Raw genomic sequence first — 57,671 nt, 5'->3', positions numbered from 1 at the left:
TTAATATTTTGGCTTTTTGATTCATATTCTGTCTCCTGTTTTCCTATTAGTCTATCAACCATAAAATAGCTGCATTTATGCATTATACATATATTTCAACGACATCACATTAAATAAACTTAAAAACATTGCAAATCGTCGTAATTATTTTTTTATGCACAACCCCTATCTTTAAATCGTAATAATTACTATTTACAAAATATTTATGATACTTCATAATACACATAGATAAAGGAGGTCATATTTTATGAAATTAGATGTACAAACAGCACGTCGTAACTTAAATAGTCCTAATATAAAGACACGAAAACGTGCGCGCAAGATTATTCAGCAACACAAACGTAATAAATAATATTTCTACTTAAATACGTTAATTTTAAATTATAGTGACAGCTTAAATTCCCTCCAAAATGGTGTTTGTCAATTTCTATTAAATTATGCGGATTTTCTACATAAATTAATTCTCATATAACTGTGTGATAATGATGCATAAGAAGACGGACAGAAATCTAATTTTTCTAACAAAATTTCGTCGTCTCACCCCAGCACTGCCAACTAGAAAAATCGAGACTGAGACATGTGATATGTCTCAGTCTCTTACTTTTCACCAAGACAATAATATACTTAAAAATATTATAATTAAAGTATATTATTGTCTTTACTTTTTTGGTAAAATAGTGTTGTACACCAATAATTTTATTTAGAAGGAGAATTTTATGCAGCTTTTAACTATAGAAAATATTAACAAACGGATTAAGAAGCAAAAAATTTTAAAAGACATTTCATTCACTCTTAAGCAGGGCGAGGTCGTAGGTTTAGTCGGTGCTAATGGAGCTGGGAAAACAACGTTAATGAAAGTGATTTTAGGACTTTCTAATTATCAATCCGGTTCACTTAAATTACATGGGCCTATGAATAATAACCACATTGGCGCTTTAATTGAAAACCCTGGGGTGTATCCTTTCCTTACCGGTTACGAAAACATGAATTTAATTAATGAAGATAAAGAAAAAGAAAACATGGAACAAATTATAAAAAATTTAGAAATGTCTCAATTCATACATAAAAAAGCTAAAGCATATTCTTTAGGAATGAAACAGAAATTAGGTATTGCACTTTCCCTTCTAAATCAACCTCAACTCGTTATCCTAGATGAGCCTATGAACGGATTAGATCCAAAAGCAGTGAGAAATGTAAGGGAAACTATTTTAAGTCTCAAAGCACAAGGTGTTTCGTTTCTTATATCAAGTCATATGTTAGGTGAACTCGTTAAAGTGACTGACTCGATTTTAATTATTGATAATGGGGCTATCGTTAAAGAAACGACAATGGAAGAACTCAATAATTCGAATGAAAGTGATTTGGAAAATGTATTGCTTAATATTATCGATCATAAGGAGGAGAAAAAATAATGGGAACATTGATAAAACAAGAATTATATAAAATTTTTAAAAAGAAATCATCAATTATTATACCAATCATTATTTTTATCATCATGATTGGTTTAGCTATTTTAAGCAAAAACTATTCGAATGTAATTGAGTCAAATTTGCTACTTGAACAAGGTTATAGTGGTTTTTCTTGGATTATCTTTTTGATGATAATTCAAGCAAGTACAATTATTACTATGGAATTCCATTACGGTACAATTAAAAATTTACTTTATAGAAATTACACAAGAACAAGTATTATTTTAAGTAAACTTATTGCATTGTTCATCTACTCTCTAATTGTATTTGTACTTTGTATTCTAATTAGTTTGCTACTTAACCTTACATTTTTCTCTGACATCGATATTTTAAAACACTCAGGAGAACAATTATCTCCATTACAAAGTTTATTATTAACATCATTAGCAACTTATGTAGGTATGTGGCTCATTTTAAGTTTAACGTTGTTACTTTCTTGTATACTTAAAAGTCCAGGCGTCTCAATCGCTGTCGGTATTATTTTCTATTTTGCTACTTCGATACTCGCTGGCATTTTATTTATGGCAATTGAGCAATGGGAATGGCTTAAATGGAGTCCTATTAATATGTTAAATCTAAGTGTCCAAATTCTCGATAATGATATATACAAAAAAATGACAAAATTAGAATTACACGAATTACTTATTGGTAATATTGCATATATTGTAGTTTTCTTAGCATTAGTAGTGTTAGTCTTTAGAAAAAAGAATGTTTAATTTTTACTCCTAAGATAAGTTATTAAAACCAGACTCGCATGATGTATTCTAGGTAAACAAGCACGAAATTATAATATATAACAGCCCTGAATTTATAAATTCAGGGCTGTTATATATTATATCTAGTTTATTACTTAGCTTTCATCATAAATAATATTTATTCGTCACTTTTAAATCATCTGTTAATTCATAAATAAGAGGTGCGCCTGTTTTTATTTCATAATTAACAATAGCTTCGTCAGATATATCCTCTAAATATTTAATTAGTGCTCGTAATGAATTACCATGAGCAGAAACTAATACTGTTTTATCATCTAATAACTGTTGAGAAATTTGATCATTCCAATATGGTATCACTCTAACCAAGGTATCTTTTAAACTTTCAGATTCTGGCATAACTCTTCTATCTAAAAGTTCATATTTTCTATCATTTAAATAACTATTTCGTTGTTCTTCATTTTGCTTTGGTGGTGGCGTATCATATGATCGTCTCCAAATATGAACTTGGTCTTCACCAAATTCTTCACGAGCATCATTTTTATTTAAACCTTGCAATCCGCCATAATGGCGTTCATTTAATCTCCAAGATTTTATAATTGGTATAAATAACTGATCAGATTCATTTAACAAATGATATGTCGTTTTAATAGCTCTTTTTAACAGAGACGTGTAAACAATATCAATTTCTATACCTTGATCTTTTATTTTTTTACCAGAGGTGATTGCTTCATTTCTACCCTGTTCAGATAAGTCTACATCTGCCCATCCTGTAAATAAGTTTTTAGCATTCCATATGCTTTGCCCATGTCTACATAAAATTAGTTTTGGCATAATATTTCCTTCTTTCCATTAAGTAAAATATGGTTTTATACGATATTTACAGGAATGTTACAGCAATAATACTTATTGTTTATAGTTGCAAAGCTGGCCACTCACCTATTCCTGTACTTATTATCGCATTTCTATATTAAAATTATAACAATTTACACTTTATTTTGAAATGATTGTATTCATTTATTCATAAAAGATACTTTCTTTTTATTTTTCTGTAACCTACTCCCCATTTTTTGATGTTACAGTTATAAACGTTGAAATAAGAAAACAGTAAATAACTATTATTTATTAAATTTTTAAATACTTAAATGTAAAAACATAACCTGTGATATTTCATATTGTATACAGGTAAATCAATTAGGAGGATTTTAAAAAATGAAAAAATTATTATTAGCATCTTTCGCATCGATTACTATTGCAGCAACTGGTTTAGGAGTGAGTTCAAGTGTATCAACAGCAGACGCAGCTGAGACATCAACACAACAAACTAACAATGACGTATACAGTGAATTTATAGAAGCAGGCGGCACTAAAGCGCTATGGGATAATATTGTAATGCCTGAATCAAGCGGTGACCCTGAAGCAGTAAACGAATTAGGCTACAAAGGGTTAGGACAAACTAAAGAAGCTTGGGGCACTGGCACAGTTGAAGAACAAACTAAAGGTATGATTAACTACGCTGAGGAGCGTTACGGTTCAATAGAAGCAGCTATCGATTTCCGTCTAGCTAATGGCTGGTGGTAATTAATGCCACCTATTCAAGCACTACGTGTAAGAATAGATTGTTTTAACACATAAATAATTTGTAGACCTGAAATTACTTTCAGGTCTCTTTTTATGTTATTAACTCAATTATTTGTCAAATAACTATATTTTCCAACGTAAAGGCTCGGACCGTGTCTTAGGCAAGTAATTATAGAATTTACATATGTTAAAAAGTCGGAACAAAAAAACTGCCAACAATTGTCGACAGCCAGAAATCAATTACAAATATATTTAGTTTGAATATTATTTATTTTTAATTATTGTATAGATGCTGGTTCGGGATGTACATAAACTGAAGAAATACCTTTTTCATGCATATGTTGTTCTACTTTGTCACAGATATTGTGCGCATCTTCTAAAGATAAATTCGATTCTACGACAATAGTTACATCTACAAAAATACTACTGCCATGGTATCGTCCTTTAATATTTTGCACATCAATCACATCTTCTATTTCTAAAACATAATTTTTGTAAGCTTCTAATTCTTGTTCATTAAACCCATCACTTAAAGTAAAAATTGATTCTTTAAATATTCTAAAACCAGTGTAGATAATAAGTAAACCTAAAATCGTTGCTAATACTGTATCAAGAATTGGCAAACCAAATTGTGTAAAAATTAAACCTACAGCTGTTCCAATACTAACTAACGCATCTGATAAATTATCCTTTGCCGCTGAATTTAGCGAACTACTATTCGTTCGTCTAGCTAGCTTTTGATTAATATAAAATACTATCAACATAATAATGCCACTTATAACACTGACATATATCGTAATTACATTAGGTGCATGGTGATCTTTAGAAAAAATTTCAGGAACACTTTCTATAACAACTTGTATACCTACAAACATGATAATAAACGAAACGAGTAACGTTGAAATATTCTCTGATTTTAAGTGTCCATAAGGATGGTTTTTATCCGCAGGCTTAATAGAAATTTTCAGTCCTATAATAACCGCTAACGAAACTACAATATCAGTCATATTGTTTAAACTATCTGCTCTAACTGCTGCTGAATCGTACATAGAGCCAATAATAAATTTGGCAATTGAAAGAACGATATATACAATTAAACTTAAATAAGCGCCTTTTTGCGCTGTTTTCAAATTTTCACTTTGTGTCATATCTGTTGTCCACCTTAATTAATATAGAACATTTATTATGACCTATCCCAAGCATATTTACAACAATTTTTATTCAAAAATTATTTAATATAAAAAATCTAATTATTTTTTTAGCCTTTCCTAAATAAAGTTGTTAAATTGTACAAAAACAAAAGTCATCACTATTCTACTTTACTTTTAAGTCTTAAAAAAATCAGTCTTTCAGTATATATTTTGATAAAACAAAAGTAATAGGTATCGTTATAATTAATCCTGCAAACGGGGCTATTACTGAAGAAATATGAAACCACTGTACGAATATATACAATAGCAATGTCTGCATACCCATATTTACAACTTGTGTTAACGGAAATTGAATAAATTTACGCCATGTGGGTTTTACTTTATATACAAAATGGCAGTTTAAATAATATGAAATTATAAAACTAACCATAAACCCACTTACATGACTGACTAGGTAATTTAAATCTATTAATTTTAATAAGATAAGGTAAACGATGTAGTAATTTAATGTATTAATGCCACCAACAATGATGAACTTTATAATTTCATAGTGGGTTTTATTTAAATTCATCTGCTTACTCCTTTGATTCATATTTATAATTATTTCGCACGTTCTGTTTGTTTTTTAGTATGTAAATTATCATTGCATTTCTAAATTCATATGGGATAATTATTTAGTTACAGAATAATTAAACTTGTATGTAATAATGCATAAGAGAGAAATTTAAAGGAGTACTTAACATGGACAAAACTTCAAATCGCCAAATACCGCTAATTGTTATTATTGTGTTGGGTATTATGACTACTTTTGGTCCTTTAACAATAGATATGTACGTTCCATCATTACCAAGTGTACAAAGTGATTTTAATACAACCGCTTCTCAAGCGCAACTCACACTGTCTTTCGCTATGATAGGACTCGCAATAGGACAATTTATCTTTGGGCCTTTGTCAGATGCATATGGACGTAAAAAGATTGCTTTGATCATTATCATATTATATGCAATAGCTTCATTTATTGCAGTATTCGCAACTTCTATGTCTACTTTATTAACAATTCGTTTGATACAAGGTTTGACTGGTGGCGGAGCCATCGTCATCGCTAAGGCCTCTATAGGAGATTTACATAAAGGTAAAGCCTTAGCCAAAGGTCTAGCTTCACTTCTTGTCGTGAATGGGATTATTACTATTATCGCTCCACTGATCGGTGGTTATGCCTTAAGTGTCTCAAACTGGCAAGCTATTTTCTTTATTTTAACAATTGTTAGTATGATCATATTCTTTTTTGCCCTTTTCAAAATGGAAGAAACAAGAACAGTTGATCTTTCAAAACTTAACTTCGGCACTATTTTTAAAGACTTTGGTTATTTGTTGAAAAAACCAGCTTTTGTTTTTCCTATGTTGTTGCAAGGATTGACGTATGTGATGTTATTCAGTTTTTCATCTGCAGCCCCTTTTATTACACAAAAAATTTATGATATGACACCCCAACAATTTAGTGTGCTATTTGCAATTAATGGTATTGGATTAATTATCATGAGTCAGCTCACTGCTATTTTAGTTAGCTATATAAATCGTTATGTATTATTGATTGCACTAACAATGATACAAATTGCAGGCGTCGTATTAATTTGTATCACACTCATATTACACTTACCAACCTGGGTTTTAGTCATCGCATTCTTCTTAAATGTTTGCCCAGTAACAGGGATTGGTCCGCTAAGCTTCACATTAGCAATGGAATCTCGTACAGGTGGTAGTGGCAACGCCTCTAGTTTACTCGGTCTTTTCCAATTTATTCTAGGTGGTGTGATATCACCGTTAGTTGGTTTACAAGGCGGATATAGTGTCATGCCATATTTAACGATTTTAGTTATTACTACGGTGCTAATTATTTCATTAGAACTTGGCTTAAAATTCACTACCAGAAGAAGTGTATTGAACAAATAATCTATATAAAATAAGTGCGACACCAGTCCTATTATAAAAGGGAGCTTCCAAATTTTTGAACTGAACCCAATAAGTGAGAGTAAAATAAAGACACTTTCGTTGAATTCATATTAAAATGAATTTATTCGGAGGTGTTTTTTCTATGAAAAAAGTAGTGTATTCAGTAGAAACTAAAAACAAAGTAATAGAAATGAAAATTCAAGGTTATTCTACTAAACATATTATGGAAACTTTAAGTATTAAAAGTAAAACTCAAGTACAAAGATGGTGGAAATGGTATAGAGATGGTGAAAGCAATAGGTTTCATCAACAAGTCGGAAAACAATATTCGTATGGAAAAGGAATTGAAGAATTAAATAATGAAGATAAATTAAAACTAGAAATTAAACGTCAACAAGCTGAAATTGATGTTTTAAAAAAGTACAAGGAATTGGAAAGGAAGTGGCGCCAAAAGTAATAATACAAGTGGTTAATGCGTTGAAATCAAGTTATTCAGTTAAGGTAATATTAGGGGTTTTTAATATCTCAGAATCTACTTATTACCGCTGGAAACTTAAAAATTATGAAGTAGATTCAGTTGAAGAAAAAATAAAATATATTTGTCGTAAACACAACTATACCTATGGTTATAGAAAAGTAACTGCCGAATTAAATAAACATAGCGTCAAAAAAGTAAACCATAAAAAAGTACAAAGAATTATGCAGGAAAACGAGCTGAATTGTCGCGTTAAACCTAAAAAATCTAAAAGACCAGGTAATCCATTTTATAAAACAGATAATTTGCTACAGAGAAATTTCAACGCAAGCCGTCCATTAGAAGCACTTGTAACGGATATTACTTATTTACCTTTCGGTAATACAATGTTATATCTTTCGTCAATTATGGACGTGTATAACGGAGAAATAATTGCTTATACGATAGATAATCATCAAAATCAAAGTTTAGTAAACGACACATTGAATCAATTAGAAATTCCAGATAGTTGTATACTCCATAGTGATCAGGGCAGTGTTTACACATCTTATGAATATTATAAATTGTGCGAAGAAAAAGGCATTACCAGAAGCATGTCCCGTAAGGGAACGCCAGCTGATAATGCCCCGATTGAATGTTTCCATTCCTCGCTAAAGTGCGAAACATTCTATCTAAACAAAGAGCTCAAAAGCTCTAATAACATTGTAATAGATATTGTCGAAAATTACATTGAAAACTATAATAAAGTTAGAATTCAACAAAAGCTAGGCTACTTATCTCCTATAGAATTCAGAAAATCAGCAGCCTAGAAAATAGTGTTTTTATTAAGTTCCCATTTTAAGGGTTCAGTGCCTTTTTGGAGGCTCCCTTTTATTTTTTGTTACTATGATTTATCTAAACGATAGGAAGCCATATTTCTGTAATATATTCTTCTGATCTAATTGGTCCCTCTTTATACAACTCAAAAAATGGCGCATCGCGAAATTCATAATCTAATGTAGGTAAAATATGTCTATTTATCTTTTCCATACCCTTTTTAATAGACTCAGGTACTGGCCCTTTAGCATCAAAGACAATGTATCTACCCTCAGATAATTCTGTTCGCTGCCATTGCGCTTCATCTGTATCATTGGTAACACCAATGAGGCAATGGACTTCACCATTAGCATGAGGCTTATAAACAGCCAATAGCCCTTGCAATTGATTATTACCTAGTGGCATTAATTCCTGTTTCTTCCCTTTATTATCAAAATCCATCCAGAAATTAAATATATCTTCTTGCGCTTTTTGACCAGTCCCATACTCCTTTTTCACACCTAAGACTGAAGTCCGTGATAGCGTCTCTAATCTGTATTCCATACACATCCACCCCTTTTTGTTATTATAACCAAAATACATATACGATTTCTATCGTGAACTATTATATGGATATTCAGGCATCTTAATATGCATCTTCAAATAATGGTTATATAATAAAATAAATTTCAAAACAATTCCATTTTTACAAATCAAGCAAGGAGCCATAGCATGAGTCGAAAAATTTTATCTGTAAAACCAATTAGTCAGCTTTTTCCTATTCCAATGGTTATGGGATGTGAAGGCGTATCCGCTGCCATGATACTACAATTTAATGAACACGCTATTCCAGCTACACAAATTATGAAACATTGGCCTAGACATGCAAATAACCCTTATAAAGGCTATGTGGGCAATCATCTATGGATTAAACGGGGGCATCACCAAACAATATTCCCGACTGCTTTAGTTCCTCATTTAAAACAATACGATGCACATATCAATGACAGTACTGGACAATCTTTAAATGACCTATGTAGCATTATTGATCAAGGCCAACCAGTGGTAATTTATCACACTGTGCTAGGTCAGCGTCCTGAGAAACGTACATTTAAATTAGATAACCATCCCACTCAGTTAGTGTCCAATATTCATGTCACTGTACTCATCGGTTATGACGAACATCATTATTACTATATTGATCCACTATGGTCACATTTAGGTAAAATAATACTTGTTCCTGCAATCATACCCAATCAATTTCAAATTATTAAAATCAAAAAAGGTAAATTAGAACATAGTTATAACGCGCCTGGTCGCATGAGTTTTTATATTCAACCATTATAATGTTGACAAAATAAAAATAGATAGGGCGACATAGAAATTTAATTTGCTTTCATATTCTCACCCCTACAAGGTTACTAAAAAATTGAAATACTATATAATGCATGATTGATTTCCTGTTCTATATCAGCTGAACGCCATTCTCTTTGATAACCTAAACATGGACAAATGTATGTGATACCGCGTTCTTCAAATGCATTTCTAAAATGAACATGCCCCATAATACTATAGCGAATATCGTATTGTTGATATAGAGTATCAAAATCTGATGTTCCTATAAACGCATTAAAATAATCAAATATACGATGTGGCATCGGCACTGCAAATTTTGGATGCGTTACGATATGTGTCATAAGTATCACTTTTTTGTGTTTAACTTTTTCAATATCCTTTGCCGTTTGTTTGGCTGCAATGCGAGATAGTTTTCTATCTTCCATAGGCCAATCAATTTTCACTTTATCTTGCCATGTTGCACCGTAATACTTTCTACGAGCAATTCTTTCAATTGAAAATTTAGGATCCGCATACGTATAATCATACCAGCCTGTGTTCCCAACAATGGCCCATTCATCATTTATGTCATAAGGTTTTCCAATTAAGCACGATTCCATCGCCATATAAAAATCTAAAATCTCAGCTGATGTAGCACCTGTATCTGTAGCCCAAAAATCGTGATTTCCCGGAATAAATAATACTTTTATTTGTGTTGTGCTTTCAAGCCGCTCAATAAATTGCTGTGTTAAGTTATAATTATTGGAGATATCTCCTGCAATTAGCAACATTTCTATACCTCGCTGATTTATAACTTTAATTAATACTTGTTGATAATCTTCAGGTTTCAGTGTCTTATGTCTGTCTACATGCAAATCTGAAATCATACCTATTTTCATTTTTATCACATTCCTCTACTTCATAACAGTATCATTATTACATACTCTCTTATAGTTCATTAAGTAATCCGCATAATTTTGAATTGTTCTAATTAATAAAATAAATATAAACCATTAACACAACGTCATCACATAATATATTTATTCTACATTACTATTAAAAGTGTAAATATTTCTTTTTAAAAATAAATGATGCTATAATAATATCAATTTAGTATATAAAGGAGGACATTCTATGGAGTTTACAATTAGAGCCTTGTCCGAAGAAGATAAGCACGGTAAAGCGATAGTTCATTATGAAAGTTGGCTGGAAACTTACGATGGCATAGCTAAGAATGATTACTTAGAAAAACTTGATAAAGAAAAGTTTATCAAGCAGTCCTCCTTGCATGATGTACCAACATTAGTTGCTATTGTTAATAACGAAGTTGTAGGTTTTATTTCCTATGGCAAGACACAAACATCAACGTCTTCAGATGATTGGAGCGAAATCTTCGCATTATATCTATTAGAAGAATATCAACGTCATATGATTGGCTTTGCGCTAACACAGCGTGCATTAGAGTTATCTTATCCAGATAATGTAATGCTATGGGTTGTAGAAGAAAATGACAATGCCATCAATTTCTATGAACAGGTAGGCTTTAAACGAACGTCTGAAAAAAAACCTACTTATCTCGGTAAAACATATAATGAAATAAGAATGAACTTCACAAGAACTGAACACGAGCAATAATTAAATCATAATAAACAAAGCGTACCTCCTACATAATGTAGACGTACGCTTTGTTTATTATGATGTAAGTTTTAGTGTGTTTCTCCTAACGCTACTTTGATATCTTTATCTGATTCAATGACCACTTCAAGCGCTACTTTCAAACCTTTAGCGATTGTCTCTAGAGACATCGATGGCTTTTCTACCTTATCTGTAACTTGTTCAGGTATGAATGGAACATGGATAAAACCAAATTTAATATTTGGAAACTGTGTCGCCTCTAAGTAACCAAGTTGATATAAAATATGATTACATACAAATGTGCCAGCTGTATTAGATAAACGTGCAGGTACACCTTGTGATTTTATTCCCTCAGTCATACGTTTAACCGGTAGATTAGAAAAGTAAGCAGCTGCTCCTGTTGTTTGTATGACTTCATCAATTGGTTGATTGCCTTCATTATCTGGAATACGTGCATCATCTATATTGATTCCGACACGTTCCGGTGTTAATTCAAACCTACCACCTGCTTGTCCAATTGCTAAAACAATATCATATTCTTTTTGATTTAATTGTTCTTTTACGACCTCTTTACTTTTATGAAATACAGTTGGTATTTCTAATTTATCTATCTTATGACCATCAATTTCATCTGGCAAAAGTTTTACAACTTCTAAAGCAGGATTAATTGCTTCTCCACCAAAAGGATCGAAACCCGTTATTAATATATTCATCATTTAATAGCCTCCTTTATTTTTTAATTCACTAACGCTCAATAATTATGATTTAAAAAGCCCAAAAATACATTAAACCAATGTGTACAAAAATTAATATAAACGCGATAGGTGCTTGTGCTTTAATAACGCCAAATTCATCTTTCATTTCTAATAATGCTACTGGCAATGTATTAAAGTTTGCTGCCATAGGTGTTAACAACGTTCCACAAAATCCACCTGTCATTGCTAAAGCACCAGCTATAACAGGGTCTCCACCTTGAGCTATAACAAATGGAATACCAATACTTGCCGTGATAACCGTAAATGCTGCAAAAGCGTTGCCCATTAGCATCGTAAATAATACCATGCCCAATACATATGCTGTCGCTCCTAATAGATGATTGCCTTCCGATAAAAATGAGGATAGCCCTTTAGAAATAACATCTCCAACACCACTGACAGTAAATAGCACACCTAAAGCTGCTAAAAACTGAGGTAATATACCTACAGTGCCAATCTGTTGTGTTAATCTATCACTATCATAGAGTACATATTTGCCATTAGGTTTAATTACAACATAAGCTGCTAATAACCCTAAAACAGAGGATACACCTAAACCAATTGCGCCACCTAAGGGCGTCCAATTTGATACCGCGATTGCAGCCACAGCTAGTATAATAGCTGGAATAAATAATTTATTACCATATTTTTTTGCACCTTTATCCCCTGTTGTTTTATCAACATCAATGATATTTTTGATTATTACTTGCTTAAATAATGTTAATCCACCCATTACTAAAATAAATATACCGTTTATTACATTTGGTATATAGGGACCTATGATAAAAGTCGTTGCTAGCAAAATCCAAAATAGTGCTGTACCATACTTCTTCTGATGTGACGAAGCTTTTAATACACGATATGCTGTATAAAGTAATTGTAAACCTATTAATATGTAAAAGAGCTCTAAAATATTATTTAATGTATTTTCACTCATTTTTGTTCACCTGCTTCGTGCCATACTTTTTCTCTAAATACTTATCAAACCTTATGTTATTAATCCACACAATAATGAAAACGATAATTGCAATTGGTAATGATGCGAGAACAAGATCGACTGCATCTACTTTAATGCCTAATGACTGAAACGTTCCAACCATTAGTAATACACCTGCTGCGCCAACAAATAAATTTTGTCCAAAGAAATTACCATAATTTTCCATCGCAGAAGCTTGTGCTTTTATCTTCTCAATATCTGTTGCATCGACTTCTTCATCTTTTAAGTTATAACGTGTTTTTAATGCACCTTGTACCATCGGATTAATCAGCGGCCTAACAAATTGTGGATGTCCTCCTATACGAATCGACGCCACACCTGCTAGCTCTCTAATAACTAAATAAATTGTCATCAATCGTCCACTCGTTACACGCTGCACCTTTCCTATTAAATTAGAAGCTTGTTTTTTCAATCCAAACCTCTCTATTAATCCAACCATCGGTAAAGTTAAAATGAACAACGTCACCAACCTATTATCTACAAACGCCTTGCCCAATGTATCTAGAATTTCATAAATATCTAATCCTGATACAATTCCAGTAACTACTGCGGCAATTAAAATTACTGCAATAGTATCAACTTTAAAGACAAATCCTAATATGATAATCAAAATTCCTATTAATTTTAACCATTCCATAAAATCCCTCCTTTTTACTATAGTATAAATTTATTATTCCTAAATACAATGAATTTTCAGAAAAATTATGTTGATAACTCGCTTTTATGAAAATCCACGAAAAAGAGCGGGAGTATGAAATCCAATTTTGATTTCATACTCCCGCTCTCACAAAGCTAACTAGAAAAAGTTGCACTTCAAGAATAACTGTTATTTAGTTTAACTTACCATGAGATTTATTTTTATAACCATTTCAATTCTGACTCAGGAACTTCACGTGAAGGTAATAGCGTCTCAACAATCAATATAATCGTACAAATTATTGATACAACATTTAAGAATATTGCAACGCTATTGATTTGTATAATATCAAACAAGATATTAACAAGAATCGATAAAATAATTAAAATGAGTGCAGTAACCCTTTTTCTACCTGCATCATAAAATCTTCTTAACGTCACTGAAACCATAGGTACCATGATTGCTAAAGCAAATATACCAATTAGTGCAGATAAAATCGCTGCGACAATAAAAGCGCCTGTTATAAAGCTAATTGCGCCGATTAACGCTACGATAAAGATGCCAATGATATGAACCAATACTGGTGTCCAGAACTCTAGTCTATCTGATTTCCCTTTAAAGTCAGCATATCTCTTCCAAAAACTTTTATACGCCTTTATCATATTGTTACCACTCCATTTTCTTCTTATGGAATTACCTGTGCAATGAATATATTCACTAATATATCGCACTAACCTATACACTAACAAGCATTAGATTATAAAAATTTATTTAAGAAAAGATTACAAGTTATTCTTGTTCTTTTGCTGACTCAATATAAGAATTAATAATTTGTTCTAAAACAACAGGTAATTCTTCAAATGCACTTTTTTTATGCAAACGTTCACTGACTTTATGTGCGTCTTTACCTATCGGTCCACATAATAATATCGGCGCACTAACAGCTTTAATAACTTCAAATGGTAGTTGATATGTTTTATTAAAATTAGGCGTATTTTTTTCATAGGCAGCAATTTGTTCCATATCTCCATCAAAGTTCAAATAACTACTATCACTAATGCCATTAAAATAGTGAACACGTTCACTTTGACGTTGAAATTGATCGCGTAACGTTCGACGCACTAATTCAACCGTTGACTCAATACGCTTATCGTAAGACGAATTAACAGCAGGATAATAAGGTGTTGCAAAAAATGTCACTACTGCTGGTGCAATATCTTTACAGGTTTGCATTAACTTATCAGCAACGTTGACACTTTGTAAATGTAACTCATCTGTCTCTTGGATCGCCTTATCAATTTGCATAGTTATATATGCCTCTCCATGTTGTTTAATGGCATATCGCTTTAATTGCTCATATGTGAGCACATTAATTTTCGTATCAAATTCTTTCTCTTGCTCTTCTAATATAGAGAGCCAATCACTTTCACAACGTTCTGTAGCGTGTATTACTGAATCGATAAACTGTCTAAACACATCAGCTGGCTTATTTTTAAAAAGAAAAACATTAAACAATCCTATTGTTCTGAATGGTGTTTGGACATCGTACGCCAATTTATAATCTCTCATATGCAGAGATACTGGAACGGGCGTTGCATCATTTTCAAAAAATTCTCTAAATGTATTGTTGTATTCAATCTCTTGCGTAATATAACTCATCATAAAGTTAGAACTCAAACCATCTAATGGATTACCTACATGCGTTTCTTTGCCATAACATAATACACCAGGCATAATCTTTCCAATTGACCCTGAATATGTATAATGCTTTTCATCAGCACCAGCTTGTTGAAAAGTAGGTTCACTATTTAAATGAAGTTGTATATCCAAATGATATTGTTGCTTTAGCTCGGCAATTGCTTCTACTGCTTTGCGCATTCCTGAAGAGTTGACTTCTTCATCTGGCACTGTAACTAAAATTAAATTAATGTCCCATGCTTCAACACTAGCTAATTCAATTAATGAAAGATGCAACATGAGCCCTGCTTTCATATCCATTGTACCTCGGCCAAATAAATAGGTGTCATTGTTTAAGTCTTCAATTGCTTCTGCATTTAAATAATGATGATTTTGGGAAAATAATGATTTTAGTTCATCTGGATTAAACGCATTGCAATGAAAATCACCATAATCTTCTACACCAACAGTGTCATAATGACTAATTAACACAATTGTTTTTGCCGAAGTATTTGCTTGATAAAAAGCAACAACAGCTTCCTTATCATCTTCAGTTTGTGTCAATTGAATATGCTTTTTATGTTCTTGAAAGTATGTAAGTTGTAACAATAACTGCTTTACGAAGTTTGGAAATGTTAGTTCCCCTTCAGAATTCGTCACTGTTGGATGATTCACTAATCTCTTTAATAAATTTAATCGATTTTCGTATGATTGCCATAGCAATTTCGTCACTTTATTCCCTCCATTTGTAAGCGTTTTCTCAAGTATAATATGTATTGAAATTCAATAGCAATAGATTTAATTATAAAAGCGATATTTTAACGTATTTAATAGTTCCTCAATCGACACTTAGTTACAATTGAATGTTCCTAACTATAATATTCTATAAATTAATTAACAGTTTTCAGAAAATTAAAATTACATGTCATTATATCCTTGTAATCTGATAGGGATTGTTGTATTATTCATGTACTATCAATCTTGGAGGTTAATATTTATGACATTATATTTACTAGAAGCAAATGACTTAGCTTTTGCCTCAACAAAAAGCGAATTAGAAAAGAAAGCAGCTGATTTAACAACCGCTGAAGTACCAACGCTTATCGAAGTACAGGCGACAGAAGACCTTACACACGGATACTTTATCGTTGAAGCTAATGATGATACTGAAGCGAAACAATTTTTAGAAGATGCTTCAATTAATATAAATCTTGTTAAAGAAGTACGTTTAGTTGGTAAAGAATTAGAAGACGTTAAAAAAGGTGATGCACATGTAGATTACCTAGTAACTTGGAATATTCCAGAAGGCGTTTCTATGGATCAATATTTAGCACGTAAAAAGAAAAACTCAGTACATTATGAAGAAGTGCCTGAAGTACAATTCCAACGTACTTACGTTTGTGAAGATATGTCAAAATGTATCTGTTTATACGATGCACCAGACGAAGATGCTGTTCGCCGCGCACGTAAAGCTGTAGATACACCTATCGATGATATCGAGAAAATATAAAGAAAATCAGTGATTTTTAATCACTAGATTTTCTTATGCAATAGCTAAAGCTATTGTAATCCTTAATTTTGCTTCTCAATGAAATTGAGATTAGTAGTTCTTATGCAATTGCTTTAGCAATTGTAATCCTTCATTCTACTTTCTCAATGAAATTGAGTTTAGTAGTTCTTATGCACTTTTTTCAAAATAAAAAATTAAAACCAATCACTTCACGGGCTATGTGTATGCATAGCCCTTTAGTGTAAGGATAAACCATACTAAAACGATAAGATTAATCGAGGTGTTGTAATGATTCACATTGACCACGTTCAACATCATTTTGGCGATAACCAAGTCATTAATGATTTTGAATTAAATATAGAAAAAAGTAACATCGTAACTTTTATAGGTAAAAGTGGTTGTGGTAAATCGACGTTATTAAATATTATTGGCGGTTTTTTAACACCAACTTCAGGGTCAGTAAATATTGATGGAAAAATTAAACAAACACCATCACCTGATTGTTTAATGATATTTCAACACCACAACTTACTTCCTTGGAAAAATATTAACGACAACATACGTATTGGTTTGTCTCAATACATAAGCAATGAAGACATTAATAAACAGTTAAAAACCGTAGATTTAAATCATAAAGGAAAATTATTTCCAGAAGAATTATCCGGTGGTATGAAACAACGTGTTGCGCTTTGTAGAGCACAAGTACACCAACCAAATGTCATTCTCATGGATGAACCTTTAGGCGCTTTAGATGCCTTTACACGTTATAAATTACAAGATCAGCTTGTACGTTTAAAAGAGCGCACAAAAGCAACAATCATTTTAGTTACGCATGATATTGATGAAGCGATTTATCTTTCAGATAATATCGTGCTACTCGGTGAAGGTTGTGAAATTATCAACCAATATAGTATAAAACAATCTCATCCTCGTAACCGCAATGATAGCCATTTATTAAAAGTTAGAAATGATATTATGGAAAAATTTGCGCTAAATCATCATATGGCAGAGCCAGAATATTATTTATAAGGAGTGTTAAAAATTGAAAAAATATATTGCTTTTACTTTAATACTCCTTCTTATTCTTTCTGGTTGTAGCCCAAATAAAAATCAAGATAGTCAAAATAGTGACAATAAAAAACAAACTATAAAAATAGGCTATCTTCCAGTAACACATTCAGCAAATTTGATGATGACAGAAGAAATTCAACAAAAGTCTAAAAAATCTGGTTACAAACTTGAACTCATACGTTTTAATAATTGGCCAGACCTTATGGATGCATTGAACAGCGGTAAAATCGATGGTGCATCTACACTGATTGAACTTGCGATGAAATCAAAACAAAAAGGCTCAGATATTAAAGCAGTCGCCTTAGGTCATCACGAGGGCAATGTGATTATGGGACAAAAAGGTAAAGAAGCTTCTGATTTTCACAATCACGGAGAATACAGTTTTGCTATCCCACATCGTTATTCAACACATTATTTATTACTAGAAGAAATGCGAAAGCAAATGAACTTAAAATCTAACACTTTTAGTTATCATGAAATGGCTCCAGCAGAAATGCCTGCAGCGTTAAGCGAAAAGCGAATCTCGGGTTATTCTGTCGCGGAACCATTCGGGGCACTGGGAGAAAAATTAGGTAAAGGCGATACTATAAAGCATGGTAGTGATATCGTTCCAGATGCTTATTGTTGTGCACTCGTACTCAGAAGTGATCTTATTGATCAACATCATACAGTTGCCAAAGCATTCATGTCAGATTATAAACAAGCTGGTTATAAAATGAACAACAAAGAAGAAAGTGTTGATGTCATGGCAAAAAACTTTAAGCAAGATAGAAAAGTTCTAGAACAATCAGCAGAATGGACATCATATGGCGATTTAACAATTAAAAAAGATGGTTACAGTAAAATTACAGATTTAGTAAATGATCATAATCTTTTTAAAGCACCTGCTTATAAAGATTTTGTTGATCCTACGCTATATAAGGAGGGATAAATGAAATGGCAGCTAATTTAGTCAAAAAATGGACATTACCAATCATTACTTTCATCATTTTCCTATTTATATGGCAATGCGTAATATGGATTGGAGATTACCAGCCCATTCTTTTACCGGGGCCCTTACTAGTAGCAGAAAGTATTTGGCAGTTCATTATTACCGGGGAAATATTCTCACACTTAGGTATTAGTTTATTTCGCTTTATTGTAGGATTTGGATTTGCAGTTATCGTAGGGGTTCCTGTTGGCTTTTTATTAGGACGCAGTAACGCAGTATTTGATGCAATAGAACCGCTATTTCAATTAATTAGACCAGTCTCCCCTATTGCATGGTCGCCGTTCGTCGTTTTATGGTTTGGTATCGGGAGTTTACCGGCGATGGCAATTATATTTATTGCAGCATTTTTCCCAATTGTTTTTAATACAATCAAAGGGATTCGAAATGTGGAACCACAATACTTGAAGATTGCATCTAATTTAAATTTAAAGGGTTGGTCATTATACCGAAACATCCTCTTCCCTGGTGCATTTAAACATATTATGGGCGGTATACATATGGCAGTTGGAACAAGTTGGATATTCTTAGTTTCTGGTGAAATGATTGGTGCACAATCTGGACTTGGATTCTTAATTGTTGATTCACGGAATATGTTGAATTTAGAAGATGTTTTATCTGCCATATTCTTTATTGGGGTATTTGGATTTTTAATTGATCGCCTTATTAGTTATTTAGAGAAAATGATATTAACACGTTTTGGTGAATAAAGGAGAGTATATTTATGAGTTTAAAAACACACATTGAAAACGAATTAGATCCCTATTTAGTAGAAATTGATAACGGTTCACATTATCCTAAAACCTTCATTCAAACTTTATTTAAAGAAGGTTATTTTAAAGAAAATGATGTCAAAGCAAATTCAGAAGTCATCGAAGAAGTATCAAAATCTTGTCTGACAACGGGCTTCTGTTTATGGTGCCAACTGGCATTTTCTACCTATTTACAAAATGCAGAACAACCTCATTTAAATAAAGACTTACAACAGCAATTACTATCAGGTAAAATTTTAGGTGCTACAGGATTATCAAATCCGATGAAATCATTTAATGATTTAGAATCATTCAACTTGTCACATCACTATAAGGATGAGCAATTTATTGTGAATGGTAGATTACCTGCGATTAGTAACATTGCTTCAGAACATTATTTTGGTGCTATTTCTAAATCTGAAACATCAGATGAACTTGTAATGTTTATCGTTCAAGCCAATCAAGAAGGCGTTAATATAAATGAAATGTCTACCTTCTTAGGTGTAAATGGTTCAGCAACATTTTCAATTGAAATGAATGATGTGCACATACCTGAATCACATATTATTACACACGACGCAAAAACATTCGCATCTAAGATACGTCCACAATTTGTAGCTTTACAAATACCGATTGCATTAGGTTCAGTACGTTCATCACTTGATTTAATTCATAAATTTTCTAATGCACAAAATGGCATTAACAAATATTTAGAATATGATGTTCAAGATTTTGAAGCACGTTATAACAATATAAAAAATCAATTTTACAATTTATTAGATACACATGATTTACACAATCAATTTGGTGACTTGATTGATTTGAAAAAAGAAGCCGGTTATTTACTACTTGAAGTCAATCAAGCATCTATGGTTAACGGGGGTTCTAGAGCATATTCACCTCGTGCACCTCAAGCACGTAAATTAAAAGAAGGCTTTTTCTTTGCAGCGCTAACGCCAACATTAAGACATTTAGGTAAACTACAAGAAGAATTCAAAAGCAGCAATGCTTCAGTTTAATAGCTCAATTCAAAAACAGTAATAACTGTTATATAATAGGAAATTACTTGTTGATATTTTTATTTTTAAGTAATAGCAGTTATTGGGGCGACTTCTGACTAGTTAATAAAGCATTAGCTGGAAACTACAGGATGAGGTGTACCCGCGAAAAGCGTGCACAAAAAATTAGACAAAGTCTGAGACTTTGTCGACATACTAAAACAGCGAACAACTGTGTAAATACAGTTGTTCGCTGTTTTTCTGTTACTATGCGTTAACAAACCATTCGATTGCACGTTTAATACTTTGATCCCAATAAGCATAATCATGTTCGCCAGGTCCATCCTCAAATTGATATGGAACTGCTTTTTCATCTAAATACTTGATAAATTGTTGATTATCTTCATGCAATTCATCTTCTGTGCCACACATGATGAGTAACTCCGGAATAGCTTTATTTTGGTCTACTGCTTGATCGACTAAATGATATGGATCTAAGTCAGTACCTTTAACTCTTTTACTTGTTCCTGCTATAGCTTCACCTGAGAAATCACACCAATCAAAATCCATAAGGTGTTGACCATTAAACACTGCTGATAACGGACAAGCTTTAGCAAAACGATGTCCTTGTGATAAAGCATATTTAATGGTGCCATAGCCACCCATAGAATGCCCAGCAATAAAATTATCTTCTCTTTTATCAGATAATGGTAAAATTTGATGCGCATAATCTAACACTTCTAATACATAATCAAAATAGTTATGGCCATAAACCATGTTACTATATCCACTATGGTCCGCGTTTGGCATAATGACAGCTAATTGATGCGTATTAGCATAACGTTCAATACTTGTGTAACGCATATAAGAAGTTTCATCACTTGAAAGACCATGTAGTAATAATAAAGTTTTCAATGGTTTCGGTTGTGCTGCTTTATTAAAATAACTTTCATCTTCCGGTAAAATCACCATAAAATGATGATGCATACCTATTGTTTTAGAATTATAATTAATTGATAAAATTGCCAACTTTAATCACTACCCTTTATTAATTAACACTTTGTGGCTTATGCTTTGCTTTTTTCTGTGTTTTGTTAGAAGGATCTAAACGTTTTTCTAAAAATCTCAATCCAACGTCAATTAGAATTGCGATTAATGCAATTGGAATTGCACCTGCAAGAATAAACGTTGTGCCATCTGTTGCGTTTGTACCACGAATAATAATGTCACCTAAAGTTGGTGCTCCAATAAATGACCCAACTGCTACAACACCAATTGCTACAACAAGTGCGATTCTTAAACCACCTAAAATTACAGATAAAGACAACGGTAACTCAATTAAACGTAACACTTGGTTTCGTGTCATACCCATACCTTTACCAGCATCTTTAATGTTTGCATCAACGCCAATAATACCTGTAAAAGTATTTTTAATTATAGGTAATAATGCGTATAAGAACACTGTTAAAACAACTGTATTTGGACCTAAGCCCATCACTAACATTAAAATCGCTAACATCGCAATAACTGGTACAGTCTGTATAATATTGGCAATTGTAATAATCGTCCATGATAATTTTTTATATCTAGCAATGATAATCCCCAATGGAATACCTACAATTGCTGCAAATAAAACGCCATATACTGACATTAATAAATGCTTAATGAATAAATCCCATAGGTAGCCAAAGTTGACTGAATAATATTCGACTAATTGCTGTAATAAATTACCTTCCATTAGTTTTGACCACCTTTCTTATCGTCTTCAAAATAGTTGTGTGCTTTCAAGAAATTATCAGCTACAACAGCTGGTTCTTGACCTTCACCATCTGCTTGATAATTAAGCTTTTGCATTTCTTCTGTTGATATTTTGCCCTTCAACTTATTAATAATTGGTTTTAATTTTGGATGTTTTTCTAATAAACTATTCGTTGCTACTGCACTCGAATCGTATGGTGGGAAAAAGCGTCTATCGTCTTCAAGTACTTTTAAATCGTACCCCTCAATACGTCCATCCGTTGAATAACCAACTGCTACTTCTAAGTTTTTTGAATTTAAGGCATCATATACAAGTCCGATTTGCATTGGACGTACTGTATCAAAGTCAAACCCATATTCTTTCGTAAATCCTGGATAACCGTCACCTTCACGATGTAACCACGAACTGTCCACGCCAAGTCTTAACTCATCACTATGTTTTTCTAAATCTGAAACAGTTTCTAAATTATATTTCTCAGCTGTTTCTTTAGTAACCATAAATGCGTATGTGTTCGCAAAACCATATGAATCAAAGAATGTTTGATCAAATTTCTTTTGGAACCCATATTGAGTCGCTTCCATCGCTTTTTCAGGATCTTTTATTGGATCTTCTTTTAAAGCACCTGTTAAATCTGTGCCATTATATCTTGCCCCTGACATATTTGCATCACCATTCACTAAAGCATTATGTTGAATGGTACTTGAACCTAAATTGTTAATTAATGATGGTTTAATCTGACCATCTGTATCATGTTCTATTAAAAGTCTCAACATATGAGACATAATTTGTGATTCACTCGTTGCAAGTGCTGTAATTTTAACTTCATTATCTGAGCTGCTACCACTTAAACCAGGTAAACTACATCCAGATAACACCGTCAGACACAGTACAAGCACGATACTATACTGTTTAAACTTCTTCATAATGTCCTCCTTTTATTATCTGGATACTTTTAAGCCTTTTGGAACAGCCCATTTTTCGACTAATGAAAGTAATACATCTACAACTAAAGCTAAAATTGTTACAAGTATAGCTGCACTTACAATCATCAATGGATCATATAAATTTAAACCGTTAAATACAAAGTCACCTAAGCCGCCTGCACCAACATAACTTGCTAGCGTCGCCCAACTGATTACATATACAGACGATAATCGAATACCACCTAATATAAGTGGTAAAGCTAACGGTAATTCAATATCTTTCATAAGTTGTAACTTGGTCATTCCCATACTTGTGCCAGCTTCTTTAATATTAGTGTCGATGTTTTTGACGCCTAACACAGTATTATTCAATATTGGTAAAAGTACATAGATAAATAATGCTACAATTGCAGGTAATTTCCCCACGCCAAATATTGGTATCATGATAGCTAATACCGCAAGTGTTGGTATTGTTTGAAGCACACCAGCAATTGTGAGTACGATATTTGAAGTTCTTTTCATTTTGGATAAGATAATGCCTAATGGAACAGCCACTACGATAGCGATTAACAATGCGATCATTGAGATATAAAAGTGTTCAGCTGTTTTTGATATCAGTTGCCCACCATATTGCTCTATGAAAACTTTCATTATTTATCAGCTCCTACATTTTCGGGCTCTACTATTGCATTTTGATCCGCATTTTCATCTTCGTCTATTTCGCCCCAAATACTGTCATAAACAATATCCACTAGGTTTGCTCTCGTAACTAATCCAATTAATGTTTCACCATCTTTATCCACTACCGGAACGTTTCTTACATTTCGTTTTAAAATTGTACGTACTGAATCTTGCAATTTACTGTCTATTCTTACTCTATAAATATCACGTTGCATCGTATCGATAAGCTCTTTGTTTGAACGTAATCCTTGGTTAATGTCTTCAATATCTAAGTAACCTAGTAATCTATTGTTATTACCTACCACAAAAATAGTATCTACACGACGTTCTCTCATGACTTTAACTACTTCGTTCAGTGAACGATCTGCGTGTACAGTTACTGGTTTAATCATTGCATCTTTAACTGTACGCATATTTGGACGATCTTGAATTAATCTATTTTGACCAATAAAATCACGTACGAAATCGTTTGCAGGATGACGTAAAATATTATCTGGTGTATCAAATTGTATAACTTGTCCTTCAGACATAATACAAATTTTATCTGCTAGCTTAATCGCTTCATCCATATCATGCGTAACAAAAACAAATGTTTTACCTAATTTTTGCTGTAATTCTTTCACTAAATCTTGTAATGTATCTCTCGTAATCGGGTCTAATGCACCAAATGGTTCATCCATTAAGATGACATCTTGTTCAGCAGCTAATGCACGCACTACCCCAATACGTTGTTGCTGTCCCCCAGATAATTGAGATGGATATCTATCTAAAAACTCTTCTGGTAAATCTACGAGTTTAATTAATTCTTTCGCTTTACGTTCTTTCTTTTCTTGAGACCATTTTAATAATTTCGGTACTAAAACGATATTTTCTCTGATTGTCATATGAGGCATGAGTCCTATTTGTTGAATTACATAACCAATTTTTCTACGTAATTCTACTGGATTCATTTTGCGGACATCTTTGCCATTAATTGTTATTTGTCCCTCAGTAGCTTCTATCATTCTGTTGATCATTCTTAAAGCAGTAGTTTTACCACTACCACTTGTTCCTATAAACGCAATAAATTCACCAGATTCAACATCTAATGATATATTATCTACAGCTTTCTTCCCACCGCCGTAGACTTTTGATAAGTTTTTAATACTTAACATGGTTCAATTCCTTTCTATGTACATATTTTAAATTAAAAATATTTCATAATAAATTTAGGACTATCTGTGGATGTTATACAAATTCTAAAATAAGTAACAACATAGCTACAAATAGCCCTAATTTATTCGTTTTGGTTGTTAAAAAACAAATCAATTATACAATAAATTAAAATTTGATTTTGTTACCCTATACAATAAGATACCTTAATTAATAAAAATAAACAATTTATACTTATGAGTTTTGTTTCTATAAACATTCAATAAACATAGTTAATCAATCGTTTCAAATTGATTTCAATTATAATATTTATGCTTAATGCCAATAAGATGACCAAGCTCTTGAGGCTTATTTTTAATCGTATTTATAGTAGCATAATCTTCAATCGCTTTTTTTATCATTTCTGGAAATACTTCGGGCTTATCTATAGCTGTATTCATTCCCATGAGCATTACTTCATAAGTTGCACAACGAGATTGATTTGTATCTCTTAACGTCATAAACACATGTAAACGTTTCGCATCATAATCATATAGCTCAACATTAACCGAGATTAACTCATCTACTTTAATTTCTTTTAAATACATCACATGATTTTCTAAGGTAAACACTGTGTATTGGCTTTGTGCTATCGTCTCTTTATCTAGTCCTAGATAGGCAAGCCAAGCATCTGTCGCATCACTAAAAACACGATTATATTCAGCATCATTCATATGACCATTGTGGTCTACCCAACTATCTTTCACTTTAGTCGTATATTCAAACTGTGAATGTATCATATTAATACACCGAAGGCCTTGTGGCTTTTTTCATTGATGGTGTATCTTCTGGCCAATATTCTTCTGCTAATTTTTTTACTTTGATTAAGAATTCGTTGCGTTTCTGATCAAGCTCTGACATTGTTTGGCCTTGTGATGATGCTTCACATCCATTAACGACTTCTTCATATAAATCTTTCGTTAATTCTGGTGCTACTAATTTAGTCCATGGTTTTTTCAAAGCTGGGCCAAATTGTTTTAACATGTGGCGCATACCACCTTCTCCACCTGCCAAATGGAAAGTCATGAACGGTCCGTATTGGGCGTAACGCAATCCTGCTGCATGTGTGAATGCTTTATCTACTTCTTCTGTAGTAGCTATGCCATCATTTACAATATGCAATGCTTCTCTCCAAAGTGCTTCCATTAATCTATCAGCAATATGACCTTCTATTTCATGTCTTACATGCAGTACGTCCATGCCGATACCTTCATAAGCTTGTTCAGCTTTTACTATCGTTGCTTCCGCAGTTAATTGTCCTGGAACAATTTCTACAAGTGGTAAAATATATACCGGATGGAATGGATGAGCTACAACTAAACGCTCTGGATGTTGTAAGTTTCGCTGTAACTCTGAAGGTTTAATACCTGAAGTGCTTGAACCTATTGTTGCATCAGGTCGTGCATAAAAGTCTATTTCAGTCAGTACTTGCTCTTTTAATGATTCAATTTCAGGCACATTTTCTTGTATATGATCTGCTTCTTTAACGGCTTCTTCTAAATAAGGTGTAAATGTAAGGTTTTCTAATGAAGCACCTTCTGCTAAGCCAAGTTCTTCGGCATATGGCCAATTTTGTTTTACTTGTTTCAACATTCTTTCATATGCGCCTTCACTTGGATCAGTAGCGATTACTTCATGGCCATGTGCTAACATTCTTGTAATCCATCCACTACCAATAACGCCTGTACCTACGACTGCGAACTTCATTTTGCTCCTCCTTGTGGATCTCTAAGTTGATATTTTTCACGCGCTTCAGCTGGCGTCATTGGTTCTATATCTAAACCTTTTAATATTTCTACAGCCTTTTCAACGAGTTGTTCATTAGTGGCTTTGACACCTTTTGTCAAATATAAATTATCTTCTAATCCCACACGTACATTGCCTCCACGTTTAGCCGCTTCTTCTACTGTTGGAAATTGCATTCTGCCAATGCCAAATGCTGACCAGTGTGCATTTTCAGGTATACGCGTCTTAAAGTATTCTATTGTTTCGGCGTCATTTTCTGCTCCCCAAGGAATGCCAAGACAGAATTGGAACATTGGCTCTCCTTCGATTAAACCTTCATTTATAAGTTGCTTAGCAAATGATATATGACCACTGTCAAAACACTCTAACTCAGGTTTCACCCCAGCATCTTTAACAAGTTGTGCTTGTTCTCTTAACCAACCTGCTGGACTTAAATAAAGCGTGTCACCCATATTGACACTACCACAGTCTAGGGTACACATTTCTGGTAATAATGCGCCTACAGGTTCGTGTCTTTCTTTTGGTGTTTGCATGTCTGTTCCTTTTGCACCAGTATATGGATCTTCTAGATTCGGGATGAAGTCTCCTCCTCCACCAGAAGTAATATTTATAACAATATCTTCGTCTGCTTCTCTAATTAATCTCACAGCTTCTTTAAAAAATTCAACGTTATGACTAATGCCACCTGTTTCTGGGTCTCTAGCATGTATATGTGCCACAGTCGCTCCTGCTTTTGCACATTTTATCGCTGAATCAGCAATCTCTTGTGGTGTTACAGGAACATTTTTATTTTTTTCTGTAGTATCTCCAGCACCTGTTATAGCTGCTGTTAGCATAACTTTCTTCATTAATATAAACCTCCAACAGAGTTTTTTAATACATCGATTAGTGTACCAACCAGACGGTTTAGTTTCAACCTTATAAAATATAAAAAAAGGGACTAATCAATTTTTAATCATTGATTATCCCTATATTATCAGTGCTTTACATGAAATTTTCATTTAATTATTTTTTTATAATTTCTATTTTTATCGACCCTTTTTAATCGATTTTTTCATTTTTAGTATAAGCTGTTAGTCTTTCTAAAACTTCAGCTCGCATCGAATCATCTATGGCATCTAAACCAAATATTTCAGACAGCCATAGCCCATCGACTGCCATTCGAATAATTGTCGCATCAACTTTGTCTAATCCATCATTTTCAATATTGAATTGCCATTCTTTATATGTGTCTTGTAAAGGTAATAATAAATTACTATTTATACCTTGTGCAGCTAACATTCCTGAAGTGATAGATGCATTTTCCGAACTGTATTCGCGTGTAGCATCTATAAATGCGCGTATCCATTTACCTTGTTGTTGGTCATCACCTTGCACATGTTTATCAACGTTAATTCGATATATTTCGTCTGCATGATCGACAAGTCCTTGAATTAATGCAAATTTGTTTTTGAAATGATACAACAAGCCACCTTTACTTACACCTGCTTTCTTAGCAACAGCATCCAAAGTTAAATATTCACTGCCTTGTTCATTAACGATAGATGCAGCTGCTTCTAGTAATTGTATCCGTTTAGAAACTCTTGGCATTAATACACCTTCTCTCTAAAAGTACATTACGAGTTGTTATCTCATAACACTTTTTATATTCGAGCAAACTATAAACGATAATTGTTAAAGTTGCAACTCTATCTTTTTATTATTAATTAAAATAATGACCATTAAACAAGCGATATGAACTAAATACACGTTTTATTTTATTTATATTAAATATGAATAACTCTTAAAAATCATACTACACTTTTTTCAGCTTACTTAAATTACGTTGCTATTTTTCTAGACTTATTCTGTTATTTTAATATCAACTTCAAGTCTATATTATTTATCATCTATACCCTTACCTTCTAAAATATGATCCACATATTTTTCAACACGTTTTTCACGTGTTGTCGCTCTTTTAGCTTGTCCGATATGGAACATGTACTGTCTCTGTCTACCGGGTGTTAAATTATAAAATGCTTCTTCAAGTTGAGGGCTGTCATTTAATTTTATTTGTAGTTCTTCTGGCATTTCATAGTCTGCTGTTTTTTTCATTGGCACTTGCTTGCCTGATTTTTCAATGCTTATTGCTTCTTCAACATACCATTTAATTTCATCTCTTCGGTTTTCAACTTCTTCTAGGCTTTCAAAGCGCAACTGTCTTGCAGCTTGAACATTTTTCGTTTGTTGAATAAGTGATTGATATGGGTCTTCCATGATAGACCCTTTTTCAAAAAGCAAAGCACAATAATATTTAAAATCTTGAATAATCACAACATTTTTATTCTCTAACGTGTAACAAGGGTGCATCCATTTATAATCTTCTACTAATTCAGTTTCTCGAATAATTTCACGCACTATTTTAAATTCATCTTGCCATTGTTTTAATCTATCAATAAATGCATTTACTTTAATATGATCATCTTGTTCATTAGCCATAAAAATTACACCTCTTTATAATTAATTTATTTATATTTATTCTACTATTAAATGATTAATTTTATCTAGATTTAATCTTTTTAACATTTATGCTAAGTTTTCCGATTGATATACTATGAATTGAATGGTTGTTATGGTATGATTTTTTTATTATTTAGACTATTACATAGAATATGAGGTGATTTTAATGCAACAAGCAACAAATTTAAAAAAAGTACTAGGTTTAACTGACGTCTTGGGTATAGCTATCGGGCAAATCATAGGTGCTGGGGTCATGTCACTTACTGGAATTGGTATACAGATGACTGGTAGTGGCATAACACCTGCATTTATTTTATCTGCCATCATCACCTTACTTACGATGCTCCCTATCGCAATATTAGGTTCGACATTACCTACTACTGGCGGAATGTATCAATACACTAGTCGTTTATTGTCTCCAAAGACAGGCATTTTTTGGTTATTATTATTTATCTTTTTACAGATCACGTTGTCATTATATGCATTATCATTCGCACAATATTTAGAAGGTCTTTTCCCTGGAGTACCGGTTAGGACTGTCGCCTTCTCATTATTAACTATTTTATTTATCGTAAATATCGTCGGTATTAAATCTGCCTCTATTATTGGAAATATTATGGTAGTCACTTTAATAGTGTCTTTGTCTTGCTTTATCATATTTGGTGTTCCACATGTTAACTTTGGTGTATTTAATACGAAATCTATGCTCCCAGATGGTTTCACCGGCTTCTTTACTGCTGTAGGCCTTGTTTCTTTTGCGACTGGTGGTGCTCAAGTAGTTGCTGAACTTGGTGGAGAAATGAAAAACCCTAAAAGGGACATTCCCATTGTTATTATTGTTGCTACTATATTTGTCGGATTATTATACGCATTTATTGCCTCAATTGCAGTAGGTGTATTACCTATTCCAGAAGTAGCAGGTAGACCTTTAACGAGTGTCGCAAAAGAAGTATTACCAACCCCGGTATTTATCTTCTTTATGGTTGGTGGCGCGATGTTTGCTTTAGCAACAACACTTAATTCGACTTTTACTTGGGTAACAAAAAGTTTATTAGTGGCAATTCACGATGGTTATTTACCTAAATATTTAGGTAGCGTAAACAAACGGTTTGGTACACCTCATTGGCTATTACTTATCTTTTACATTATTGGTGCATTGCCTATTATTACAGGTATGTCTTTAGATGTTGTTGCACAACTTGGTACAGGCATTTCTCTAATTGTATTTGCATTTCCAGCCTTAGCTGTGACACAATTGCCAAAAAAATATCCTGAAGCATATAAACAATCCCCATTTAAAGTGCCTTATCCTATCCTAGTGACAATTGCTATAAGTGCAATTATAGTCTTGCTATGCCAATCTTATTTGCTAATTTCAGATTTGAAATTAGGTTATATCATAGGCACCTTTATATATATTATTATCTCAGCATTTATTGCTCATTTCTCAAATAAAAAAGCGCATTTAAACATTAGTGAAATACAACTAAATTCTAAACAAATCCCCGAAAAACAAATCAATTTTTCTAATAATCTATAATTTAATAAAAATGAGGACGGGCACATGACATCAATTTTCCAATCGACATGTGTCCGTCCTCATTACTGTTTGACTTCCCTAAACTCTGTTTTCTGCTTAAAATAAAATATTAATTTACATATAACAAAAGCTTATTTATCACTAATTTTTGTGAGCCAATCAACTATTTTTGATACTCTGAATTAAAGTTACTTACGCTTTATTATATTTCGCTACTTTTTTTAAACTTATAACCAATATAAGTGCCACTAGAGCAATGGCAGCACTAAAGTAAGTTACAGCTAAAACATCTATTTTCGAAACAACTAAACCACCTATGATACCACCGATGCCAATACCGGCATTTAAGCTCGACATATTCCAACTCATCACTTGACTTGTATCCCCGTCAACGTGTTCAATGATACCACTCTGAACTGCCGGATTTGTACTCCATTGCATAATGTTCCAAATAAAGATAACCATTAATAGCAAGCCAGTACCTGGTAAGAAAACATTCAATACTAACATCATAAGAATAAATATTGAAGTTGCAATCGTTAACCAGCGCTTACTTGTTAATTTATCTGATAGTACTCCACCCATCGAAGTTCCTATTACACCTGCAATACCATTGATTAATAAAGCTATAGAGACAAATGATAAATCATGACCACTGGATAACATTAACGGATTAATGTAGATAAATGTAACGGAATTCGCTACTAATAATAGGAATGTAATCCCTAAATATTTTGTAATTTCTGCAGGTCTTAAGATTTTAGAATAACTACTGCCACGTTTTTGACTACTTGTACTTGTTGTAGATGCTTTAAACTCTGGATCAGGTACATAAAAGTACATAAGAATACCAACAAGTATACTTACAGCTACTATAAATAGAAACGTAAATCTCCAACCAACTAAATCACCAATAATTGTTCCAATAGGCACACCGAATACGTTAGCACCACTAAAACCTGAATAAACGATACCTATCATTTTCCCACGATGTTGAGGTGCCGTTAATAAAGCTGTTAACGCTAGTATCTTCACTACAATTAAAGCTGCAGCTGCTGAAGATAAAATGCGTCCAAATACTAAAATAGTAAAATCAGGAGCAACTGCAATAATTACGTTCCCTAACATAAACATTACTAATGCCCATAATAAAACTGGTCTTGGTGAAAAACGATTTGTGACTTTAACCAAAATCGGTCCTGCAATAGCAAAGGTAATTGCATATAAAGTTACTAACTGACCAATAATTGCTTCAGAAACACCTAAATCATTACTCATTAAATTCATAATCCCAGCAACCATCATTTCAACCATACCTACAATAAATATGCTCAAAATAAATGTTGCAATTCGCATAGCTGACATACGTTTCACTCCTTTCTTTTATTTCGTTGCAATTTTTACATAACCACTATATTATAAACCATTCGTCAACAAGTTTGAATATATTTACTTGGTGCCACTTCTAACGTATTAATAACATTTAACAATTCACAAAGTACCGCAATATTCATTAATTAGCTCATAAAGTTAAAAACAACAATGAATAAAGGGAACATCCTATTTTAGATGCTCCCTGACTGAGTTTCTTCTATAAAAATTAGCGTTGTTCAACATGCAAGTGACGTCCTATCAATTGATTTCGATGATTAAAAAATTGTTTGTAGCTTAAGTATGTAGCAATTAGTGCTGACATGATTGTTGCTGTTGTATGAATAAATACAACCATCAATTGAAATTTCACAGCTTCTAATGGGTCAACACCACCAATAATTAACCCTGTCATCATACCAGGTATAGATACAATACCATATGTTTTAACAGAATCTATTGTTGGGACGATTGCTGTCTTCACACTTTCTCGTATTGTCGTTTTTGAAGAAAGTTTCGGTGTAGCACCTAGCGCTAATTTAGCTTCAATTCTACTCATCTCTTTAACAAATTCTCTATCTAAATTCTGATAAGCCAAATTAATAGCAATTAGTCCATTACTTCCAAGCATACCTGCAATCGGAATAACTTCATTAGGCTTGAATTGAATAGCACCTGTTATGATGACGCCTGCTAATGGTAATGCAACACCAATAAATATTGCTGCAAAAGATATCCAAAACACATGATGCATCACTGGTGATGCTCTACTGATTGTATTCCAGGAAGCATTAATAATGATAATAAATACAAATAGTAAGAGTAACCATTTTTGGTTAACATCAAATATAAAGTGCAAAAGATACCCTAAAATAACAAGTTGAACGACAGCTCGTGTTGTTGCCACGAGTAAATCTTTAATAATATGTAATTTTTCTTTATAAGAGACAATCATGGGAAAGATTAGGAGTAACCCTGTTAACACTAAAGCTGTTGTACTCATTATAAATCCTCCTGTTTGTCTATTTTGCCATCAACAATTCGAATTCTTTTTTGAAAATGTCTAATACTCTGATTCGTACTATGTGTAATCCATAAAATTGCAACACCTTCATCAGCAAGCTTGAAAATTAGGTCTTCTACTTTCTCACTATTTTGCGTATCCAATGCACTTGTTGCTTCATCTAATAATAGTATTTGAGGTTTATACATTAATTGTCTAGCAATTGTAATACGTTGTCTTTCTCCACCTGATAGATGCTCTACACTTGTATTAAAATTATAGTGACCTAAACCAACAGCTTTTAATAACTTCTTAGCTCTTTTACGATCAAACTTGTCCTCTCGAACTACAGCTGGAAATGCCATATTATCGCCTATTGTAAGATCAAACAAATCACTTTCTTGTAATAAATAACTAATGTCCATACGTAATGATTCAGGTTTAATTTGTTCATAAGCTTTGCCATTAAAATATATGTCACCCTGCGTTGGACTAATTAAATTATTAAGCAACCGCAACAATGTACTTTTACCGCTTCCAGAAGGTCCTATAATAGCAATTGTATCTCCCTTTTCTATTTTCAAATTGATATTATCGATGATGTATCTATTGCCTATTTTGTAAGAAACATTTTTAACTTCTAACATCATCTGCCCTCCTTAAAGTATGAATCATTTCATCTTATTTATTCCCTAAATCAATTATTTTAATAGCCTTTTCATGCAATGCATTTGGATCAGCCGTTCACCTAATAATTAATATGTCATTCAACAAATTTCATTTACTTATTTTTATTTCATAAAAACAATAGCTATGAATGAAATTAAATTATTTACAGCATGCAACGTTATAGCCAGCGCTAAATTCATACCACTCTTTAAATAAACAAAAGCAATCGCCAGGGCAATAATAATATAGGAGCCTATCTCAAATGGAGATGTGGCACCAATCACATGAACACCTGCAAACAATACAATTGAAAGGACTGTAGCAAAACCATATGTAATTTTTTTGCCTAGTTCATGGATGATTAAATGCCTAAATAATAGTTCTTCAATAATAGGCGTTAAAATCACAATATCAATAAATAAAAATGGTAACATCCTGTTATCAGCGAACATTTCCTCTAAGAATATTTGATTTTGTGTTTCATTATATTGTAATGACTTAGGCAAAAATTCCATTAACCAAGCGTATGTTGAATTTAAAATTAAAATTAATAGATATGCAGCCATAATCATCAATAGATATCGAGGTACTTTTTTAAACCTATCCATTGCAATTGATAGCATTTTATCTTTTTTATGCATTGCATAAAAGCTATATAGAATGATTATTTCTGCAATGACTGCGCTCATGATTAATATATTTTCATCAGTAACAAACGATTCATTTTTTATATCAATAATAGAATATATTCCATATATTAAAACAAAGAAAATAATAGGAACTATATTATTAGCAACAATATATATAGGGAATAGCCAAAAATCTCTTTTTACAACCTTGTCATTGTTCCATATGTTTTTTTCATTGTGTTCTTTTTTTATCTCATGAGTTGACTGTTTAGCCATATGACACCTTCCTTATCGTTGTATACAATGAATATACCATGATTTAAATTACTTATATACATTTTATAATATATTTATTCGTCAGCTATTCTCAGCTTTAGTATATTGGTCAGCCCTACTTTATAGTAGGTATCATATTGTAAAATGCGTATTTTGTTGTAGTATATATGTAAATGGGGAGGGATGTTACATGGCAATTTTGACAATATTACAATTCATCGTAAATATCATCATAGTGCTAATTTTATTAAGTGTATTAATTATTGGGGGATTTTTACTATTTAAAGATAAGCATCAAAAGCAACATAGTGTATTACGTAATTACCCATTACTTGCACGTGTTCGCTATTTTGGAGAAAAAATTGGTCCTGAACTCCGTCAATATTTATTTTTAGCGGATACGAAAGGTAAACCATTTTCCAGAAATGATTTTACTAACATCGTATTAGCTGGAAAATATAATTCTAGAATGACGAGTTTTGGTACGCAAGAAGATTATAAAGATGGTTTTTATATACAAAATACAATGTTTCCTTTACAAACATCAGAATTACACATTGATCAGTCACCTATGATTTCTTCTTTTATCTATGAAATTGATAATGAACGTCTGTTCAATCGTGATGAACATAAAATTCAAGCTGAACTTAATCCTTACTATATATCAGAAGAAAATCGTGTCACTTTAGGCGCAGAACTTAAGCACCCATTCAAACCTAAACGCTTAGTTGGTCAATCTGGTATGAGCTATGGTGCATTAGGTAGTAATGCAATCATGGCATTGTCTCAAGGACTTGGTCAAGCAGGTACTTGGATGAATACGGGCGAAGGTGGATTATCAGAACACCATCTTTCTGGAGATGTGGATCTCATCTTTCAAATTGGACCGGGATTATTCGGAGTACGTGATAAAGCAGGCGTATTTGATATAGATGCTTTTCTTGAGTTAGCACATAGAGATAAGATTAGAGCCTTTGAAATAAAACTCGCACAAGGTGCCAAAACACGTGGTGGGCATATGCAAGGTAATAAAGTAACTGAAGAAATTGCAAATATACGTAAGGTTGAACCATGGAAAACAATTAATTCGCCTAACCGCTTTGATAGCATTAACAGTCCAGAATCTTTACTTAATTGGGTAACTCAGCTCAAGCAACAAGCTCAAAAACCGGTTGGCTTTAAAATTGTTGTAAGCAAAGTTTCAGAAGTAGAAAAACTTGTACAAACTATGGTTGAGACAAATCAATATCCTAGCTTCATCACCGTTGATGGGGGTGAGGGCGGTACTGGTGCAACTTTCCAAGAATTGCAAGATGGTGTTGGTTTACCTTTATTTACGGCTTTGCCTATTGTAACTTCAATGCTTGAAAAGCATGGCATACGTGACCGTGTTAAAATCTTCGCATCTGGAAAGCTTATCACGCCAGATAAAATCGCAATTGCTTTAGCACTTGGCGCAGACTTAGTGAACGTGGCACGTGGCATGATGATTAGTGTCGGCTGTATCATGAGTCAACAATGTCATATGAACACTTGTCCAGTAGGCGTAGCTACTACGGATCCTAAACTCGAAAGAGGACTAATTGTCGATGAGAAAAAATATCGTGTCACTAATTTTGTAACAAGTTTACATGAAGGATTATTTAATATAGCTGCTGCAGTCGGTGTGGAATCACCTACAAAAATATCTAAAGACCACCTTATTATTAAAAATAAAGATGGCGGTGTTCAATCAATACGCGATTATAAACTGAAATTAATTGATCAACATCGATGACATAAATAGAGCTCTATTACTAAAAAGTAATTAAACTGCTTTTCAAAGTAATAGAGCTTTTTATTATTTATTTGCTTCATTTATTTGTTGCGTTAGTTTTGTTTCTATAGTGCTTTGCTCATCTTCTAATGGATTGAACTCAAATTTCTTATCATTTATAAATACTGTTGGTATGCCTTTAATTCCTCGACTAACCGCTTCTTCAGTAATCGCTATAGAGCGTTCATCAGCTTCTTTCTGAGGTGATAAGTTAAACTGTTTCTGCATTTTCTCTTCTATAGTAGCAAAATCAACTGTCCATTCTTTTTGAGTATCATACAATTTACGTATAATTTCTAGTGTTTCGTCAGTATTTTGATAATCTAAATGAATATTTGCAACCGTACCTTTTAATAATCCGTTCTTCGTTTTATCAAAGTGCTTAATTACATGTTGTACTTTACCTTGATCTATCAGTGGTTTTAATGATTGATCTGCGGCTTTAAAATAATTTTTACAATATGGACAAGCCAAATTTATAAATGATTCCACTTTAACAGGCGCATTTGGTGACCCTAATGTAAGATGTTTAACTTCTGTCATATAAAATCCCTCCACTTTGTCTATATTTATATTGAAACATGCTTATTCTTTTTATGCACACTTTTAGTCTGAGTAATTTAATAGGAATTTTATTTTTCAAACCAATTAGCGACGTTCCTCACTACTTATTCTCCCTCATAGTCAAAATGCTATGTAATTGCATACTTCATGTTAAAATAAAGTTATCAATTTTAATGGGAGGCATTATATGAACAATTCAGTGAAGTTATTAAAATCACTAACAGATGTTGATGGTATTGCAGGCCACGAAATGGCAGTTAAATCTTTAATGCACGAATATTTAACACAAGTAAGCGATGAAATCATAGAAGACAATCTAGGCGGGGTTTTTGGTAAAAAGACTGCTACTACAAGTAATAAAACATTAATGGTTGCTGGTCACTTAGATGAAATCGGCTTTATGGTGACTAAAATAGATAAAGATGGCTTCCTAAAATTCACCCCTATTGGTGGCTGGTGGAATCAAGTCATGCTCTCTCAAAAAGTAACAGTAACTACAGATGATGGTAGAAAAATCAGAGGTATTATCGGTTCTAAACCGCCACATGTATTGTCACCGGAAGAACGTAAAAAAAATGTTGATATGAAAGAAATGTTTATTGATATTGGCGTTAAAAGCAAAAAAGAAGCACAACAATTCGGTATCGAATTAGGCAATATGATAACACCATATAGTGAATTCGAAGCATTAGCGAATAACAAATATTTAACTGCAAAAGCTTTTGATAACCGTTATGGTTGTGCCCTTGCAGTAGATGTATTACAAAACCTTAAGAATGAGACTATTGACATCAATCTTATCTCCGGTGCCAATGTTCAAGAAGAAGTTGGTCTTCGCGGAGCTAAAGTAGCTGCCAACAAAATCAAACCTGATTTAGCTATAGCTGTAGACGTTGCTGTCGCATATGATACACCAGGAATGTCTGGTCAAGTAAGTGATACAGCAATTGGTAATGGTCCTGTCGTTATTTTAATGGATGGATCTAATATTGGTCATGTTGGATTTATGAAGCATATTAAAGCAGTGGCTAAAAAACATAATATTACGATTCAATTAGACACTACTGCTGGCGGTGGCACAGATGCAGGAAGTATTCATGTCGCGAATGAAGGGACACCAACTGTTGCTATTGGAGTCGCATTACGTTACATGCATTCCAATGTTTCTGTGTTACACACAGATGATTACAAAAATTCAGTAGCCTTAGTTACAGAAATTATTAAATCTCTTAATGACGATGTGGTTGACCAAATCATTTGGTAATCTAGGAGTTAACTGAGATACAGTATTCAAATGTAAAGTTAAAACAAACATAGAACGGATTCAAATATACTAGCTATACGGATAAGGGAGCGGGACAGAAATCAAATTTGATTTTCTATCCCCTCCTTTTTTATACTTTTTAAACGAATTTTTAAACAAACACACGAACGTTCATATATGTTATATATATTTAAACTTTGAAAATTATAAAGTTTTCAGAATATTTATTCTATTTTTATTCTTAATTTGTTATACTACCGATAACTTATTAGGGAGGTCGTTATGATGATTTCGAATACTAAAGGTAAGCCAACGCTAATAAATAGATTTTTGAATATTGTAGAAAAAGTTGGAAACAGATTACCCGATCCTAGCATTTTATTTTTCTTAATGTGTGTAGGACTCGCAATACTTACTTAGGTTGTATCATTATTTCAGATTTCCGTAAAACATCCGGGCACAGGCGATACGATTGCAATCAAAAGTATTTTAAGTAAAGATGGACTGTCGATGATTCTGAATGACGCCATAAAAAACTTTTCAGAATTTCCAGCATTAGGTCTTGTTCTTGCAGTCATGCTTGGTATTGGGGTAGCAGAAAAAACAGGTTACTTCGATAAATTAATGATTCAAGTTGTACATAAAGCACCAAAGAATTTCATTGTGCCAGTCATTATTATTATAGGTATTATAGGCAATGCTGCGGGTGATGCAGCGCCGATTGTGTTACCACCATTAGCAGCGATGGTCTTTATTAAATTGGGCTACCATCCTATTGCGGGTTTAGCAATGGCTTACGCGTCTGCACTTGGAGGATTCTCTGCAAATGTCATGATTGGTATGTCAGACGCATTACTTTATGCATTTACAAAACCAGCTACAAGCATTGTTTCTGATAGTGTGCATGTCAATGTAGCAATGAACTGGTACTTTATTGCAGCAAGTGTGCTCGTCTTATTGCCTTCCGTATATTGGGTTACTATGCGTTTTGTCATTCCTAGATTAGGTAAATATGATGATTCTAATTCATCTATTCAAGCAGATGATTCTAATTCAAAGCTCACACCTCAAGAAAACCGTGCCGTATTTTGGGCAAATATCAGTTTTTTTGTATTAATTGTATTGCTTATCATTTTAGCTATACCGCAACACAGTTTTCTGAGGAATGCCAACACAGGTAGTTTATTGAATGATGCACCTATCATTAACGGTGTCGGTCTAATTATTTTAGTATTATTCTTAGTTCCTGGTTTAGTGTATGGCATTATGGTAAAAGAATTTAAAAATTCTAAAGACCTAGGAAAAATGTTAGCTGATTCAATGTCATCTATGGGTTCATTTATCGTCATTGTGTTTTTTGCAGCGCAGTTACTTGCCTTTTTAGAATGGAGTAACCTGGGCATTATCGTTGCTGTTAAAGGCGCTTCAATACTTCAAGGTCAGAATGGCGTTGTACTTATCTTAGGTATTATCTTATTAAGTGCACTGATTAATTTATTAATTGGTAGTGCATCTGCCAAATGGGGTATTTTAGCACCTATTTTTATCCCAATGCTTATCATTGTAGGTTTCCATCCAGCATTGACTCAAATGTTGTATAGAATTGGTGATTCTATTAGTAATCCAATAACGCCTATGATGCCCTACTTACCATTGCTATTATCTTATGCACAAAAATATGATAATGATATGAAATTAGGTTCATTATTATCTAGTCTAATGCCCTATACAATTATATTAAGTATCGTGTGGCCATTATTCATGATTGCTTGGTATCTATTAGGTTGGCCGCTTGGTCCAGGTAGCCCCTTACATGTAAAATAAATTATTAAAAAAGAGACAGACAAGAAGGGGCACTGAACCCTTAAAATGGGAACTTAATAAAAACACTATTTTCTAGGCTGCTGATTTTCTGAATTCTATAGGAGATAAGTAGCCTAGCTTTTGTTGAATTCTAACTTTATTATAGTTTTCAATGTAATTTTCGACAATATCTATTACAATGTTATTAGAGCTTTTGAGCTCTTTGTTTAGATAGAATGTTTCGCACTTTAGCGAGGAATGGAAACATTCAATCGGGGCATTATCAGCTGGCGTTCCCTTACGGGACATGCTTCTGGTAATGCCTTTTTCTTCGCACAATTTATAATATTCATAAGATGTGTAAACACTGCCCTGATCACTATGGAGTATACAACTATCTGGAATTTCTAATTGATTCAATGTGTCGTTTACTAAACTTTGATTTTGATGATTATCTATCGTATAAGCAATTATTTCTCCGTTATACACGTCCATAATTGACGAAAGATATAACATTGTATTACCGAAAGGTAAATAAGTAATATCCGTTACAAGTGCTTCTAATGGACGGCTTGCGTTGAAATTTCTCTGTAGCAAATTATCTGTTTTATAAAATGGATTACCTGGTCTTTTAGATTTTTTAGGTTTAACGCGACAATTCAGCTCGTTTTCCTGCATAATTCTTTGTACTTTTTTATGGTTTACTTTTTTGACGCTATGTTTATTTAATTCGGCAGTTACTTTTCTATAACCATAGGTATAGTTGTGTTTACGACAAATATATTTTATTTTTTCTTCAACTGAATCTACTTCATAATTTTTAAGTTTCCAGCGGTAATAAGTAGATTCTGAGATATTAAAAACCCCTAATATTACCTTAACTGAATAACTTGATTTCAACGCATTAACCACTTGTATTATTACTTTTGGCGCCACTTCCTTTCCAATTCCTTGTACTTTTTTAAAACATCAATTTCAGCTTGTTGACGTTTAATTTCTAGTTTTAATTTATCTTCATTATTTAATTCTTCAATTCCTTTTCCATACGAATATTGTTTTCCGACTTGTTGATGAAACCTATTGCTTTCACCATCTCTATACCATTTCCACCATCTTTGTACTTGAGTTTTACTTTTAATACTTAAAGTTTCCATAATATGTTTAGTAGAATAACCTTGAATTTTCATTTCTATTACTTTGTTTTTAGTTTCTACTGAATACACTACTTTTTTCATAGAAAAAACACCTCCGAATAAATTCATTTTAATATGAATTCAACGAAAGTGTCTTTATTTTACTCTCACTTATTGGGTTCAGTTCAGAAGGAAATATTTCCGTGTCTGTCTCTTTACTTTCAATTATATTAACCTCTGAAATAATCATCGTGTAGTTATACTTTTATTAAGTAATATTAAATATTTTAGAACACATTTTTTCTAATTGTTGTAATATAAAAGTAAGAAAAGGGTAAATAAAGTACAAGTAAAGTAAAATAACCTCATTTACTTAGGAGGAAATTATGGAACGTATAGGATTAATAGATATTGGTTCAAATACCATTCGACTCGTTATTTTTGAATTTGATCATAAAACAGGGTTAAATGAAATATTAAATATCAAAACACCTGCAAGGTTAAGCCAATATTTAACTGAAGATTTGGCTATGACTGATGACGGTATTGAAGTATTAACTAAAGCATTGCGCAGTTTTAAAAAGGTTGCTGACAAGTTTAATATAGATGGATTACATCCGGTAGCAACTGCAGCCATTAGACAATCTACCAACCAAGAGCAGATTATTAAACATATCAAAGAAGCACTTAAAATCAACATTAAAATTATTACAGAACAAGAAGAAGCATTTTATGGTTTCTATGCTATCACACATACTACTGATGTTAATGACGGCGTGTCTGTAGATATTGGTGGTGGTTCTACAGAAGTCACACTCTTTAAAGATAAAAAACTAATAGAATCACATAGTTTTCCATTTGGTGTTGTTACATTATCCCATCGATTCTTTGAGGGCAAAAACCATAATGATAAATCAGCAGTCAAAAACATGGAAAAGTTTTTAACTAAACAATTTGAACAACTTTCTTGGTTAAAAAATCAAGAAATCACCTTAGTTGGTATCGGCGGTTCCGCACGTAATGTCGCACGCATTCATCAATCTGAGCACTCATACCCTATTGGTGGTGTTCACAACTATGCAATGACTGAAGAAAATATTGATGAAGTGTACTCAATCATTAAAAAAAGTTCATATGACGATTTAAAAGATATAGATGGTCTAAGTAGAGATCGTGTAGACATTATCCTGCCCGCTGTAGCTGTCTTCAAGTCATTATTTAATAGAATTAATGCGAATCAATTCACATTTTCTCGAAAAGGGCTACGTGAAGGTTATGCGATGAAATTAATTTCTGAACGTCACCCTGAAGAATTTAAAAAAGAGAATATTCGTAAAGATGCTCTATACCATTTAGCTAACGAATATCGCATTGAGGAAACAAGTGCTAAACAACGTGTGAAGCTAGCACAAACATTATTAGAACAATTAATAAGCTTTAAAAAATTAGAAGTAACTCAAAAAGAATACGAACTATTTGCTGAAGGGTCTTATTTGTACTACTTAGGAAGATTTATTGATGCTGATTCAAGCTCACCGCACACCTATTATATTATCGCGAATTCAATGATTGATGGTTTTCCCCATGAAGATAGAGTAAAGCTCGCTTTACTTGCTAGTTTTAAAAATAAGTCATTATTAAAATTCTTTAGTCATGAAACCAAATGGTTGCGTGGCAAAGAATTGGATAACATCCAATCTCTAGGGGGCATTATCAAATTTGTCAATGCACTCAATGTGTCTCATACGAGTTCTGTAGAGCAAGTAGAATTACAACAAAATGATGATGGTTACACCTTATTTGTATACTACAACGGTGAGCCTATCGCTGAAGAATATCAATCCTTGAGGCAGAAAAAGCATATTGAAAAAATCTTAAAAGATGACCTATCTATCATCTTTACAAAATCTTAAAATTTATATGATAAGTTATACGTAGCAAAATACAATATTCAGACTACAACGAGGTGTAATTAGAGTTATGCATAGAAATTTGGGAGCAAAAGATTTGAACTTACCACAATACTACAATAATAGAGAACTCAGTTGGTTAGATTTTAACTATCGCGTATTACAAGAAGCCAATGATAAAAACAATCCATTGCTTGAGCAACTTAATTTTGTTTCGATATTTAGTTCGAATTTAGATGAGTTCTTTATGGTCCGCGTAGCTGGTTTACAAGACCAAGTCAAAATGGGTTATGACAAACCCGAAAATAAAGCCCAATTAACACCAAAACAACAACTTAATCAAATCAATATCAAAAATAAACAAAATGTCGACTTACAATATAAGCGTTATAACGAATTGGTAGAAGATTTACGTCAACATAAAGTTGAAATTGTTCAACCGGATGAATTACCTGAATCGTTATTATCTCAATTAGAAACAGAATTCAAAACTGGTATATTACCAACATTAACTCCATTAGGGATAGATGCTTATCACCCTTTCCCAAAATTAAATAATAAAAGCCTGAATATCTTTGTTGATATAGATACTGAAGATGCGATTAATTCTGCAATTGTCCAAATACCTTCTTTAATACCTAGGTTTTATTCATTAAATAAAGGCGATACGCAATTCATTATTATGGTAGAGGACATCATTACGCATTTTATTAATGAATTATTTAGCGGATATGAAGTACTAAACACTTTTACGTTTAGAATTACTAGAAATGCTGATTTAACTATACATGAAGACGGTGCGGAAGACCTTCTCATTGAAATTGAAAGGTTTTTAAAGGAACGTAAACGTGGTACTGCTGTACGCTTAGAAGTGGATGGACGATTCGCCACGCATGAAGACATTGTGTGGATTATGAACCAAGTAGAAGTACATGATGATAAGGTTTATTTTGTAGACGGTCCGTTAGATTTAACGATGCTGTCTAACTTAGTTGATCACTTATCTAATAAATTGAAACACTTAAAATACAAAAAGTATGTGCCACAGACACCACAGTCTTTAGGTAACCATAATGTGTTTGATTTATCGTTGAAAAAAGATATATTCTTCCATCACCCTTTCGAATCGTTTGAACCCATTGTCGACTTCATACGTGAAGCCGCTGAAGATCCAGATACAATTGCTATTAAACAAACGCTTTATCGTGTCAGTAAAGATTCCCCTATTATTAATAGCTTGAAAACCGCTGCTGAGAATGGGAAACAAGTTACTGTACTTGTTGAGCTAAAAGCACGTTTTGATGAAGAAAATAATGTGCATTGGGCAAGAATGTTGGAAGACGCTGGCTGTCATGTTATATATGGTATGACCCATTTAAAAACGCATAGTAAAATTGCGCTTGTAGTCAAACGTATCAATAATAAACTCACTTCCTTTATTCATCTAGGCACTGGAAACTATAATGATAAAACCGCTAAATTATATACGGACATGGGGCTAATTACTACAAACGATGCAATTGCTGAAGACGCACTAAACTTTTTCAATTATCTTAGTGGTTATTCAGTCAAACCTGTTTATAATAAACTTATTGTTGCACCATTTGATATTAGAGATGTCTTCTTAGCTCGTATAGACAATGAAATTCAAACACATCATGAACATGGTAACGGCAAGATTATAATGAAGATGAACTCTTTAACAGATAAAGATATTATTCTTAAATTATTTGAAGCCTCTTGTGCTGGTGTTAAAGTTCAACTTATTATTCGTGGTATTTGCTGTCTGAAACCAGGTATCCCCGGTATTAGTGAAAATATAGAAGTCGTAAGTATCGTGGGGCGCTTTTTAGAACATTCACGTATTTACTATTTCCACAATAATGGAGATGAAAAAATCTACTTATCTTCTGCAGATGCCATGACACGTAACATGATTAAGCGTGTAGAAATCTTATTTCCTGTTGAAGACAAAGCCATTGCCAAACGTTTATTAGATTATATGAACCTTCAGTTATCTGATAATCAAAAAGGACGTTTTCAAGATTCACATGGACGTTATCATTACATTGAAAATAACTTGTCACCATTAAACTCTCAAGCTTATTTAATGAAGGAAGCAGTGAATTATGGTCAACAACTTCAAGATGAAGTATCGCAACCACAACCTCATGTTGTATCAGCCAATTCACCTCAAGGTTGGTTCTCTAAAATACGTCGCACTTTCAAAAAATAATCCATTACATTAAATATAGCGCTGAATGCTCCGTTTAAAAGTGAGCATCCAGCGCTATTTATTATGTTTTTGTCATACAATAGCGCTTGCCATTATATATTAATAATGCTTCCATACATAATTATAAAGTTTAGACATCACCCACTTGTGTATCGGAGCTTGTGAAACTAAATATACTAGCCAAGGTAATGCAGGTTCATAATGATTTAAACCAATCACGCATCTATAACTCGATGCTGATGTTCTAAATTCGAGCATTCCATCTTTTCCTCCATTGCTACTTACTAGTAAACCGCCTGTTACTTTTAAAATAAAATTGGTTGGTGAGCTGTATGCTTTTTCCATTTTTATTAATGGATATGGTAAAAACTTCAAGCTAATTTCAAAGCGTTTCTCTGTTTGCTTAATTCTAATCCATCCTAAACTACATTCTTTTAAATATTGTTCATACATGTCAACAAGTTGTATGGCATTGATTTCTTTTGTAAGTAACATATGTTGAAATGAATAGACTTTTTTATATTTATCTTGCATTTGTCTCGAACATTTACCTATTCTATTTATAACTTTAGAAACTGACATATCAATTACTTTGAAGTTTTGCGAATTAAATATATTTTTAAAATGATTGTTATACTTTTTTTCCACGTTCAATATGTGGAGCTTCTTGTCACTACATGAAGGTAAGGCGTGTAATATATTTTCAATAGCCCACACATGCATACTATGCGAATGTCCTTGTAAATATCCATTGGGAAGTGCTGCTTTATTCGTTATATATATAATATGATGCATTTGTTTTAAAGTACGTTGCAATTCATAAGTTTGGAATACATTTGTTGCCACAAAAACGCTATTCAAATGTACAATATTATTATTTGTATAAACTTCATGATGGTTTTGTAATTTCTTAATTAATTGTTTACCTAAATAACAATTCGCACCAAATATAAACACTTTCATTATTATCGCTCCTATTGACACTCTAGTTGATAATTGATTTGATATTTTTTTAAAACGACCCATCAAATGATATCATTCGTATCATTCGCATTTTAACACACTATTTTTGCTATAATTAATAAATGAAAGATTTCGTATTATAGGAGGATTTTTATGCTTGAATTAGAAAAATTAAAACAAAATTTCCCTTTAATTAATGATATGCAACAATATAAACCTATCTTTTGGGAAAACCCCAAGTTTCATCAAGTTGAAGCGCTCCCTTTTTCAATAGAAGATATCGAAGACGCAGCATTACGTCTCGAACGATTTAGTAGTTATATACGCAAAGTATTTCCTGAAACAGAGAAAGATCACGGATTAATTGAATCACCATTGAAACCCATCCCCTTTATGCACAACCACCTTTCTCAAACAGAACAACATGGAGCTAACGGGAAGTTATGGCTGAAATGCGATAGCCATCTTGCTATCTCAGGTTCTATCAAAGCTCGAGGTGGTATTTATGAAGTTCTTAAGCTGGCTGAAACGATAGCAATGAAACATGGTGGTCTCGAATGGACAGATGATTATCGTATTCTAGATGAACCACATTATAAAGAATTATTCAGTAAATATAATGTTTCAGTTGGCTCAACTGGCAACTTAGGTTTAAGCATAGGTATCATGAGTGCCAAACTTGGTTTCAGCGTTACTGTACATATGTCTAGTGATGCTCGTCAATGGAAAAAAGATTTATTACGTGCTCGTGGTGTAGAGGTTGTAGAACATCAATCTGACTACCAATTTGCTGTTGCTGAGGGTAGAAAAAGTGCAGAACATGATGCATCTTGTCACTTTGTTGATGATGAAGGTTCTGCTGATTTATTCTTAGGTTATACTGTAGCTGCATTACGCCTAAGAACACAATTAGATAGTCAAAATATTCAAGTAGATGCTGACCACCCACTTTTCGTCTATTTACCATGTGGCGTTGGTGGTGGCCCTGGTGGTGTTGCTTTTGGGTTGAAAAAAGTCTTTGGTGAACACGTTTATTGTATTTTTGCCGAACCGACACATGCACCTTGTATGTTACTAGGAATGATGACGCAATTGCACGATGAGATTTCAGTGACTGATATTGGATTAGACGGACGTACTGATGCAGATGGGCTTGCTGTATCACGCCCTTCCCGTTTAGTCGGTCAAATAATGAACACACTTTTATATGGCGCATTTACAGTTGATGATAAACAAATGTATCGCTACTTATATATGTTAAGTGAGAAAGAAAATATCTTTATCGAACCATCTGCCGCTTCAGGTTTTGCTGGCCTTACTGAAGCTACAAAACACGCTAAAAATAAAGGAATTCATATAGAAAATGCCAACCATATCGTGTGGGCTACTGGTGGAAATATGGTGCCAAAAGACGAAATGATGAAATATGTGACTTACGGTCACAGTTTAACTTAGTATGTTGAATTGTCAGTAGTTGGCTCATCTTTAGTCAGCCTATCTGGGAGTGAGACAGAAATCTAATTTCAATTTTTGATTTCTGTCTCGCTCTTTTTTAATCATTTTCTCCCACTTCTTTAATAAGAAACTTTTAGTTATCTAAGTTAAATCAAATATCTATTTTCAGAATATTTATTGAATTTAAAAAATAACTATGTTAAAGTATTCTTTATCAATCCACTTTAGTTCGGTAGAGTAACAAAGTAAAAAAGACAAAGGATGGTCATATTATGAATACAACGACACTTATTAACAACAAAGAATTTGAATTAGCCTTTTTAAAACATTTTCAGCAAGCTGAATTCAAACTCGTAGATTTCAGTTTTATCGAATCACTGTCATGGCAAACCCTTACAACAGACGATTTGCAACAAATGACTGAGCGCAGTTTCTGGCAACATGACCATCATATCTTTGCATTACGCAATGATTTTACCGATCAATTATTACGTTATTACAGTAATTATCCACCACAATATCAAAGTGTTGCCTACACTGGCCCTATTGTTCGTGATAATGAAGTTTATACTCAACTAGGTATCGAACATTACAATCCAACAATTACAGACATGCAAAACGACTTCATCACCTTTTATGACTACATCAAAACAACATTAAATGATGATATTGATTTTGTGATTTTAGGTCATTATCAACTGATAGATTTACTTTTATCGCCTAAAGAACAAACCGAAGATGTATTGAAACTCATACAGGAACGTAATATTTCAGAACTTACATCTCAATTAGGTATAGCGCATCCCGTTGTTCAACTACTCACTACCAAGACCACAGAACAACTTGATTTATTAAGTCAGCTATTTCCACATGATCATCGAACAATACAGGCATTACGCCGATGGGAACAATGGTTTAAATCTCAAGATATTACTAATATTCACTTAGATATCACGCCACAACCACCACGTTCTTATTACAAAGGTGCCTTTATGAGATGTCATCTTAAAAATAATAAATCACAACAACTTACAGGTGGTTTTTACAAAGGTGAATTAGAAGGCTTTGGACTTGGTTTTATACTTTAATTAAAAAGGGAGAGAACATCATGCTTACTGTAGCTTTAGCGAAAGGAAGATTACTAAAAAGCTTCATTGCTTATTTGAATGAAGTAAATGAACAAGAACTTGTACGCGCATTGGAACAGAGAGAGCGTCAGTTACTCATCTCTGTAGGAGAAATCCAATTTGTTTTAGTTAAAGGGAGCGATGTACCTATTTATGTCGAACAGGGCGTTGCAGATGTAGGCATCGTAGGTAGTGACATTTTAGAAGAAGGTAATTACACAATCAATAATTTACTTGATTTGCCTTTTGGTGCTTGTCACTTTGCATTAGCAGCTAAACCAGATACAACAACTTTTACGAAGGTAGCTACCTCTTATACTAAAACAGCTAGAAAATATTTTGAAGCTCAAGGATTAGACGTAGAATTAGTAAAACTATCTGGTTCTATCGAATTGGCATGTTTAGTCGATATGGTCGATGGTATTGTAGATATCGTCCAAACAGGTACCACTTTAAAATCGAATGGCCTAGTTGAAAAAGATACAATTAAAAACATTAATGCCAAATTAATTACAAATAAACAATCTTATTTTAAAAAATCAGCCGAAATAGACGATTTTATACAAACATTGGAGGTGTCTCTCATTGATTATAAATAAAGCTACATTTTTAAAGGACTATTTAAATCAATCCGCATTAAATGAAGGGTTATATCCTCTAGTTAAGGATATTTGTGACAATGTAAAGCTTCAAGGTGACCAAGCTTTAAAAGCTTATAACCAACAACTTGATCACGTAGAGACATCAGAACTTGAAATTCCTTATGAAGCTTTAGAAACGGCTTATAATCGCATTGACGATACATTACGTGATGCGCTTCAGCAAAGTCACTCACGTATTAAAGCTTATCAAACTTCTATTAAATCTACAGCACAACAAGGCTCAAATGAATGTTATGAAATGTATCATCCATTAGAACGTGTCGGTGTATATGTACCGGGCGGTAAAGCAAGCTACCCTTCTACTGTGTTAATGACTGTCACATTAGCTAAGGTAGCTGGCGTTAAAAATATATTTGTTGTCACACCACCGCAAGCCCAAGGACTACCTGATATTGTTTTAGCAGCTTGCTATATTGCAGGTGTCGATAGAGTATTCCAGGTTGGTGGCGCACAAAGTATCGCAGCGCTTGCTTATGGTACAGAAACAATTCCAAAAGTAGATAAAATTGTAGGTCCCGGCAATCAGTATGTTGCCTACGCAAAAAAATACCTCTTCGGTCAAGTAGGTATTGATCAAATTGCTGGTCCAAGTGAAATCGCCTTAATCATAGATGAGACGGCTGATTTAGATGCTGTAACTTACGATGTATTTGCTCAAGCAGAACATGATGAACTTGCGAGAACGTTTGTGATTAGTGAAAATAAAGCGTTATTACAACAACTCGAACAACGCATCCAACAAACTTTAAGCCAAATAGAACGTCAGCCTATCGTTGAAGCAAGCTTAACAAACAATCATTTTTTAATTTCAGTAGATAATTTTAATGAAGCATGTGATTTAATGAATCAAATCGCCCCAGAACACGCATCAATTCAAACAGCTTCACCACGTGATTATCTAAATCATGTGCGTTATGTGGGCGCACTATTCTTAGGACATTATTCTCCAGAAGTTATCGGTGATTATGTAGCGGGACCGAGTCATGTCTTACCGACCAATCAAACTGCGAGATTTACCAATGGTCTATCCGTTAATGACTTTTTAACACGTCATTCTGTGATTGATTTATCTGAATCTACATTTGAAAAAATTGAAGGTTCTGCACGTAAGCTCGCTCATACAGAACAACTTTTTAACCATGAACAATCTATAGAAATCAGATCACCAAAGGAGCCACGTAATGATTAGAATCAACAAAAATGAAAGTCCACTTCGTCCATTATCTGATTCACAATTGGCAACAATTATTCAGGAAGCAACATTTAATTTCTATCCAGATGACGAGTATGAACGTTTTAAAGCAGCTTACGCAAATTATTATAATCTTTCAGCTGAGCAAATTATTGCAGGTAATGGTTCTGATGAATTAATTCAAAAATTAATGCTGATTATGCCAGAAGGCCCAGCACTTACATTGAACCCAGATTTTTTCATGTATCAAGCCTATGCTTATCAAGTTGATCGCCCAATTGAATTTGTAAATGCTGAACCAGATTTATCATTCGATTTGGAACGTATTTTGCAACGTATAGATGAAGTTCAGCCAGCGTTCTTTATCATGAGTAATCCGCACAATCCGTCAGGCAAGCAATATAGCCTGACGTTCTTAAAAGCAATTGGAGATAAAATGAAAACATTAGGTGGTTATTTCATCATAGATGAGGCTTATTTAGATTTTGGTAATACTTATCAAATAGAAATGCAGCCCCACATTTTACAAATGCGTACACTTTCAAAAGCATTTGGCATCGCTGGCTTAAGATTAGGCATGCTTATTAGTACGTCCGAAACAATACAAGAAATTAAAAGGATTGAACACCCTTACCCATTAAACACAATTACATTGCATATTGCTTTATATATGTTTGAACATACAGAAATGCTGAACAATTTTATAAATCATCAAAGACAACTTGCTATAAAATTACGCAATATGTTTGATGACTTAGTATCAGATATCATGGTCGTATTTCCTTCCTCGACGAACTTTGTTTTAACAAAAGGAACTGCAGCACAAAGTTTGGGCGCATTTATTAAAGCGCACGGTTTCCTACCTAGAGTCTATGACGAAAACGAAATGGCTGATTATGTTCGTTATTCTATAGCTACAGATGAACAGTTAGATGAATTAGCAGCAATCATTAAAAATTGGAGGTCTCAATATGATTTATCAAAAAACACGTAACACTGCCGAAACACAATTAAGTATTTCACTTGCAGATGATCAACGTACAAGTAAAATTGATACGGGTGTGGGTTTTCTAGATCATATGCTTACCCTCTTTACTTTTCACAGCAAATTGTCAATTACAATAGAAGCGAATGGTGATACGGAAGTCGATGATCACCATGTGACTGAAGATATTGGTATCGTACTTGGTCAATTATTATTAGAATTAGTTAAAGAACGCAAAAGCTTTCAACGCTATGGCGTAAGTTATATTCCTATGGATGAAACACTTGCACGCTCAGTTATAGATATCAGCGGCCGTCCGTATTTATCATTTAATGCAGACTTAAGTAAAGAAAAAGTAGGTACCTTTGATACGGAACTTGTAGATGAATTCTTTCGTGCATTAGTGATTAATGCACGATTAACAACACATATCGATTTATTACGTGGCGGTAATACGCACCATGAGATTGAAGGCATATTCAAATCATTTGCACGTGCACTAAAAGAAGCTTTAGCAAGTAACGATTCAGAAGGCATTCCCTCTTCTAAGGGTGTGATTGAATGATTGCTATCATAGACTACGGTCTAGGAAATATTAAAAATGTACAACGTGCAGTCGAACATTTAGGCTATAAAACGATACTGACAGATAAGCAAAGTGAAATAGAAGCTGCAGATATCATCATATTACCTGGTGTGGGTCATTTTAAAGATGCAATGCAAGCGATACAAGTACGTGGCTTAGCATCAGTGCTACAGTCAATTACAGATAAACCGATTATAGGTATCTGTCTTGGTATGCAACTCTTATACGATTGGAGTGCAGAAGGAAATATCGAAGGTTTAAAACTTTTCCCAGGAAATATTGTTCCAATCAAAACACAATATCCTGTACCTCATTTAGGCTGGAATAATTTAATTAGCAACCACCCTCAATTGGCACAAGATGTATATTTCGTACATTCATATCAAGCTGAAATGTCTGAACATGTCGTTGCTTTCGCTGAATACGGTGATCCAATTCCAGCAATTGTTCAATATAAACACTATATCGGCATTCAATTCCACCCAGAAAAAAGTGGAGCCGATGGATTAACAATACTCAACCAAGCATTGAAAGGCGGTTTCTTATTATGATTAAACTCTGGCCAGCAATTGATTTAATCAATGCTACAAGTGTACGACTAACTGAAGGTAAATATGATTCAGAAGAAAAAATGCCACGTAGCGCTGAAGAAAGCATCAAATTTTATAACCAGTTTAAGTGTGTTGATCGTATTCACATTGTCGATTTAATCGGCGCAAAACAACAATCATCTATTGAAAGAAATTATATAAAAGAGTTACGACAACTTACTGACAAATCAATGGAAGTTGGTGGCGGTATTAGAAGTATCGATACAATAGAAGCCTATTTCAATGACGGTATTGATTATTGTATTGTAGGTACCAAAGGGATTCAGGATTTAGCATGGTTAGAGCAAATGGCAAATCAGTATCCAAATCGTATATACATTTCAGTTGATGCTTATCGTCGTGATGTAAAAATCAATGGTTGGGAACAAGACGCTCAACTAGATTTATTTGATTTAGTTAACGAAATTGAACGCTTCCCACTTGGTGGTATTATTTATACAGATATTTCTAAAGATGGTCGATTGGAAGGACCTAACTTTGAAATAACAGGACAATTAGTAGCAGCGTCTGATAAACAAATTATCGCTTCAGGTGGTATACGAAACCAACAAGACTTAACACAGTTAGAATCACTAGGCGTCTATACTGCAATCGTCGGTAAAGCAGCGCACAATGCTGATTTTTGGGAGGGATTATCATGATTAAAAAGAGAATTATCCCCTGTTTAGATGTAAAAGATGGTCGCGTAGTTAAAGGGATTCAATTTAAAGGGTTACGCGATATTGGTAATCCAGTAGACTATGCGCTTTATTACAATGACCAAGGTGCAGATGAACTCGTCTTTTTAGATATTTCTCGAACTGAAGCTGGTCACGATCTCGTACTTGATGTCATTGAGGAAACTGCCGGAAAATTATTTATTCCACTTACGGTTGGCGGCGGTATTGCTACTTTAGATGATATATCACAACTACTTAACCATGGTGCAGACAAAGTTTCACTGAATTCAAGCGCACTTAAAAATCCAGAGTTCATTCAACAAGCAAGTGAAAAATTTGGAAGTCAGTGCATTTGTATCGCTATTGATAGCAATTATGATGACGAACTGAAAGACTACTATTGTTATACTCACGGTGGTAAACAACGTACTGATAAACGTGTATATGATTGGGTCCAAGAAGTAGAAGCATTAGGCGCAGGTGAACTACTCATCACAAGCATGACTCACGATGGTATGAAACAAGGCTTTGATGTGAAACATTTACACGATATTGAAAAACTTGTAAATATTCCTGTCATCGCTTCAGGTGGTGGCGGAAAACCAGATCACTTTGTTGATTTATTTAAACAAACAGATGTCTCTGCAGGCCTCGCAGCAAGTATATTACACGATAAAGAAACCACTGTAGATGAAATAAAACAAACAATGGCACAAGGAGGTATTCCCATTAGATGACACAAAAACCTAATTTTAGTAAAGGACTCTTACCAGCAATTTTGCAAGATGTTGATACAAAACAAGTGCTCATGCTTGGCTATATGAACGAAGCAGCATATAACAAAACATTAGCAGATGGCATTGTTTGTTTCTATTCTCGCTCTAAAGAACGTTTGTGGACCAAAGGCGAGTCTTCTGGCCATACGCAAGTAGTTAAAAACATTCATTTAGACTGCGATCAAGATACACTACTCATCGATGTTGTGCCAAATGGTCCAACTTGTCATACTGGGAGCCAAAGTTGCTTTAATACCGACGTTCCTTTTAATATCCAACAATTAGAACAAACTGTAACTTCAAGTGCACAATCTAATAAAGAGAACTCATATACACAATATTTGTTAAATGAAGGTCTTGAAAAAATCACCAAAAAATTTGGAGAAGAATCGTTTGAAGTTGTTATTGGCGCGATGAAGTCTGACCGTAATGAAGTGACAAATGAAACTGCAGATTTAATGTATCATCTATTCGTATTATTACATGCTTTAGATATTAAATTTGAAGACATCGAAGCTGTGTTAGCACAACGTCATCAGACCTCAAATAACTTCAAAGGCGAACGTAATGATATAGACAATTGGTAAAATTAACAATTGCTTTACTACGATGTGAATCCTTTTTAATTTTGCTAACATAGCAAGATGATTGCTATCAGTCGATCTTAAATCATAAAAAAGAGAGTGAAAATCAAAATTTGATTTCCGCTCTCTTTTACTTTATATTTTATCTGTTTTTCAAAAGTTCTTTTTTGAAAAATTCTGCTTGTTTTTCTACTGAGATCAAATCAGCATAAATGGCTTCATCCATTGAATAATAGATCACATTGCCATTTTGTACAGCTTCATTATTATGCCATATGTTCGATTTAACAAATTCATTGTTCACTTTCCCACCATCTTTTGTTGGTAAGAGTAAGTAATCACCTGAATAGTCATTGAATTTTTCTTTAGGTATTTTCATGAATTTTTCTTTTGGCATTGCTTCCTTAGCTTCGGGATCTTCTTTTAGTTTAAACCCTTCGTAAATTGCTTCACTGCCTCGTCCAAATCTAGGTCCAAATTGATAAATATCTTTTGCTTGAATATCCATAATTGAAAAAGTTTTATCTTCCCCAATGGCTTTTTTAATTTCTTCACCATCTTTTGCTAACTTTTTAGATAGTTCATCAGCTTGTTTCTTAGCTTTGCTTTCTTTGTTTACTAACTTACCAATTTCAATATGAGTATCTTTATAGTCCATATTTTGTACTTTTATAGGTACTGTTGGTGCTATTTTAGATAATTTTTTATTATTTTTATTTTCTTTATATGTAATAATCAAATCTGGTTTCAACTTAGCAGCAGCTTCTACATTTTCTGGATTAATTTTCTTAACTTCCCCCATGTCTAAATACTTAGAGTCTGGATATACATTCGTAATACCAACAGGTTTAACACCTAGTTTTTTTAAGTTCCCGTAATTTGCTGTTAAAACTAAGACTCTCTTCGGATTTTTAGGTATTTTAACTTTACTACCATCCTCAGTAGTATAAGATTTCGTACCCTTATCATCTTTTGCATCTGATTTATTAGATTCATTGCCACTACTACATGCCGCTAAAAATATTATAAAACATAACATTAAACATAGTATTTTTTTCAAATTAATAACCTCTCCCATTGTATACTACCTTCATTATAATTGAAATTGATTATCAATTGCAATTTAATTATACTTTTACAAGAAATAAATATATACTTTATTTAATAAGATAAATAAAATTACTGCTCTTTTAATTATCTTTTGATATTATAAAATTATATTAGGGAGATGACTGAAATGGAAAATTACTTTTTAGGAATTGATCATGTACAAGTTGCTGCCCCGGCCAATCGTGAATCAGAAGCTCGCGAATTTTATTCAGAAACACTTGGATTCAAAGAAATTACCAAACCTGCTAACTTAGCTTTAAATGGTGGTGTATGGTTTCAAGTCGGTCACCAACAACTACATGTTGGTGTTGAAGATGACTTTTCACCGGCTAAAAAAGCACACCCTGCTTTTCTCGTTCATAACGCTACTGACGTAAGAAAATCACTTGAATCTAAAGCAATTGAAATTATATATGGGGATGAACTCGAAGGTGCAGATCGTTTTTATATTTATGATCCATTCGGCAACCGAATTGAAATTATTGAATGGTTATAATTTAGTGTGTTTATTAAAGTCTTTAAAAAATACGCCTTGCACATAATCATTTATGTACAAGGCGTTTATTAGCTAATTTTTGCAATTATAATTGTTCATCTATCAATGTTAACGCAATTTCTAATGCTTGAATTCTATTTTTTAATAATGTCGTTCGACTATTTAGATTTTCTTTTGTTCTAATTGCGTCAGCGATTTTTAACATTTTGTTAAAAGCGAGCGTATTTGTGCCCTACATTGTTGTAATTCTGTTTTGGTATACTGTTCCATTATTATTTTCTCCCAATGCTGACTTACTAATCACAATGTTTATAATCAGCTTAAAGTTCTAAACACATTAGGTCCTCATCATAGTAAACAGTTCCATCGTATAGTGCTTTCGGCTCAGTTCCATAACGTTTAAATCCTAACTTTTCATATAAACTAATTGCACGTTTATTTTCACTAAGCACGCATAAATTGATTGTTTTTATTGTATTTTGTTCAACCACATAATCAACGATTTGTTGGATTAGTTGCTCAGCTATACCTTGTCGTCTATATCCTGGGTGACAATACACCGAAACTAAATTACCTTTATGCTTTATTTTTTCTAAAGTCTCACTATAAAACGTCGCAATACAAACCAGTGTTTCTTCATCAAAAGCCCCTACAGTAAAATGAGTAGCGCTATTTTCTAACCTCACTTTGAATTTCTCAATCGAAAATTCAATCTCTCTATCATATGTAGAAGCAAAGCCATTAGGATCTGTCTGGAGTGAACTGAGTCTTAGTAATCGATACTGTGATACATCAGCTTCACTTAAATATCTAAAGTCCATTTAATCACGCCTTTCAGTCTATCGCTACAACTATCATTATAGACCCCTATCTCTGCTTGAAGTTAGGGGTCTACACTTATATTATTCTAAACTGGTCGTACAGTTACTTCGTTCACATTGACATGACTCGGTTGTTGTAATG

Annotated in this window: 59 protein-coding genes and 2 pseudogenes (2 of these 61 only partly in view); 30 read left to right on the top strand and 31 right to left on the bottom strand. The window is 33.2% G+C overall.

Translation table 11 applies throughout. The features are described 5' to 3' along the window. A pseudogene (locus SOJ_RS03870) lies at positions 1–25 on the bottom strand (MDR family MFS transporter) (it extends 1,422 nt beyond the left edge of the window). A 222-nt stretch (positions 26–247) separates the two neighbouring features. Here SOJ_RS03870 and SOJ_RS14345 point away from each other — a divergent pair. The 3 genes from SOJ_RS14345 to SOJ_RS03860 all read left to right on the top strand — a co-directional run bounded on the left by SOJ_RS14345 (position 248) and on the right by SOJ_RS03860 (position 2,185). Further along, positions 248–352 carry a putative metal homeostasis protein gene (locus SOJ_RS14345; protein ID WP_002511503.1) on the top strand — a complete coding sequence of 35 codons (105 nt, stop codon included), beginning with the start codon at positions 248–250 and terminating at the stop codon, positions 350–352. 364 nt (positions 353–716) lie between these two features. After that, the gene (locus SOJ_RS03865) at positions 717–1,412 is read left to right on the top strand and encodes an ABC transporter ATP-binding protein (protein WP_002506780.1); all 696 of its coding nucleotides are present in this window, start codon (positions 717–719) and stop codon (positions 1,410–1,412) included. Next, on the top strand, positions 1,412–2,185 hold the full coding sequence (locus tag SOJ_RS03860) for an ABC transporter permease (RefSeq protein WP_002506779.1): 774 nt from the start codon (positions 1,412–1,414) through the stop codon (positions 2,183–2,185). The genes SOJ_RS03865 and SOJ_RS03860 overlap by 1 nt, the downstream gene beginning before the upstream one ends. 144 nt (positions 2,186–2,329) lie before the next feature. On the opposite strand, the gene SOJ_RS03855 is transcribed toward SOJ_RS03860, so the two are convergent. Further along, positions 2,330–3,016: a 2,3-diphosphoglycerate-dependent phosphoglycerate mutase gene (locus SOJ_RS03855; protein WP_002506778.1), complete on the bottom strand. Its 687-nt coding sequence runs from the start codon at positions 3,014–3,016 to the stop codon at positions 2,330–2,332. Positions 3,017–3,394: 378 nt separating this feature from the next. On the opposite strand from SOJ_RS03855, the gene SOJ_RS03850 reads away from it, so the two are divergent. Then, on the top strand, positions 3,395–3,763 hold the full coding sequence (locus SOJ_RS03850; protein ID WP_002506777.1) for a hypothetical protein: 369 nt from the start codon (positions 3,395–3,397) through the stop codon (positions 3,761–3,763). Positions 3,764–4,041: 278 nt separating this feature from the next. On the opposite strand, the gene SOJ_RS03845 is transcribed toward SOJ_RS03850, so the two are convergent. After that, complete coding sequence (locus tag SOJ_RS03845) at positions 4,042–4,911, bottom strand: cation diffusion facilitator family transporter (RefSeq protein WP_002506776.1); 870 nt, start codon at positions 4,909–4,911, stop codon at positions 4,042–4,044. Positions 4,912–5,104: 193 nt separating this feature from the next. Further along, positions 5,105–5,485 carry a GtrA family protein gene (locus SOJ_RS03840; protein WP_002506775.1) on the bottom strand — a complete coding sequence of 127 codons (381 nt, stop codon included), beginning with the start codon at positions 5,483–5,485 and terminating at the stop codon, positions 5,105–5,107. A 170-nt stretch (positions 5,486–5,655) separates the two neighbouring features. Between SOJ_RS03840 and SOJ_RS03835 the strand changes: the two genes are divergently transcribed. Beyond that, positions 5,656–6,864 (top strand): multidrug effflux MFS transporter, encoded by a 1,209-nt coding sequence (locus SOJ_RS03835; protein WP_002506774.1) that lies wholly within the window; start codon positions 5,656–5,658, stop codon positions 6,862–6,864. Between the two features lie 142 nt (positions 6,865–7,006). Next, a protein-coding gene (locus tag SOJ_RS03825; RefSeq protein ID WP_156789163.1) for an IS3 family transposase occupies positions 7,007–8,148 on the top strand; the annotation gives its coding sequence in 2 pieces (ribosomal slippage) (positions 7,007–7,277 and positions 7,277–8,148; 1,143 coding nt in all). 85 nt (positions 8,149–8,233) lie between these two features. On the opposite strand, the gene SOJ_RS03820 is transcribed toward SOJ_RS03825, so the two are convergent. Further along, positions 8,234–8,698, bottom strand: coding sequence for a GyrI-like domain-containing protein (locus SOJ_RS03820; protein ID WP_002506773.1), 465 nt, complete (start codon positions 8,696–8,698; stop codon positions 8,234–8,236). A 168-nt stretch (positions 8,699–8,866) separates the two neighbouring features. On the opposite strand from SOJ_RS03820, the gene SOJ_RS03815 reads away from it, so the two are divergent. Continuing rightward, positions 8,867–9,481, top strand: a complete 615-nt coding sequence (locus SOJ_RS03815; RefSeq protein ID WP_002506772.1) for a C39 family peptidase — start codon at positions 8,867–8,869, stop codon at positions 9,479–9,481. 74 nt (positions 9,482–9,555) lie between these two features. Here SOJ_RS03815 and SOJ_RS03810 read toward each other — a convergent pair whose 3' ends face one another. Further along, entirely contained in the window at positions 9,556–10,368 is an 813-nt protein-coding gene (locus tag SOJ_RS03810; protein ID WP_002506771.1) for a metallophosphoesterase, read from the bottom strand. 235 nt (positions 10,369–10,603) lie between these two features. Here SOJ_RS03810 and SOJ_RS03805 point away from each other — a divergent pair, with 235 nt between their 5' ends. Continuing rightward, positions 10,604–11,104, top strand: a complete 501-nt coding sequence (locus SOJ_RS03805; RefSeq protein ID WP_002506770.1) for a GNAT family N-acetyltransferase — start codon at positions 10,604–10,606, stop codon at positions 11,102–11,104. Between the two features lie 71 nt (positions 11,105–11,175). On the opposite strand, the gene pcp is transcribed toward SOJ_RS03805, so the two are convergent. The 5 genes from pcp to SOJ_RS03780 form a co-directional block, all read right to left on the bottom strand. Beyond that, positions 11,176–11,817, bottom strand: a complete 642-nt coding sequence (pcp, locus tag SOJ_RS03800; protein WP_037539452.1) for a pyroglutamyl-peptidase I — start codon at positions 11,815–11,817, stop codon at positions 11,176–11,178. Between the two features lie 52 nt (positions 11,818–11,869). Beyond that, a complete protein-coding gene (locus SOJ_RS03795; protein WP_002506768.1) occupies positions 11,870–12,796 on the bottom strand; it encodes a DUF979 domain-containing protein in 927 nt (308 codons plus the stop codon). Then, on the bottom strand, positions 12,789–13,493 hold the full coding sequence (locus SOJ_RS03790) for a DUF969 domain-containing protein (RefSeq protein WP_002506767.1): 705 nt from the start codon (positions 13,491–13,493) through the stop codon (positions 12,789–12,791). The genes SOJ_RS03795 and SOJ_RS03790 overlap by 8 nt, the downstream gene beginning before the upstream one ends. A 221-nt stretch (positions 13,494–13,714) precedes the next feature. Next, complete coding sequence (locus SOJ_RS03785; protein ID WP_002506766.1) at positions 13,715–14,155, bottom strand: DUF805 domain-containing protein; 441 nt, start codon at positions 14,153–14,155, stop codon at positions 13,715–13,717. Between the two features lie 127 nt (positions 14,156–14,282). Continuing rightward, complete coding sequence (locus SOJ_RS03780; RefSeq protein ID WP_002506765.1) at positions 14,283–15,902, bottom strand: M20/M25/M40 family metallo-hydrolase; 1,620 nt, start codon at positions 15,900–15,902, stop codon at positions 14,283–14,285. Positions 15,903–16,167: 265 nt separating this feature from the next. On the opposite strand from SOJ_RS03780, the gene SOJ_RS03775 reads away from it, so the two are divergent. From SOJ_RS03775 to SOJ_RS03755, 5 genes are all read left to right on the top strand, one after another. Continuing rightward, complete coding sequence (locus SOJ_RS03775; protein ID WP_002506764.1) at positions 16,168–16,680, top strand: DUF4242 domain-containing protein; 513 nt, start codon at positions 16,168–16,170, stop codon at positions 16,678–16,680. 288 nt (positions 16,681–16,968) lie between these two features. Beyond that, positions 16,969–17,709 (top strand): ABC transporter ATP-binding protein, encoded by a 741-nt coding sequence (locus SOJ_RS03770; protein WP_002506763.1) that lies wholly within the window; start codon positions 16,969–16,971, stop codon positions 17,707–17,709. 13 nt (positions 17,710–17,722) lie between these two features. Further along, a complete protein-coding gene (locus tag SOJ_RS03765) occupies positions 17,723–18,682 on the top strand; it encodes an ABC transporter substrate-binding protein (RefSeq protein ID WP_002506762.1) in 960 nt (319 codons plus the stop codon). A gap of 5 nt (positions 18,683–18,687) precedes the next feature. Further along, complete coding sequence (locus SOJ_RS03760) at positions 18,688–19,449, top strand: ABC transporter permease (protein WP_002506761.1); 762 nt, start codon at positions 18,688–18,690, stop codon at positions 19,447–19,449. 14 nt (positions 19,450–19,463) lie between these two features. Beyond that, positions 19,464–20,510 (top strand): acyl-CoA dehydrogenase family protein, encoded by a 1,047-nt coding sequence (locus tag SOJ_RS03755; protein ID WP_002506760.1) that lies wholly within the window; start codon positions 19,464–19,466, stop codon positions 20,508–20,510. 246 nt (positions 20,511–20,756) lie between these two features. Here the strand turns inward: SOJ_RS03755 and SOJ_RS03750 are convergent, their stop codons facing one another. The 10 genes from SOJ_RS03750 to SOJ_RS03705 form a co-directional block, all read right to left on the bottom strand. Beyond that, entirely contained in the window at positions 20,757–21,518 is a 762-nt protein-coding gene (locus SOJ_RS03750; RefSeq protein WP_002506759.1) for an alpha/beta hydrolase, read from the bottom strand. A gap of 19 nt (positions 21,519–21,537) precedes the next feature. Next, the gene (locus SOJ_RS03745) at positions 21,538–22,227 is read right to left on the bottom strand and encodes an ABC transporter permease (RefSeq protein WP_002506758.1); all 690 of its coding nucleotides are present in this window, start codon (positions 22,225–22,227) and stop codon (positions 21,538–21,540) included. After that, positions 22,227–23,171 (bottom strand): osmoprotectant ABC transporter substrate-binding protein, encoded by a 945-nt coding sequence (locus tag SOJ_RS03740; protein WP_002506757.1) that lies wholly within the window; start codon positions 23,169–23,171, stop codon positions 22,227–22,229. Before SOJ_RS03740 ends, SOJ_RS03745 begins: the two co-directional genes overlap by 1 nt. A 15-nt stretch (positions 23,172–23,186) precedes the next feature. Then, positions 23,187–23,822, bottom strand: coding sequence for an ABC transporter permease (locus SOJ_RS03735; RefSeq protein WP_002506756.1), 636 nt, complete (start codon positions 23,820–23,822; stop codon positions 23,187–23,189). Continuing rightward, a complete protein-coding gene (locus tag SOJ_RS03730; RefSeq protein ID WP_002506755.1) occupies positions 23,822–25,006 on the bottom strand; it encodes a betaine/proline/choline family ABC transporter ATP-binding protein in 1,185 nt (394 codons plus the stop codon). Before SOJ_RS03730 ends, SOJ_RS03735 begins: the two co-directional genes overlap by 1 nt. Before the next feature lie 294 nt (positions 25,007–25,300). Then, on the bottom strand, positions 25,301–25,783 hold the full coding sequence (locus SOJ_RS03725; RefSeq protein WP_002506754.1) for a thioesterase family protein: 483 nt from the start codon (positions 25,781–25,783) through the stop codon (positions 25,301–25,303). 1 nt (position 25,784) lies between these two features. After that, on the bottom strand, positions 25,785–26,750 hold the full coding sequence (locus SOJ_RS03720; protein WP_002506753.1) for a 3-hydroxyacyl-CoA dehydrogenase NAD-binding domain-containing protein: 966 nt from the start codon (positions 26,748–26,750) through the stop codon (positions 25,785–25,787). After that, positions 26,747–27,637, bottom strand: coding sequence for a 3-keto-5-aminohexanoate cleavage protein (locus SOJ_RS03715; RefSeq protein WP_002506752.1), 891 nt, complete (start codon positions 27,635–27,637; stop codon positions 26,747–26,749). The genes SOJ_RS03720 and SOJ_RS03715 overlap by 4 nt, the downstream gene beginning before the upstream one ends. Before the next feature lie 193 nt (positions 27,638–27,830). After that, on the bottom strand, positions 27,831–28,379 hold the full coding sequence (locus SOJ_RS03710) for a TetR/AcrR family transcriptional regulator (RefSeq protein WP_002506751.1): 549 nt from the start codon (positions 28,377–28,379) through the stop codon (positions 27,831–27,833). 288 nt (positions 28,380–28,667) lie between these two features. Next, complete coding sequence (locus SOJ_RS03705; RefSeq protein WP_002506750.1) at positions 28,668–29,267, bottom strand: YdeI/OmpD-associated family protein; 600 nt, start codon at positions 29,265–29,267, stop codon at positions 28,668–28,670. A 187-nt stretch (positions 29,268–29,454) separates the two neighbouring features. Here SOJ_RS03705 and SOJ_RS03700 point away from each other — a divergent pair, with 187 nt between their 5' ends. Then, positions 29,455–30,828 (top strand): APC family permease, encoded by a 1,374-nt coding sequence (locus tag SOJ_RS03700; protein WP_002506749.1) that lies wholly within the window; start codon positions 29,455–29,457, stop codon positions 30,826–30,828. 192 nt (positions 30,829–31,020) lie between these two features. Here SOJ_RS03700 and SOJ_RS03695 read toward each other — a convergent pair whose 3' ends face one another. The 4 genes from SOJ_RS03695 to SOJ_RS03680 form a co-directional block, all read right to left on the bottom strand. Then, positions 31,021–32,193 carry an MFS transporter gene (locus tag SOJ_RS03695; RefSeq protein ID WP_002506748.1) on the bottom strand — a complete coding sequence of 391 codons (1,173 nt, stop codon included), beginning with the start codon at positions 32,191–32,193 and terminating at the stop codon, positions 31,021–31,023. Between the two features lie 235 nt (positions 32,194–32,428). Beyond that, complete coding sequence (locus tag SOJ_RS03690) at positions 32,429–33,202, bottom strand: ABC transporter permease (protein WP_002506747.1); 774 nt, start codon at positions 33,200–33,202, stop codon at positions 32,429–32,431. Further along, the gene (locus tag SOJ_RS03685) at positions 33,202–33,852 is read right to left on the bottom strand and encodes an ABC transporter ATP-binding protein (RefSeq protein WP_031265854.1); all 651 of its coding nucleotides are present in this window, start codon (positions 33,850–33,852) and stop codon (positions 33,202–33,204) included. The genes SOJ_RS03690 and SOJ_RS03685 overlap by 1 nt, the downstream gene beginning before the upstream one ends. 141 nt (positions 33,853–33,993) lie before the next feature. Continuing rightward, on the bottom strand, positions 33,994–34,776 hold the full coding sequence (locus SOJ_RS03680; protein WP_002506745.1) for a CPBP family intramembrane glutamic endopeptidase: 783 nt from the start codon (positions 34,774–34,776) through the stop codon (positions 33,994–33,996). A gap of 190 nt (positions 34,777–34,966) precedes the next feature. On the opposite strand from SOJ_RS03680, the gene SOJ_RS03675 reads away from it, so the two are divergent. Next, on the top strand, positions 34,967–36,553 hold the full coding sequence (locus SOJ_RS03675) for an FMN-binding glutamate synthase family protein (protein ID WP_002506744.1): 1,587 nt from the start codon (positions 34,967–34,969) through the stop codon (positions 36,551–36,553). 63 nt (positions 36,554–36,616) lie between these two features. Here SOJ_RS03675 and SOJ_RS03670 read toward each other — a convergent pair whose 3' ends face one another. Then, a complete protein-coding gene (locus SOJ_RS03670) occupies positions 36,617–37,135 on the bottom strand; it encodes a thioredoxin domain-containing protein (protein WP_002506743.1) in 519 nt (172 codons plus the stop codon). 208 nt (positions 37,136–37,343) lie between these two features. On the opposite strand from SOJ_RS03670, the gene SOJ_RS03665 reads away from it, so the two are divergent. Together SOJ_RS03665 and SOJ_RS03660 are read left to right on the top strand one after the other, a co-directional pair. Next, complete coding sequence (locus SOJ_RS03665) at positions 37,344–38,420, top strand: M42 family metallopeptidase (RefSeq protein ID WP_002506742.1); 1,077 nt, start codon at positions 37,344–37,346, stop codon at positions 38,418–38,420. Between the two features lie 285 nt (positions 38,421–38,705). Continuing rightward, positions 38,706–40,244: pseudogene (locus SOJ_RS03660) on the top strand (AbgT family transporter). A 72-nt stretch (positions 40,245–40,316) separates the two neighbouring features. Here the strand turns inward: SOJ_RS03660 and SOJ_RS03655 are convergent. Further along, positions 40,317–41,458, bottom strand: a protein-coding gene (locus SOJ_RS03655) for an IS3 family transposase (protein ID WP_156789163.1) whose coding sequence is annotated in 2 segments (ribosomal slippage) — positions 40,317–41,188 and positions 41,188–41,458 — 1,143 coding nt in all. Because the reading frame shifts where the segments join, the coding sequence is not laid out codon by codon here. A gap of 281 nt (positions 41,459–41,739) precedes the next feature. On the opposite strand from SOJ_RS03655, the gene ppx reads away from it, so the two are divergent. Together ppx and SOJ_RS03640 are read left to right on the top strand one after the other, a co-directional pair. Then, positions 41,740–43,269, top strand: coding sequence for an exopolyphosphatase (gene ppx, locus SOJ_RS03645; protein ID WP_037539427.1), 1,530 nt, complete (start codon positions 41,740–41,742; stop codon positions 43,267–43,269). Positions 43,270–43,336: 67 nt separating this feature from the next. Beyond that, a complete protein-coding gene (locus SOJ_RS03640) occupies positions 43,337–45,502 on the top strand; it encodes an RNA degradosome polyphosphate kinase (protein WP_002506738.1) in 2,166 nt (721 codons plus the stop codon). Between the two features lie 99 nt (positions 45,503–45,601). Here the strand turns inward: SOJ_RS03640 and SOJ_RS03635 are convergent, their stop codons facing one another. Beyond that, positions 45,602–46,465 (bottom strand): hypothetical protein, encoded by an 864-nt coding sequence (locus SOJ_RS03635; protein ID WP_002506737.1) that lies wholly within the window; start codon positions 46,463–46,465, stop codon positions 45,602–45,604. 153 nt (positions 46,466–46,618) lie between these two features. Between SOJ_RS03635 and SOJ_RS03630 the strand changes: the two genes are divergently transcribed. From SOJ_RS03630 to hisIE, 10 genes are all read left to right on the top strand, one after another. Further along, positions 46,619–47,920 carry a D-serine ammonia-lyase gene (locus tag SOJ_RS03630; protein ID WP_002506736.1) on the top strand — a complete coding sequence of 434 codons (1,302 nt, stop codon included), beginning with the start codon at positions 46,619–46,621 and terminating at the stop codon, positions 47,918–47,920. A gap of 272 nt (positions 47,921–48,192) precedes the next feature. Further along, a complete protein-coding gene (locus tag SOJ_RS03625) occupies positions 48,193–49,008 on the top strand; it encodes an ATP phosphoribosyltransferase regulatory subunit (RefSeq protein WP_002506735.1) in 816 nt (271 codons plus the stop codon). A gap of 20 nt (positions 49,009–49,028) precedes the next feature. After that, on the top strand, positions 49,029–49,646 hold the full coding sequence (gene hisG / locus SOJ_RS03620) for an ATP phosphoribosyltransferase (protein WP_002506734.1): 618 nt from the start codon (positions 49,029–49,031) through the stop codon (positions 49,644–49,646). Then, positions 49,636–50,898, top strand: a complete 1,263-nt coding sequence (gene hisD / locus SOJ_RS03615; protein ID WP_394802278.1) for a histidinol dehydrogenase — start codon at positions 49,636–49,638, stop codon at positions 50,896–50,898. Before hisG ends, hisD begins: the two co-directional genes overlap by 11 nt. Further along, the gene (locus tag SOJ_RS03610) at positions 50,891–51,895 is read left to right on the top strand and encodes a pyridoxal phosphate-dependent aminotransferase (RefSeq protein ID WP_002506732.1); all 1,005 of its coding nucleotides are present in this window, start codon (positions 50,891–50,893) and stop codon (positions 51,893–51,895) included. The genes hisD and SOJ_RS03610 overlap by 8 nt, the downstream gene beginning before the upstream one ends. After that, entirely contained in the window at positions 51,873–52,451 is a 579-nt protein-coding gene (gene hisB / locus SOJ_RS03605) for an imidazoleglycerol-phosphate dehydratase HisB (protein ID WP_002506731.1), read from the top strand. The genes SOJ_RS03610 and hisB overlap by 23 nt, the downstream gene beginning before the upstream one ends. After that, positions 52,448–53,023 (top strand): imidazole glycerol phosphate synthase subunit HisH, encoded by a 576-nt coding sequence (gene hisH / locus SOJ_RS03600; protein WP_002506730.1) that lies wholly within the window; start codon positions 52,448–52,450, stop codon positions 53,021–53,023. The genes hisB and hisH overlap by 4 nt, the downstream gene beginning before the upstream one ends. Then, the gene (gene hisA / locus SOJ_RS03595; protein ID WP_002506729.1) at positions 53,020–53,724 is read left to right on the top strand and encodes a 1-(5-phosphoribosyl)-5-((5-phosphoribosylamino)methylideneamino)imidazole-4-carboxamide isomerase; all 705 of its coding nucleotides are present in this window, start codon (positions 53,020–53,022) and stop codon (positions 53,722–53,724) included. The genes hisH and hisA overlap by 4 nt, the downstream gene beginning before the upstream one ends. After that, positions 53,721–54,479: an imidazole glycerol phosphate synthase subunit HisF gene (gene hisF / locus SOJ_RS03590; RefSeq protein WP_002506728.1), complete on the top strand. Its 759-nt coding sequence runs from the start codon at positions 53,721–53,723 to the stop codon at positions 54,477–54,479. Before hisA ends, hisF begins: the two co-directional genes overlap by 4 nt. Beyond that, positions 54,476–55,105, top strand: coding sequence for a bifunctional phosphoribosyl-AMP cyclohydrolase/phosphoribosyl-ATP diphosphatase HisIE (gene hisIE, locus SOJ_RS03585; RefSeq protein ID WP_002506727.1), 630 nt, complete (start codon positions 54,476–54,478; stop codon positions 55,103–55,105). Before hisF ends, hisIE begins: the two co-directional genes overlap by 4 nt. A gap of 139 nt (positions 55,106–55,244) precedes the next feature. Here the strand turns inward: hisIE and SOJ_RS03580 are convergent, their stop codons facing one another. Continuing rightward, positions 55,245–56,162 (bottom strand): ABC transporter substrate-binding protein, encoded by a 918-nt coding sequence (locus SOJ_RS03580; RefSeq protein ID WP_080588282.1) that lies wholly within the window; start codon positions 56,160–56,162, stop codon positions 55,245–55,247. Between the two features lie 177 nt (positions 56,163–56,339). Between SOJ_RS03580 and SOJ_RS03575 the strand changes: the two genes are divergently transcribed. Beyond that, positions 56,340–56,708, top strand: a complete 369-nt coding sequence (locus SOJ_RS03575) for a VOC family protein (RefSeq protein ID WP_002506725.1) — start codon at positions 56,340–56,342, stop codon at positions 56,706–56,708. Positions 56,709–57,028: 320 nt separating this feature from the next. On the opposite strand, the gene SOJ_RS03570 is transcribed toward SOJ_RS03575, so the two are convergent. Next, entirely contained in the window at positions 57,029–57,529 is a 501-nt protein-coding gene (locus SOJ_RS03570; protein WP_002506723.1) for a GNAT family N-acetyltransferase, read from the bottom strand. Between the two features lie 86 nt (positions 57,530–57,615). After that, positions 57,616–57,671, bottom strand: partial view of an SDR family oxidoreductase gene (locus SOJ_RS03565; protein ID WP_002506722.1) — the 3' portion only. The gene runs 649 nt beyond the window's last position; the window shows 56 of its 705 coding nt (coding positions 650–705); the start codon falls outside the window, past its right edge; the stop codon is at positions 57,616–57,618.

This window comes from Staphylococcus sp. OJ82, from assembly GCF_000294465.1.
GTDB lineage: Bacteria > Bacillota > Bacilli > Staphylococcales > Staphylococcaceae > Staphylococcus > Staphylococcus equorum.
Note: the sequence above shows the minus strand (reverse complement) of the source record. Positions and strands in the feature narration are given on the sequence as shown.

Coding starts and splice junctions, on each gene's coding strand:
- SOJ_RS14345 (WP_002511503.1), top strand. CDS start 248: ATGAAATTAGATGTACAAACAGCACGTCGTAACTTAAATAGTCCTAAT.
- SOJ_RS03865 (WP_002506780.1), top strand. CDS start 717: ATGCAGCTTTTAACTATAGAAAATATTAACAAACGGATTAAGAAGCAA.
- SOJ_RS03860 (WP_002506779.1), top strand. CDS start 1,412: ATGGGAACATTGATAAAACAAGAATTATATAAAATTTTTAAAAAGAAA.
- SOJ_RS03855 (WP_002506778.1), bottom strand. CDS start 3,016: ATGCCAAAACTAATTTTATGTAGACATGGGCAAAGCATATGGAATGCT.
- SOJ_RS03850 (WP_002506777.1), top strand. CDS start 3,395: ATGAAAAAATTATTATTAGCATCTTTCGCATCGATTACTATTGCAGCA.
- SOJ_RS03845 (WP_002506776.1), bottom strand. CDS start 4,911: ATGACACAAAGTGAAAATTTGAAAACAGCGCAAAAAGGCGCTTATTTA.
- SOJ_RS03840 (WP_002506775.1), bottom strand. CDS start 5,485: ATGAATTTAAATAAAACCCACTATGAAATTATAAAGTTCATCATTGTT.
- SOJ_RS03835 (WP_002506774.1), top strand. CDS start 5,656: ATGGACAAAACTTCAAATCGCCAAATACCGCTAATTGTTATTATTGTG.
- SOJ_RS03820 (WP_002506773.1), bottom strand. CDS start 8,698: ATGGAATACAGATTAGAGACGCTATCACGGACTTCAGTCTTAGGTGTG.
- SOJ_RS03815 (WP_002506772.1), top strand. CDS start 8,867: ATGAGTCGAAAAATTTTATCTGTAAAACCAATTAGTCAGCTTTTTCCT.
- SOJ_RS03810 (WP_002506771.1), bottom strand. CDS start 10,368: ATGAAAATAGGTATGATTTCAGATTTGCATGTAGACAGACATAAGACA.
- SOJ_RS03805 (WP_002506770.1), top strand. CDS start 10,604: ATGGAGTTTACAATTAGAGCCTTGTCCGAAGAAGATAAGCACGGTAAA.
- pcp (WP_037539452.1), bottom strand. CDS start 11,817: ATGAATATATTAATAACGGGTTTCGATCCTTTTGGTGGAGAAGCAATT.
- SOJ_RS03795 (WP_002506768.1), bottom strand. CDS start 12,796: ATGAGTGAAAATACATTAAATAATATTTTAGAGCTCTTTTACATATTA.
- SOJ_RS03790 (WP_002506767.1), bottom strand. CDS start 13,493: ATGGAATGGTTAAAATTAATAGGAATTTTGATTATCATATTAGGATTT.
- SOJ_RS03785 (WP_002506766.1), bottom strand. CDS start 14,155: ATGATAAAGGCGTATAAAAGTTTTTGGAAGAGATATGCTGACTTTAAA.
- SOJ_RS03775 (WP_002506764.1), top strand. CDS start 16,168: ATGACATTATATTTACTAGAAGCAAATGACTTAGCTTTTGCCTCAACA.
- SOJ_RS03770 (WP_002506763.1), top strand. CDS start 16,969: ATGATTCACATTGACCACGTTCAACATCATTTTGGCGATAACCAAGTC.
- SOJ_RS03760 (WP_002506761.1), top strand. CDS start 18,688: ATGGCAGCTAATTTAGTCAAAAAATGGACATTACCAATCATTACTTTC.
- SOJ_RS03755 (WP_002506760.1), top strand. CDS start 19,464: ATGAGTTTAAAAACACACATTGAAAACGAATTAGATCCCTATTTAGTA.
- SOJ_RS03745 (WP_002506758.1), bottom strand. CDS start 22,227: ATGGAAGGTAATTTATTACAGCAATTAGTCGAATATTATTCAGTCAAC.
- SOJ_RS03740 (WP_002506757.1), bottom strand. CDS start 23,171: ATGAAGAAGTTTAAACAGTATAGTATCGTGCTTGTACTGTGTCTGACG.
- SOJ_RS03735 (WP_002506756.1), bottom strand. CDS start 23,822: ATGAAAGTTTTCATAGAGCAATATGGTGGGCAACTGATATCAAAAACA.
- SOJ_RS03730 (WP_002506755.1), bottom strand. CDS start 25,006: ATGTTAAGTATTAAAAACTTATCAAAAGTCTACGGCGGTGGGAAGAAA.
- SOJ_RS03725 (WP_002506754.1), bottom strand. CDS start 25,783: ATGATACATTCACAGTTTGAATATACGACTAAAGTGAAAGATAGTTGG.
- SOJ_RS03720 (WP_002506753.1), bottom strand. CDS start 26,750: ATGAAGTTCGCAGTCGTAGGTACAGGCGTTATTGGTAGTGGATGGATT.
- SOJ_RS03715 (WP_002506752.1), bottom strand. CDS start 27,637: ATGAAGAAAGTTATGCTAACAGCAGCTATAACAGGTGCTGGAGATACT.
- SOJ_RS03710 (WP_002506751.1), bottom strand. CDS start 28,379: ATGCCAAGAGTTTCTAAACGGATACAATTACTAGAAGCAGCTGCATCT.
- SOJ_RS03705 (WP_002506750.1), bottom strand. CDS start 29,267: ATGGCTAATGAACAAGATGATCATATTAAAGTAAATGCATTTATTGAT.
- SOJ_RS03700 (WP_002506749.1), top strand. CDS start 29,455: ATGCAACAAGCAACAAATTTAAAAAAAGTACTAGGTTTAACTGACGTC.
- SOJ_RS03695 (WP_002506748.1), bottom strand. CDS start 32,193: ATGTCAGCTATGCGAATTGCAACATTTATTTTGAGCATATTTATTGTA.
- SOJ_RS03690 (WP_002506747.1), bottom strand. CDS start 33,202: ATGAGTACAACAGCTTTAGTGTTAACAGGGTTACTCCTAATCTTTCCC.
- SOJ_RS03685 (WP_031265854.1), bottom strand. CDS start 33,852: ATGATGTTAGAAGTTAAAAATGTTTCTTACAAAATAGGCAATAGATAC.
- SOJ_RS03680 (WP_002506745.1), bottom strand. CDS start 34,776: ATGGCTAAACAGTCAACTCATGAGATAAAAAAAGAACACAATGAAAAA.
- SOJ_RS03675 (WP_002506744.1), top strand. CDS start 34,967: ATGGCAATTTTGACAATATTACAATTCATCGTAAATATCATCATAGTG.
- SOJ_RS03670 (WP_002506743.1), bottom strand. CDS start 37,135: ATGACAGAAGTTAAACATCTTACATTAGGGTCACCAAATGCGCCTGTT.
- SOJ_RS03665 (WP_002506742.1), top strand. CDS start 37,344: ATGAACAATTCAGTGAAGTTATTAAAATCACTAACAGATGTTGATGGT.
- SOJ_RS03640 (WP_002506738.1), top strand. CDS start 43,337: ATGCATAGAAATTTGGGAGCAAAAGATTTGAACTTACCACAATACTAC.
- SOJ_RS03635 (WP_002506737.1), bottom strand. CDS start 46,465: ATGAAAGTGTTTATATTTGGTGCGAATTGTTATTTAGGTAAACAATTA.
- SOJ_RS03630 (WP_002506736.1), top strand. CDS start 46,619: ATGCTTGAATTAGAAAAATTAAAACAAAATTTCCCTTTAATTAATGAT.
- SOJ_RS03625 (WP_002506735.1), top strand. CDS start 48,193: ATGAATACAACGACACTTATTAACAACAAAGAATTTGAATTAGCCTTT.
- hisG (WP_002506734.1), top strand. CDS start 49,029: ATGCTTACTGTAGCTTTAGCGAAAGGAAGATTACTAAAAAGCTTCATT.
- SOJ_RS03610 (WP_002506732.1), top strand. CDS start 50,891: ATGATTAGAATCAACAAAAATGAAAGTCCACTTCGTCCATTATCTGAT.
- hisB (WP_002506731.1), top strand. CDS start 51,873: ATGATTTATCAAAAAACACGTAACACTGCCGAAACACAATTAAGTATT.
- hisH (WP_002506730.1), top strand. CDS start 52,448: ATGATTGCTATCATAGACTACGGTCTAGGAAATATTAAAAATGTACAA.
- hisA (WP_002506729.1), top strand. CDS start 53,020: ATGATTAAACTCTGGCCAGCAATTGATTTAATCAATGCTACAAGTGTA.
- hisF (WP_002506728.1), top strand. CDS start 53,721: ATGATTAAAAAGAGAATTATCCCCTGTTTAGATGTAAAAGATGGTCGC.
- hisIE (WP_002506727.1), top strand. CDS start 54,476: ATGACACAAAAACCTAATTTTAGTAAAGGACTCTTACCAGCAATTTTG.
- SOJ_RS03575 (WP_002506725.1), top strand. CDS start 56,340: ATGGAAAATTACTTTTTAGGAATTGATCATGTACAAGTTGCTGCCCCG.
- SOJ_RS03570 (WP_002506723.1), bottom strand. CDS start 57,529: ATGGACTTTAGATATTTAAGTGAAGCTGATGTATCACAGTATCGATTA.